Below are 56,142 nucleotides of genomic sequence, written 5' to 3' on the forward strand. Positions count from 1 at the left end.
TGTCGATGGTGCTCATGGCTCACCCCGTGAGTGCGATGGCGGTCAGCGCGGCGCCGGCCAGGAGCAGGACCGCACGGGCCAGCGTAGCCACGGGCGCCGCCCAGGTGGTGAGTCTGCGGAAGGTGTCGTGCAGCGCCTGCGGGGTCTGCACCCCGCGCACCAGCAGCAGCGGCAGCGCTCGGACCAGCCCGAAGGTGGCCCCGACCAGCGCCCCGGCCCACCAGGAGCCGGTGAGCAGCTCCAGCAGCAGCACGGCGTAGGTGGTGGTGCTCGTGATGATCGTGACCACGCCCAGCCCCAGCTGGAAGCCGAAGCCGGTGCCGGTGACCCACCCGCGGTAGGTGCCGATCCACCCTTCGTCGACCTGGCGGTGCCAGGAGGGCACGGCGTGCCCGCCGGCGCGGGTGTCCAGGACGGCGCCGAGCACGAGCAGAGCGGCCATCGTCAGCAGCACCACGGGGTGGGTGAGCAGCCCGTGGGGCAGCAGCGAGCCGAGGCCGCCGAGCAGCAGGCCGACGAGGGCGCCGGCGAGCAGCGAGGAGAGGATGTACGCGGTGGTCACGACCGACCACCGGGCGCCGCGGGCCCGCTCACCGAGCGGGCTGATGCTCGAGAGCATCGACTCGCCTCAAGGGGACCAGGTGGCGCGCACCGCGGCGACGACCGCCATCGGCACCCCGAGCAGGAGGCCGATGGTGGTGGGGTCGGTGAGGGTCACCGGGGGTGGTCGCCGCGCGCTCGGGAGGCGTCGGTCCGGGTGCCGTCGGGGGCGCCGTCGGAGCCCGGGCGACCCGGCTCCGGGGCCTGATCGACCGGCTCGGGGTAGAGGCTCTCGTGGTCCGGCCCGATACCCGCCGCCAGCAGCTCGGCGTCGACCGAGACCGGGTCGTCCCGGTCGCCGCGACCCTCGACGTCGCCCTGGGCGACGCGGTGCTCGTGGTCGGCGACGGCCTGGCCCATGAGGTCGCTGACCTGGGCCCACGAGGTGGCCGAGCCCTCGCCGACGATCTCGCCGCGGTCGACGTAGACGAAGTAGGGCGAGCCCGGGATGTCCTGGGCGTCCCAGGCCTCGGTGGAGCGCAGCAGCGGCGGGCCGCCGGCGGCGACCTTGGCCAGCTGGCTGGGGCTCTCCTCGTCGTCGCCCTTCGCCACGACGAGCATCCGGGCGCCGCCGGGCACCTCGACCGGGCCGCGCAGCTCCTCCCAGAAGGTGGCGCACACGTGGCAGCCGGTGGTGAGGAAGGCGAGCAGATGGCGCCCGTCGGTGAGGTCGACGCTCTGCTGCTCTCCCTGCATGCTCAGCCCGCGCACGGTCTCGACACGGGCGTCGTCGGGGCGCTGCGGGGCGATGACGCCCTGCTCCAGCTCGACCGGGACGGGGCCGGGGCCGCCGCCGCTGCTCGTGGTCCCGGCGGTCTCCTCGAGGTCGAGGCCGGCGCCGAGGTCGTGCAGCGAGCGCAGGATGAGCGCGTGGCTGCGCAGCAGCCCGAGGACGAGCACCGAGAGCAGGGCGACCGCGAGCAGCAGCACGATCACCAGGGTGGTCAGGACAGCGGTCGACATCTCAGGCCCTCCTGGCCGATCGGGCGGCGGCCGCGGTGGCCGTGGGCAGGACGGCGACCGCCTGCCAGAGCAGGAAGCCCAGCAGCGCCGCGGCGAGCACGGTGACGGTCGCCGGGCCGGCACCGGCGGCCCACCAGGCCTGCTCGGTAGGCGCGATCGCCACGATCAGCGCGGCGGCGGCGACCAGGCCGGTCGCGGCGGCGTGCCCGCGGGTCGGCGGGGTGTCTACCTGGCCGAGGCAGCCGCAGGACTCCACGACGCCGCCGCGGCGCAGGGCGAGCAGCACGAAGCCGGTGAAGCCGGCGTAGAGCAGGCCGGTGGCCAGCGCCGCCCAGCGGCCGGGGCCGAGGAGCGCGGCGAGGCCCACGAGGACCTCGACGACGGCGAGCGCGCGGACCAGGGCGGGCGAGGACGGCAGCCCGGCCGAGCGCATCCCGCGCACGGTGTCGCGGGGGTCGGCCACCTTCGGCAGGCCGGCGACGAGCAGCAGCACCGCCCCGGCGAGGACCAGCGGGAGCAGCCTCTCAGACATCGGCGTGGTCAGGCATCAGGGTGCTCAGACATGGGCGTGTCACACCTCGGAGCGGTGGAACTTCTCGAAGCTGCGGCTGGCCGTCGGGCCGCGCTGACCCTGGTAGTGCGAGCCGTAGGCGGAGCTGCCGTAGGGGTGTTCGGCGGGGCTGGTGAGCCGCATGAAGCAGAACTGACCGATCTTCATCCCGGGCCAGAGCATGATCGGCAGGGTCGCGACGTTGGAGAGCTCGAGGGTGACGTGCCCGGAGAAGCCGGGGTCGACGAAGCCGGCGGTGGCGTGGGTGAGCAGCCCGAGGCGACCCAGCGAGGACTTGCCCTCGACCCGCGCGGCGAGGTCGTCGGGGAGGGTGACCGTCTCCAGGGTGGAGCCGAGCACGAACTCCCCCGGGTGCAGGACGAAGCCCTCGGCCGGGTCGACCTCGAGCAGCCGGGTGAGGTCGGGCTGGTCGGCGGCCGGGTCGATGTGCGGGTACTTGTGGTTGTCGAAGAGCCGGAAGAAGCGGTCCAGGCGCACGTCGACGCTGCTCGGCTGGATCATCGCCGGGTCCCACGGGTCGAGGACGATCCGACCGGCGTCGGTCTCGGCGCGGATGTCGCGGTCGGAGAGGAGCACGCGGTCACCCTAGCCCTGGTCCGCGCCGGCCGTGCGGCTAGCGGGCCCGGGCCGGCTCAGTGCGCCGTCGGGTCGACGTGCTCGTGCGCGTCGGCCGGGATGACCCGGGAGGCCGCCGCCACCACGAGGAGCACGAGCGCGACCGCAGCGAGCACGACGAGGTAGGCGGGCCGCAGGTGCTCCAGCGGCGTCGCCCCGACCTGCGCCTCGGCGACCGTGAAGAAGAGGGTGCCCAGGGCCGCTGCCCCGACGGCGTTGGCGAGCTGCCCCGAGGTGTTGATCTGCCCCGAGGCGGCACCGGCCCGCTCGGTCGGCACCTGCCCGGTCGCCAGCGGCAGCACCGAGGAGACGAGCAGGCCGAAGCCGGCCCCGACGACGACCAGGCCGGGAACGAAGGCCCACCAGCCGGTCTGCGCCGTGGCCCCGGCGACGACGACGGCCAGCAGCCCGGCGCCGGCGGCCATGATGACCGCGCCGACGGCCAGCACCCGGCGGCCGATCCGCGGGAGCAGCACGACGGCGCCCACCGCGGCGGTGACCGTGCACGTCACGGCGAAGGGGAGGTTGACCAGGCCGGTCTGCAGCACGGACCAGCCGAGCCCGGCCTGGAGGTAGATCGTCGTGGCGAGGAAGTAGCCGGCGAGCCCCACGAAGAGCAGCGACTGCACGAGCGTGCCCCCGGTGAAGCCGCGGTCGCGGTAGAGCGAGACCGCCACCAGCGGCTCGCCGCCGGCCCGCTCCTGACGGCGCTGCCCGACGACGAAGGCGGCGAGCACGACGACACCGACGGCCGCGAGCGCGAAGGTCCAGACCGGCCAGCCGAGCTCGTGGCCGCTGGTCAGCGGGTAGAGCACGGCGAGCAGGCCGACGGTGAGGACCGCGATGCCGCGCAGGTCCAGGCGCGGGGCGCGCGCGGCGCGCGACTCGGGGACCAGTCGCAGCGCGGCGACCACCGCGACGACGCCCACCGGGACGTTGACCAGGAAGATCGCCCGCCACCCGGCGAGGTCGGTGAGCACCCCGCCGAGGATCGGGCCGAGGACGCTGGCCAGGCCGGCGAGCGCGGAGACCATCCCCATGGCGGCGGCCCGCTCGTGCGGGGCGTACATCACCTGGATGCTCGTGATGACCTGCGGGACCATCATCGCCGCGCCGAGCCCTTGAGCCGCGCGGAAGAGGACGAGCGTCTCCGGGGTCGGCGCGAGCCCGCACGCGGCCGAGGCGAGGGTGAAGGCGACGAGGCCGAGGACGAAGAGCCGCCTCCGGCCGAACCGGTCGCCGAGGCGGGCGCCGGTGATGAGGGCGATGCCGAAGGCCAGCGGGTAGGCGGCGACGACCCACTGCAGGGTGGCGTCGCTGGCGTCCAGGCTGCGCTCGATGGTCGGCAGCGCGACGTTGACGATGGTGACGTCGACGAGCTCCATGACCGTGGCGAGCAGCAGCACGACGAGGGCGAGGGTGCGCTCGCGTCCGGTGATCGGGGTGGTGGCTGCCGGTCCGGGTGTCGCCGGTGCGGGATCGACGGGTGGCGTGGTGGTGGTCATCGGGTCCTCCTGGTCGATCGGTGGTCGTCATCGACGCTAGGGAGGCTTCCGGCCACTTCCTGTCCGCTGTGACATCGAGGATGGATCCATGGCCAGCACGAGCGCCCGCACCCTTCGCCTCCTCTCCCTGCTGCAGACGCACCGCTTCTGGCCGGGCGCGGAGCTCGCGGGCCGGTTGGAGGTCTCCGAGCGCACGCTGCGCCGGGACGTCGACCGGCTGCGCGAGCTGGGCTACCCGGTCCGTTCCTCGCGGGGGCTCGAGGGCGGCTACCAGCTCGGCTCGGGCGGTGCGCTGCCGCCGCTCGTCGTCGACGAGGAGGAGGCGATCGCCATCGTGGTGGCGCTCGGGCAGACGGCCTCGCTGACCGCCGGCAGCCTCGGCGACGCCACCCTCTCGGCGCTGTCGAAGGTGGTGCAGGTGCTGCCGCCGCGGCTGCGGCGCCGGGCCGAGACGCTGCGGGCGGCCTCGGCGCAGGCCACCTTCCGCGAGGGACCGGAGGTGGCCGCCTCGACGCTGGGAGCGCTGGCCCAGGCGATCCGGGACACCGAACGGGTCCGCTTCGGCTACACCTCCCGCGGCGGCGAGGCGCCCGGCGAGCGCCGTGGCCGGCACGTCGAGCCGCACCATCTCGTCGCGGTGTGGCAGCGCTGGTACCTGCTGGCCTTCGACGTCGAGCGGGCCGACTGGCGCTCCTTCCGGCTGGACCGGATGGGCGAGGTCACCGGGACGAAGGGGCGCTTCCGGCCGCGCGAGGTGCCCGGCGGCGACCCGGTGGAGCATGTGCGCTCGCGGATGTCGCGGCGAGAGCGGGGCGAGCCGACGGTCGTGACCGTCGAGGGCGAGGTCGCGGCCGTGCAGAAGGAGATCGGGCGGTGGGCCAGCGTCGGCGACGCCGGCGTGGGTCGGTGCCGGGTGGAGATCACCCAGACCCCGATGTGGACCGTGCTCACCCTGGGCGCGATGGAACGGGACTTCGTCGTGCAGTCGGCTCCGGACGAGGTCCGGGAGGCGCTGGTGCGGTGGGGGCGGCGCTTCGCCGAGGTCTCGGAGCGGGGGCCGGGCGGCGCGGGCGGGGACGTGTCGTGACCGGCTCTCGCGCTGCGTTACGATGCTCGTCGCGCCCTGGCGACAGGGCCGCGCCGGTGTAGCTCAATGGTAGAGCGCCAGCTTCCCAAGCTGGACACGCGGGTTCGATTCCCGTCACCGGCTCCACGAGATCGCCCACGCTGGCGTTGATCGACCGACGATCAACCAGGTATCGCAGTCACCTGGCGGCATAGTCCGTGTGATCCCGGACCGACTCGAAGTCGCTCTGGCCCAGGTAGTGGCAGTAGGGAGTCTGCGTCCCATCGAATCGGAGTCGGTTGGACCCGGTCCATGCGGCAACTTCGACGTGGCAGTCCGTGTGGTCGCGGACCGCTTCGAGGGCGGGAAGCAGGTCGTTGTCGGACGAGAACAGGATGGCCACGTCGATCTCGTCTGCGATCGCCATCCGCAGCATGTCCACTGCGATCGCGACGTCGATACCCTTCTCAGCGGGTGGTATACCGGGCCAGCCGCGCGGATAGGCGAGGTTGCGACGAGTGAGCTGGATCAACGGCGACCGCCCCCACTCGCTCGCCTGCCGGTCGTTCGCCCTCGCGGCGCCCTCTTGCTTGGAGGGGTTGGGGCGGCCTCTGTAGACACATGCTCGCTCCAGAGCTCCCGCGAACTTCCTGCGTCGCACCAACAGCTGCGCCGCAGCCAGAGGGTGGATGTGACCATCGGCCGGATCCGCAGCGTTATCCAAGAAGCAACGACGCGCCCAACCATGAACGTTCTGGTAGTCGAAGAAGACTCCCACACGCTGCTGCAACGCGTCCCCCAACCCGGCGAAAAAATCCCCGCCAGTCCCGAGGGACGGCGGGGCGTAATACAGCAACGATAACGCGTCGCGCGAGACGCGCAAGCTGAGATGACTCGGGGAACTGCGGCGCTCTCTTTCCCAGCGACAGAAACCCGGTCCGGGCCGCCGGAGAACACCGAGGTGGGCGCCGACGAGCCACCCACACCACGACGACGGCCCGGTGCGCCCCTGCGCGCAGCGGGCCGTCGTGGGTTCTGTGACCCGCGTCAGCGGGGGTCGGGGCAGGACTCCTCGAAGCTCTCGCGCATCTCGTCGTCCATGAAGTCCATGTCGTCCTTCGTCGTGAAGTAGACCTCCAGCTCGCCGCTGTTGCGCTGGATGACCTCGCTCACCTTGTGCTCGGTGTCCGCCTCGGCCTCCGCCTGGGTGAGGTGCGTCCAGTACACGTCGCCCTCCTTCGGGATGACAGGCAGCGAGTAGGTCACGTCGATGTCGATGTCGGCGAGCTTGGCCGCCACCTCCGACAGCGGCTCGTCGTGCATCGACAGGCAGTGCAGCGGGCTGCTCTCCGGGTAGGGGTTCATGGCCGACGTCGCAGGAACGGCGTTGGTTGCGTCCGCGTCGTGGAACTGGAAGACGACGAGGTGCTCCGGCGTCTCCGGGAAGGTCACAGAGACGGCCTCATCCTGAGACGAGTCGGCGTACTCGACGTCCACGCTGCTACCGGGGAAGTCCGGATCGCCGTCGACGTATGCCTGCTCCCACCCCTGGTCCGGCCATCCCTCCGGGTAGCCGACATGGGTGAACCAGAGCATCTGCCAGTCTCCCGGCTGCATCAGCTGGCCGTCGGGCATGAGCTGGATCGGGATGTCCTTGTCCCGGAGCTCCGTATCGATCTTCTCGGCGCTCAGCGCGTCCGACCCGTCGGGGAGCGTGACCTGCACCCGGCCGTCGGCCAGCACCTGCACCGCCTCGGTCGCGCCGTCGCTCGTCACCGATGTGGTGGACGAGCTCGTCCCCGCTGCTGGCCCGATCGCCTCGCCAGACCGGTCCATCACGACGAAGCCCACCGCCGCAGCCGCCATGCCCAGCCCGGCGACGGCCGCGACGGTCGTGGTGGCCCGGCGCCCGCGGCGCCTCCGCCGGTCGTCCAGGCCGAGGGAGGCCCGGGCGGCGGAGGCCTGCTCGGGCGTCGCCCCTGGCACGTCCTCGCGGAAGCCGCGCACCTGCTCCAGCCAGGCCTCGTCGGGGTCGATGCGGGTCTGCTCGTCGCTCATGAGTCCTCCTGCGGGTCCAGCGCGTGGGTGACCGCCCGGCGCGCTCGGTGGAGCCGGGACCGCACGGTCCCGACCGGGATGTCCAGGGCCTGCGCCACCTCGACGTAGGTGAAGTCGGCGTGGGCCACGAGCAGCAGCACGTCCCGGTCTCCCGGGCTCAGCTCGGCCAGGGCCGCGGCCAGCGCCGCCCCCTGGGAGCTGGCGTCGGCCCGGCGCACCGCGGTCTCGGCCGCGTCATGGCCGTGCACCAGCGGATCCACCCCGGTGCGCGCGTAGGCCGTGTAGGCCCGGGCCTCGTCCCGGTGGTGCCGGGAGAGCAGGTTCGTGGCGATTCCGAAGAGCCAGGCGCGCCGGCTCCCCCGCTCCGGGTCGAAGGAGGAGAAGCCCTCCAGCGCCCGGGTGAAGGTCTCGCTGGCCAGGTCCTCGGCCACCGCCTGCGGCACGCGTCGCGCCAGGTAGCGGTAGATCGCCGGGTACTCCCGGTCGAAGACCTCGGCGAAGGCGACCCGGCCGTCCCCGGCCCGCGCCCCCTTCGCGCGGGTCCGGTCGGCCGATCCCCTGCCGATCATCACGGTGCTGCTGCTCACACCCCTACTTGCCCGCAGGCGGCAGGAGGGTTCACGAGCCTCAGGCGGGCGCCTGCTCCTCCTGGCCGCGGTGCCGGTCGAGCTGGCCGCTCTGGTGCCGGTGCCCGAAGGTCTCGTAGCCGAGCACGGTCACCCACGGCACCACCGCCGCGATGGCCACCCCGCCGAGCAGCGAGCCGCCCGAGGCGACGAGGTAGCTGAGCACCATGAGCGCCGCCGAGACCACCAGCAGCCCCAGGTGGTAGGGGTCGGCCACCGGCGCGAAGTAGGTGTAGATGCCGAAGAGCGCCACGAGGAAGAGCGCGATCGGCACGATCATCGATAGGATGACCACCCCGTCGCCGACCTCGGACTCGCCCTCCAGCGCGTAGGCCACGACGTGCAGCCCGGCACCCACCGCGGCCAGGGCGATGTAGATGACGAAGTGGCCGTAGCCCCAGCCGAAGGACTTGCGCGGCTCCAGGTGCAGCCACTGCGCGTGGTCCACCGAGAAGTACGCCCACCACAGGCCGAAGGTCATCACCATCCCGGCCGCGACGACGATCCAGCCCTCGGTGGTGATCTCGCCCTCCGGGCCGAGCGCGGCGCCCAGGGCGGCGACCGTGCCGACCACCCCTTCGCCGAGGGTGATGATGGCCAGCAGCCCGTAGCGCTCGGCGATGTGGTGCGCGTGCCACGGGGTGCTGCCGAACCGGGTCTCGGCGATGACCGGACCGGCGATCTCGACGGCCAGGATCACCGCGAACATCGCCAGCATCGGGCCGACCGCCGGCTGCAGCTGGGAGACGACGACCCAGCCGATCTGGGCCACGGTCAGCGTGGCGACGTAGACCATCGCGGTGCGCCGCCGCGCCGGGTCCTGGCGCGCCGCCCGCAGCCACTGGCAGATCAGCCCGACCCGCATGATGACGTAGCCGATGACCGAGAGCCGCATGTCGACGTGCTCGCCGTGCTCGACGGTCTCGAAGATCCGCGGCACCCCGAGCGCGAAGACGGTGATGCCGATCATCTGCACCATCGCCAGCAGCCGGTAGATCCAGTCGTCGGTGTCGTAGGCCGAGGCGAACCAGGTGAAGTTGATCCACGCCCAGACGATGGAGAAGGTCGCCATGCAGAAGGCGATGACGCCCGCCGAGACGTGGTCCGCGGCCACCGCGTGCGCCAGCTCCTCGCCGGCCACGGCGAAGGAGACGACGAAGACGAGGTCGTAGAGCAGCTCCAGCGCGGTGGCCGCGCGACCGGTCTCGTGCGGGTCGCGCCCGCCCATCGCGGAGATCCGGTGGGAGCGGTCGGAGCCGGGGGCGGGCTTGGGGGTGCAGCGAGGTCACGGCGGAAGTATGCCCCCGCGCCGGTGTGCCTCACATCACCACGGCTCGCCTTGCCAGGGCGACCTGGTCGGCGCACGATGGGACGGATTGGGTAAGCAAGCGCTCACCTACCGGGATCCGTTCCAGCACAAGCGAGGAGAGTCACCCGCATGGGTCACTACAAGAGCAACCTGCGCGACATCGAGTTCAACCTCTTCGAGATGCTCGGCCGCCAGGACGTCCTGGGCGTCGGGGCCTACACCGACGTCGACGCCGACACCGCCCGGGAGATGCTCAAGGAGGTCTCCCGCCTCGCCGAGAACGAGCTCGCCGAGAGCTTCGCCGACGCCGACCGCAACCCGCCGGTCTACGACCCGCAGACGTACTCGGTCACGATGCCCGACTCCTTCACCAAGTCCTACCGGATGTACCAGGAGTCCGGCTTCTGGAGCGTCGACACCCCGGCCGAGCTCGGCGGCACGTCTGCTCCCCCGTCGCTGAAGTGGGCGATGAACGAGATGGTGCTCGGCGCCAACCCGGCCATCGGGATGTACGCGGCCACCTACTCCTTCGCCAACCTGCTCTACCTGCTCGGCAACGAGGACCAGAAGAAGCTCGCCCACTGGATCATCGAGGGCGGCTGGCACTGCACGATGGTGCTCACCGAGCCGGACGCCGGCTCCGACGTCGGCGCCGGCCGCACCCGGGCCACCGACAACGGCGACGGCACGTGGAACGTCGAGGGCGTCAAGCGCTTCATCACCTCGGCCGAGTCGGACATGACCGACAACGTCGTCCACTTCGTCCTGGCCCGCCCCGAGGGCGCCGGACCGGGCACCAAGGGCCTGTCCCTCTTCATCGTCCCGAAGTACCACGTCGACCTCGAGACCGGTGAGCTCGGCGAGCGCAACGGCGCCTACGTCACCAACGTCGAGAAGAAGATGGGCCTGAAGGTCTCGACGACCTGCGAGGTCACCTTCGGCGAGCAGGGCCCGGCCACCGGCACCCTCTTCGGCGACGTGCACGACGGCATCGCGCAGATGTTCCGGGTCATCGAGCACGCCCGGATGCTCGTGGGCACCAAGGCGATCGCCACCCTCTCCACCGGCTACCTCAACGCGCTGGAGTACGCCAAGGAGCGTGTCCAGGGCGCCGACATGACCACCCCGGCCAAGGACGCCCCGCGGGTGACGATCACCCACCACCCGGACGTGCGCCGCAGCCTCATGCTGCAGAAGGCCTACGCCGAGGGCCTGCGCGCGCTGGTGCTCTACACCGCCAGCCAGCAGGACACCGTGGACGCCGAGCAGAAGGCCACCGGCGCCGAGGAGATCGCCGCCGACTCCCCCGCCGCGATGGCGAACAAGGTCAACGACCTGCTGCTGCCGATCGTCAAGGGCCTGGGCTCCGAGCGCGCCTGGGTGCTGCTGGGCACCGAGTCGCTGCAGACCTTCGGCGGCTCCGGCTTCCTCCAGGAGTACCCGATCGAGCAGTACGTCCGGGACGCCAAGATCGACACCCTCTACGAGGGCACCACGGCGATCCAGGGCCAGGACTTCTTCTTCCGCAAGATCGTCCGCGACCAGGGCGCCGCGCTGGGCCACCTGGCCGAGCAGATCGGCGCCTTCGCCGCCGACGGCGAGGCGCAGGGCGGGGCCCTGTCGGCCGAGCGGGCGCTGCTGGCCCGGGGCCTGGAGGACGTCCAGGGCATGCTCGGGTCGATGTTCGAGGCGCTCATGGCCTCCGACCCGACGAACGACGGCGACGTGCGCAACCTCTACAAGGTCGGACAGAACACCACCCGCTTCCTGCTCGCCGCCGGCGACCTCGTCGTCGGCTGGCTGCTGCTGCAGCAGGCTGCGGTCGCGCACGAGGCGCTGCAGGCCGGCGCCTCGGAGCGGGACACCGACTTCTACACCGGCAAGATCGCCGCCGCCCGCTTCTTCGCCAGCCAGGTGCTGCCGCGCCTGGCCGCCGAGCGGGCGATGGCCGCGGCCACCGACAACTCCCTCATGGACGTGCCCGAGTCGGCCTTCTGAGCCGGGTCCACCGCCCCCTCCCCCCGGGGGCACGGCGAAGGGGCGGGCCGCCAGCTGGCGGTCCGCCCCCTTCGTCGTGCTGATGGCCCTCGGCGCGCTCGGCGGCGAGGGCCCGACCCGACCTCAGTACCGGTCGCGGTCGACGTAGCCCTGGTTGTTGTAGCCGTTGTTGTAGCCGTTGCCGCTGCTGTAGGTGTTGCTGCTGCGACGACGGCGGTCCATGAAGAGGCTCAGACCGATCGCCACGAGGCCGAGCAGGATGGCGATCCAGCCGATGGCCGTGAGGTCGATGCCGGCGATGACCTGGTCACCGGTGTAGGCGAAGACCAGGACGAGGCCGACGAGCAGCAGGAAGATCCCGACGCCGATGTACATGTGGGTGGACTCCGATCTCCGGCGCGTGGGCCGGTCCGGGGGGCAAGCCTAGCGAGCCCGCGCGGTCACAGCCGGTCGGTGCTCTCCCGCGGGTCCACCCGATCGGCCTTCTCGTGCCGACCGCGCGGGTCGTCGACGTCGGTCCGGGCGGGCAGCCGCGGGTGCACCCCGCGCCCCTTGCGGGGACGGTCGAGCAGGAAGAAGCCGATCAGCATGAGGATGCTGAAGACGACGATGAAGATCCAGAAGAGGGCCTCACCACCCATGCCGGCTCCTTGTCTCGGGCGGGTGCGTACCCCTCCACCCTAGCCGCGCGACACGCGGCACCGGCTGCACCGGAGCAGTGAGTCACATGAGTAACACTGGCCTCACCCCTACCATCTGTCGACGACCCTGACACTGGAGCTCCCATGCGCCTGCCGTCCCGCCGCGTCCTGATCGCCCCCGCCCTGGCCGGTGGCGTCGCCCTCGCGGGCACCCCGGTCGCCCTGGCCGCGCCCGCCGACACGTCCGCTCGCACCACCGCTGCCGCCACGTCCGCCGCCACCTCTGCCACCCCCGCCACCGCCGCCGCCCCGGCGTCGACGACCCGCGCCGCCGCCCGCTACGAGTCGGTGGTCAACCTCACCGTGAAGCCGATGTGGAGCGGGGCCAACGAGCAGCTCTTCATCGACGGCGAGGTCTACGACGGCCGCAACTACCGGCCGCTGACCGGGCGCCGGATCGTGCTGCAGTCCCGGATCAAGGGCACCTCGACGTGGCGCAACCTGGCGATCAAGGAGTCCAACAACAACGGCGCCTTCCGGCACATCCGGCGCGCCGACCGCTCCCGCGACTACCGCGCCATCTACAGCGGCAACTCGTGGTTCCAGTCCGACCAGAGCGGCTGGCAGCGCCAGACCACGCACGACGGGATCAAGGTGCGCACCAGCGCCCGGCTCTACGAGATCGGCAGCGGCTCGGCCGTGCGGGGTCGGCTGACCCAGCTGTGGTCGAGCACGGTCAAGCCGCTGAAGGGGGCCAACGTCACCATCGAGGCGCGCCGCCCCTACGGCACCTACTGGTTCACCGCGGGCAGCACCAAGACCAACCACAACGGCTACTACACGTGGAACACCTCGATCGAGCCGCAGCAGTGCTACCGCTACCGGGCGATCTACAAGGGCAACTACAAGTACGCCGCCAAGAGCAAGATGGTCTACTGGAGCAGCTGCTCCTGACCCGGACCGACCGGCCCGGCCCCCGCCATGAGGGGCGGGGCCGTCGTCGTTCCTCGGGCGCCTGACCCGAGGCGTCTCGCGTCAGCGGCGCGGCATCTGCTGCAGGCGCTCGTTGTAGGCGGCCAGCTCGGCGTCCCCGTCCCGGTCCGCCCGCCGGTCCCGACGTCGGGTCTCCCGGTCGTCCTGGCGCATCCAGCGCAGCGCCACCGCGATCGCCAGCACCAGCGTCGGCACCTCGCCAAGCCCCCAGGCGATGGCACCGCCGTTCTGCTGGTCCTCCAGGGCGTCCGGTGCCCACGGCAGCCCGAGCCGCTCGAAGAAGCCGTCGGCCAGCAGGGTCTCGCTGTCGGTGAGGGTCACCCCGAAGAAGGCGTGGAAGCTGATCGTCACGAAGAGCACGACGAGCAGCGCCAGCGGCGACCAGCGCACCGGCCCCGGGTCGATCCCGATGAGCACCCAGGTGAAGACGTAGCCGCTGAGCAGGAAGTGCACGATCATCAGCACGTGCCCGGTGTGGGTGCTCAGCGCCAGCTCGAAGAGCGGGCTGTAGTAGAAGATCGCCAGGCTGAAGAAGAAGATCGACGCGGCCACGGCCGGGTTGGCCAGCACCTTGAGATAGCTGCTGTGGACCATGGCGAGCAGCAGCTCACGCGGGCCGAGGGTCTTGTCCCGCCGGGCCGGCAGCGCCCGCAGCGCGAGGGTGACCGGCGCTCCCGGGACGAGGAACAACGGCGCGATCATCGCGATGCCCATGTGTCCGACCATGTGCCAGGAGAAGAGCACCTTGCCGTAGATCCCGGGGGCGCCGGAGGTGAAGTAGACCAGCACCGCCCACCCGAGGACCCAGCTGATCGTGCGCAGCACCGGCCAGGCGTCGCCGCGCCGGCGCAGCCGCAGCACCCACCGCAGGTAGACCAGACAGGCGATGACCGCGACGGTCAGCCACAGCCAGTCGATCTGCCAGCTGGTCAGCCACGCCCCGGCCTCGGGGGCCCCGGGGTCGGGGTAGCCGGTGAGGTCGTAGACCAGGGACCGCTCCGGACCCTCGGCCGCGTTCTCCGGCGTCGGGGTGCGCGATACGGCCACCCCGGCCCCGGTGGCCAGGCCCATGACCGCGATCTCTCCGACCGCGAGCCGGACGAAGGCGGTGGCGCTGCGACCGCCCTCCTCCAGGGTGGCGATGATCCGGGAGCGGTGCCACCAGCCGGCGACGCCGAGCAGGACCGCGGCCACGGTCTTGATCCCGAGGATCGCTCCGTAGGCGGAGACGAAGGCCTCGACGGCACCCAGGTTCACCCAGGAGACGAGCAGCCCCGAGGCGACGAGCAGCGCGTAGCACCAGCCGGCGATGCTCGAGTAGCGCCGCACCGAGACGACCAGGTGGGCGCCCAGCTGCGGGCGCACGGCGACCAGCGCCACGAGGCCACCGATCCAGGTGGTCGCGGTGAGCAGGTGCACGGCGAGAGCGTTCACGCCGGTCATGTGATCCACGCTGGAGGCGGTGTGACCGGCCAGCGCCAGCGGCATGAGCGCCAGCCAGGCGAGCAGCGTCAGCCAGACCATGGCCCCCTTCGTCCGTGCGGAGAGGGCGCCGGCGGCCACGACGGCGACGACGAGCGTGGAGAGGATCTGCGCCCGGGTGCTCTCCAGGCTCCAGGCGAAGGCGAGGAGCTGGTCGACGAAGCCGGGTTCGCCCAGCGGCAGGCCGGCCAGGTCGGCGAAGCCGACCGGGACCAGGGCCAGGCCGGCGACCAGCCAGACCAGCGCGCTCGCCCCGGCCAGCCGGGCCAGCGAGCGGCGGCGGTCGGTGCGGGTGGTCTCCGGGACGACCACCCCGCCGATGACGAGCGCGCCGATGGTCACCGTGGCCGCGGCGTCGTGCACCACGCGCAGCAGCGGGATGCCCCAGCGCACCTCCGGCCCCGGGTCGCCCAGGGCGAGCGGGGTCACTGCGCCGCTGAGCGCGGCGATCAGCCCGGTGGTCAGCACCGCGACGATCACCAGCACCGCGGTGGGCAGCGGATCGAGCCGGTGGCTGCGCCGGGCCGGGGTCTCCCGGCGGGCGCGGGCAGGGGCTGCGCTCATGCCCACAAATGTAGGTGCCGGGCGGCGGCGGACCGTCACGGGGCGCCGCGCTGAGACCCGCACGAGGTCCCGCCGGAGGGGGCGACGGGCTGGAAGACTGCGCAGCACGCCACCGAAGGGACGAGCATGACCTCGCGACGGACCACCCTGCTCACCGCCGTGCTCGGGACCGGGCTGCTCGCCGTGGCGAGCGCCCCCGCCCTGGCCGCGCCCTCGCCGGGAGCGCCGGGGACCAGCGGCGCCGACAGCGAGCTGACGATGCTGTGCGACGGGGTCGGCGAGGACGTGCTCACCATCACCGGCGACCTGTCCGCCGGCGGGTCGATGAGCTTCGAGCAGCGCGGCCTGAGTGTGGTCGGCAGACCCGGCTTCACCGGCACCGACGCCGACGGGGACCGGGTCGTCGTCGAGCCCACCGGAGAGGGAGTGACCTGCTCCGCGCGCAGCACCAGCACCGCGGGATCGCTGGCGGAGCTGCTGCCCGCGCGGCAGGCCGACCAGGCCGACGCCGACGGACAGGTCGAGGGGCGGCTGACCGTCACCGCGGAGGTCGACGCCGACGCGGTCGCTGCCGCGGCGCCCCGCCAGGACACCCGCTCGGCAGCCGCCGCGGCTCTCCCCTTCGAGGCGGAGGTGCGTCGCTACCTGGCCAGCCGACCCGGCGCGGTCGGGGTGGCGGTGCGCCTGCCCGGCACCGGGGAGTCATGGACCTACACCAAGACCAGCGCCCGCAACGTCACGGCGAGCATCGTCAAGGTCGAGATCATGGCCGCGGTGATGATGCGCGCCCAGGACGCGGGGCGCTCGCTGACCAGCTGGGAGCGCTCGAAGATCGAGCCGATGATCCGCACCAGCGACAACGCGGCCACCACCGACCTCTTCAACAGCCTCGGCGGGCGGGCCGCGCTGGACCGGGCCTCGGACCGGCTGGGGATGGACGCCACCTACGCCGACACCGGCGGCCGCTGGGGGCTGACGACGACCACCGCGCTGGACCAGACCACCCTCATGGAGCACTTCGCCCGGCCCACCGGCACGCTCAGCTACAGCAACCGGACCTACGGGCTGCGGATGATGCGCTCGGTCAGCAGCGCCCAGGACTGGGGCGTGACCGCCGGCCCGCCGAGCGGCCAGGTCGCGGTCAAGAACGGCTGGCTGCCGCGCACCGACGGCTGGCACGTCAACAGCATCGGCTGGCAGAGCTACGGCGAGGCCGACTACACCATCGGGGTGCTCACCCACGACGACCCGGGCGCGATGAGCACCCAGATCTCGACGATCGAAGGGGTCTCCCGGATCGTCTGGCGCAACCGGCTCGCCCTGCTCGAGGCCACCGAGCCGGAGCCGCGCGGGCGCTCCGGCGACCTCGACGGCGACGGCCGGGTGGACCTGGGCAGCGTCTCCGCCGGCGGCTACCTCTACGTGCACCGCGGCGACGGCAGCGGCGGCTTCGCCACCCGCCGGGCGATCAAGCCCGGGCTCGGCAGCTACACCTGGTTCGGCAACGCCGGCGACGTCAACCGGGACGGACGCAGCGACGTGCTGGCCCGCGACGGGGACGGCGTGATGCGGCTGATGTACTCCACGAGCTCCGGCGGGCTGACCTACGCCAAGGCGCTGCGTCCCTGGTTCGCCTCCTACACCGACCTGGCCGGCGGCTACGACGTGGACGGCGACGGGAACCTCGACCTGCTCGGCCGGCTGCCCGGCGGCGAGGTCGTCCGCTTCGAGCTCACCGACGAGGGCGAGCTGACGAAGGCGGGGTCGATGGGCAGCCCGGTCCGCTGGTACCCGGAGATCGACCTCGTCGGTGACGTGAACGGTGACGGCCGCGCGGACCTGCGTGGCCGGGCCACCGGCGGGCGGATGCGCACCTGGACCGCCGGGGCGTCGTCGTTCGCGACGACCAGCGCCACCTCGACCGGCTGGGACCGCTACGGCCTCGTCGGCTCCCCCGGCGACCTCAACGGCACCGCCAGCCGGCAGGACGACGTCATCGCCGCCTCTCCCTACGGCAGCGCCGTCGACCTCTACTACGGGACCGGCAGCGGCGGCACCTCCGGCCCGGTCCCCACCGGTGCCTCGCTCACCGGGATGGAGCACCTGCTGTGACCGGCTCGTCGACGGCGCGGCCGGGTGCCCGCGGCCGAACTGGGCTGGTGGCGATCCTCCGGTACCTGCTGACTGCCCCCGTCTGAACCCTGACCTTGCGCAACTTCCCGGGCAGCTGTGAAGGGGGTCCAGAGCGTGCCCGGGCGAACGCGAAGGGGGCCGCCGTTGGCCCTGGTGGACGCCGAGCGTGATCGGTACGCCACGGAGTGGTTACTAGTTCCTCGGAACCCTTCCCTTCCCTGAACCGCTCGGCCAAGGTGGCTTCGGGCGCCGACGCCACCGCGCCGCAGGATCGACCCGGGAGGAACCGATGAAGAAGGTCTTGTCCGCCATCTCTGCGCTGGCGGTCGCCGGCAGCGGGGGTGCGGTGCTCTCCACGAGCGCCGACGCCGCCCCGTCAGCGGCCCAGGCGCCCTCGGCCGCGACCGGCCCCGTCGCGCCCGACGCGCGCGTGCACAGCTACACCCCGCCCGCGATCGACTGGGGTCAGTGCGACGACCTGCGGCTGCAGGACGCCGGCGCCCAGTGCGGCATGGTCACCGTGCCCCTGGACTACAACCGCCCCTCCGGCCAGAAGATCCAGCTGGCGATCTCCAAGATCGACGCCGACCCCAACGAGACCTACCAGGGCGCCGTGCTGGTCAACCCCGGTGGCCCGGGCGGCTCCGGCCTGTCCCTCTCCCGGCTCGGCGGCTGGGTGCCGGACAACGCCGGCGCCGGCTACGACTGGATCGGCTTCGACCCGCGCGGCGTGGGCAGCTCGGTCCCGGCGCTGAGCTGCGACCCCGACTTCTTCGCCCCCAACCGCCCCTACTACTCCCCCAACAACACCGAGCGGCTGCGCGCCTGGACCGCCAAGACCCGGCAGTACGCCAGCGACTGCGGCGCGGCCAACGCCGAGATGCTGCCGCACATGCGCAGCTCGAACACGGTCTACGACATGGAGTCGATCCGTAAGGCGCTCGGCCGGTGGAAGCTCAACTTCTACGGCTTCTCCTACGGCACCCACATCGCCCAGATCTACGCCAGCAAGTACCCGCACCGGGTGCGTCGCTTCGTCCTCGACGGCGTGGTCAACACCGGCAAGTCCTGGTACGACGCCAACCTCGACCAGAACCTCGCCTTCGAGGAGTCGATGCGCGCCTGGTGGGAGTGGATCGCCGAGAACGACGACACCTACGGCCTGGGCACCACCGGCGCCGAGGTGCGGCGCGAGTGGTACCGGCAGCGGGCCCGGCTGGCCAACTGGCCGCGCGAGGGCATGGGTCCCTCGGAGTGGACCGACGTCTTCCTCTCCGCCGGCTACTACGTCTACGACTGGGACTACCTCGCCTCGGTCTTCGTCGCCGCCTCGCAGGACAGCGACTTCGGCCCGGCGATCGACGAGTACGCCTCGGCGAACCCCTCCGAGCCCGGCTCGGACAACGGCTACGCGACCTACCTGGCGACCGAGTGCACCGACTCGCCGTGGCCGGCCAGCTGGGCGCAGTGGAGCAAGGACGGCTGGCGCACGCACCGGGCCGCCCCCTTCGAGTCCTGGGGCAACATGTGGTTCAACAACCCGTGCCGGGTCTGGCCCACCGACTCCGGACCGCGGGTCTACGTCAACGGCTCCAAGGCCCCGGCCATGCTGCTGATCGCCGAGACCAAGGACGCGGCGACCCCCTTCAGCGGGGCTCTGGCGACCCGTCAGCGGTTCCCGAAGTCCGTGCTCATCGAGGGCAAGGACGGCTCGACGCACAGCGGCTCGCTCTCCGGCGTGGACTGCGTCGACGACCGGGTCGCCGCGTACCTCAAGAGCGGGACGCTGCCCTCGCGACAGGCCGGCAACACCTCCGACGTCGAGTGCGAGCCGGTGCCGCCGCCGACCCCGACGTCGCCGGACGCCCGTGCCGGTGCGCAGAGCAAGGGCCTGGAGAACCGCGAGCTGCGGGAGATCATCAACGAGGCCCGCGCCTTCTGACGCGGACGAGATGACGAAGGGGGTGCGGCCGGCCGCACCCCTTCGTCATGTCCTCGTGCCCGGGTCGAGGCGCCGCGTGCCTCCATCGGGAGCAGGCCTCTCGCGGGTGGAGGTATCCCCACGCGCCGGGGCGCGTGCCCTCACCTCCACCGGCGAAGTGAGGGCGCAACTGCCCGGGCAAATCACCTCCCCCGCGCAACTGCCCGGGCAAATCACCTCCCCCCGCGCAACTGCCCGGGCAAATCACCTCCCCCTGCGCAACTGCCCGGGCAAATCACCGCTCGCCGCGCAACTGCCCGGGCAATTTCGGCCTCCCCTGCGCAACTGCCCGGGTAGTTGCGCAGGGGGCCTGGGGCCTGCGGGTGCTCCTCGACCTCAGGCCCAGAGGAAGGCCTGGCCCGGGTCGCGCAGCAGCGCGGCCAGGTCGGCGAGGACCTTCGAGCCGAGCTCGCCGTCGACCAGCCGGTGGTCGAAGGACATCGCCAGCTGGGTGACCCAGCGCGGCTCTATCGTCTCCACCCCGTCCCGCTCGACCACCCAGGGGGTGCGCCGGACCGCGCCGAAGGCGATGATCGCCGCCTCCCCCGGGTTGAGGATCGGGGTGCCGGTGTCGACGCCGAAGACACCGACGTTGGTGATGGTGATCGTGCCGCCGGCCAGGTCGGCCGGCGGGGTGCGCCCGGCCCTCGCGGTCGCGGTGAGCTCGCCGAGGGAGACCGCGAGCTCGTGCAGGCCCATCCGGTCGGCCGCCTTGATGTTGGGCACGATCAGCCCGCGGTCGGTCGCCGCCGCGATGCCGAGGTTGACGTCGCGCAGGTAGGCGATCTCCTGGGCGTCCTCCTCCCAGCGGGCGTTGACCTCCGGGTGCCGCCGGATCACCAGGCACAGCGCCCGGGCGAGCACCAGCAGCGGGCTGACCTTGACGTCGGCGAAGGCGCGGTCGGCCTTGAGCCGCTCGACGAGGTCCATCGTGGCGGTGCAGTCCAGGGTGACGAACTCGGTGACGTGCGGCGCGGTGAAGGCGGAGGAGACCATCGCCTGCGCCGTCATCTTGCGCACGCCCTTGATCGGCACCCGGGTCTCGGCCGGCGCCTCGCCGGCGCCACCCGAGGTGGCCGGCTGGGCGACGGACCCGTTCCCCGCGCCGCTAGCGGCACCGGCCCCGGCGGCCGCCGACTCGACGTCCTCCCGGGTGACCACCCCGCCGTCCCCGCTCGGCGCGACCTGGGACAGGTCGACGCCGAGGTCCTTGGCCAGCTTGCGCACCGGCGGCTTGGCCAGCGCCCGGGCCTGCTCGCCGGACAGGCTCGCCCCGCCGGCAGCACCGGCAGGCTGCGGCCCGGCGGCGGGAGCGGCCGAGGCTGGTGCGGGGGACGATGAGGCAGGAGCGGTCTCGGCGGCGGGCGCGGCGGAGCCGCCCGACCCAGCGGAGCGACGCCGTCGCCGCGGGGAGCCGGACTCCTTCGCGCCGTAGCCGACGAGGTTGGGCACGGCCCCTTCGCTCTCGGCGGCGCCGTCGTCCGCGCCGCCCTCACCCGACCCGCCGGACGAGGCAGCGTCGGAGCCGCCGGAGGGTGCCCCGCCGCCCTCGGCGGTCTCCACGGCGATGATCGGCGAGCCGACCTCGACGGTGTCGCCCTCGGCGGCGAGCAGCTCGGCCACGGTCCCGGCGAAGGGGATGGGCAGCTCGACGAGCGACTTGGCGGTCTCCACCTCGACGACGACGTCGTTGACCGCGACGGTGTCCCCGGCGGCCACCCGCCAGGTGACGATCTCGGCCTCGGTCAGACCCTCGCCGGGGTCGGGCAGGTTGAAGTGCTGGATGCTCACGCGGACTCCTCGGTGCGGTCGGTCTGGGTGCTGTCTCGCCTGCGGTCGGTACGCATGCGGTCAGTACCCGAGGGAGCGGTCGACGGCGTCGAGCACCCGGTCGACCGAGGGGAGGAACTCCTCCTCGAAGCGGCTCGGCGGGTAGGGGATGTCGTACCCGCCGACCCGCAGCACCGGCGCCTCGAGGTGGTAGAAGCAGTCCTGCTGCACCCGCGCCGCGAGCTCGGCGCCGAGCCCGAGGAAGGTCTGCGCCTCGTGCACCACGACCGCGCGTCCGGTGCGCCGCACCGAGTCGGTGATCGTCGGCACGTCCAGCGGGCTGAGCGTGCGCAGGTCGACGACCTCCAGGCTGGTGCCCTCCTCGGCGGCCGCGTCGGCCGCCTGCAGGCAGGTCTTGACCATCGGGCCGTAGCACAGCAGCGTCAGGTCGCTGCCGGAGCGGGCGACCCGGGCCTGGTGCAGCCCGAGCTCGGGGCCGGCGTCGACGTCGATCTCCTCCGGCGAGCGCTCGTGGTAGCGGCGCTTGGGCTCGAAGAAGACCACCGGGTCGTCGCTGGCGATCGCCTGCTGGATCATCCAGTAGGCGTCCGGCGCGGTGGCGCAGCTGACCACCCGCAGCCCGGCGGTGTGCGCGAAGTAGGCCTCGTTGGACTCGCTGTGGTGCTCCACGGCGCCGATGCCGCCGCCGCACGGGATGCGGATGACGATCGGCAGCCTCAGGTGACCCAGCGAGCGGTAGTGCATCTTGGCGACCTGGCTGACGATCTGGTCGAAGGCGGGGTAGACGAAGCCGTCGAACTGGATCTCCACCACGGGCCGGTAGCCGCGCAGCGCCAGCCCGACGGCGGTGCCGACGATGCCGGACTCGGCCAGCGGGGTGTCCATCACCCGGTGCTCGCCGAAGTCCTTCGCCAGCCCCTCGGTGATCCGGAAGACGCCGCCCAGGGTGCCGACGTCCTCCCCCATGACGAGCACCTTGTCGTCCTGCTCCATCGCTGCCCGCAGGCCCGCGTTGAGCCCCTTGGCGAGGCTCGGTCGGTTCGTGGCCATCAGACCGCCTCCTCCTCGAAGCCCGCCTGGTAGGCGAGGAACTGCTCCCGGTTCGCCGCCACCGCGGGGTGCTCGTCGACGTAGACGTCGTCGAACATCGTCACCGGGTCGGGGTCCGGCATCTCCTGGCAGGCCTTGCGCACCCGGGCCGCGATCTCGTCGGCCTCGGCGTCCACGGCGGCGAAGAACTCGGCGTCGCCGTGCCCCTTCTCCTCCATGAAGCCGCGCATCCGGGCGATCGGGTCCTTGTGCTTCCAGATCTCGACCTCGGCCTCGTTGCGATACTTGGTCGGGTCGTCGGAGGTGGTGTGCGCGCCCATCCGGTAGGTGTAGGCCTCGATGAGCGTCGGGCCCTGCCCGGCCCGGGCGGCGTCGAGCGCGGACTTGGCGACCGCGTAGGTGGCCAGCGGGTCGTTGCCGTCGACGAGCACCCCGGGGAAGCCGAAGCCGCGCGCCCGCTGGTACGGCGGGATGATGAACTGGCGCTCGTTGCCCTCGGAGATCGCCCACTGGTTGTTCTGGACGAAGAAGACTACCGGCGCCTGGGTGACCGCGGCGAAGACGAGCGCCTCGTTGAAGTCGCCCTGGGCGGTCCCGCCGTCACCGGTGAAGGCCATCACCGCGGCGTCCCGGTCGGGGTCGCCGGTGCCCATGTCACCGTCCGCCTTGATCCCCATCGCGTAGCCGACGCCGTGCAGCATCTGGTTGCCGATGACGATCGTGTAGAGGTGGAAGTTGTTCTCGTTGGAGTCCCAGCCGCCGTGGTTGACCCCGCGGAAGAGGCCGAGCAGGTTCTCCGGCGGCACCCCGCGGCACCAGGCGACGCCGTGCTCGCGGTAGCCGGGGAAGGCGTAGTCCTGGGGGCGCAGCGCGCGACCGGCCCCGACCTGGGCGGCCTCCTGGCCCAGCAGCGAGGGCCACAGGCCGAGCTCACCCTGACGCTGCAGCGCGTGCCCCTCGGCGTCGATCCGGCGCACCAGCACCAGGTCGCGGTAGATCGTCCGGGCGTCCGCGGAATCGAGGTCCTCAACGATCTGCGCGTACGGGGCGTTGGTCTCGTTGGTGGCCAGCCGGGTGCCCTCGGCGTCGACGAACTGGACCATCTCGGGGTTGTCGTCGGCGAAGTGCCCGGTGATCCGGGACGGGGGGGTCGGCCCGGCGCCGGGTGACGGCTCGAAGGCGCCGGCCATATCGGCCTTGGCCTCCGCGTGTCCGGCGACGTCGTTGTCGCTCACGTTCTCTCCCTTCGTCCGGGCCGCGAGGGATCGCCCATGACCCGGGTGCGGTGGCGCGCGCTCCGGGCGGTGTGGTCCGGAGCACACGAGGTGACCTCACCGTACCGGACCCGTCTCGCGGGTTGAGACGGGTCCGGCGTGATCGTGACCGGAGCGTCCAGCCGGGAGGGCCCGTCGGTGCGGGAAGGGGAGGGCCCGTCAGTGCGGGAAGGCGGTCGCCACCTCGACGAGCCGGTCGTTGGCCTCGGGCTCGCCGATGGTCACCCGCACCCCTTCGGTGCCGTAGGGGCGCACCACGAGCCCGGCGGCGTCGCAGGCGGCGACGAGGTCGGGGGTCGCCTCGCCGACCGGGAACCACACGAAGTTCGCCTGGCTCGGCGGCAGGTCCCAGCCCGCGGCGCGCAGCGCCTCGAGCACCCGGGTGCGCTCGCCAACCAGCTCGCGCACCCGGGCGGCGAGCTCGTCGCCGGCCTCCAGCGAGGCCACCGCGGCCACCTGTGCCAGCGAGCTGACGCCGAAGGGGACGGCGGTCTTGCGCAGCGCCCCGGCGACCTCCGGCGGGGCGGCCGCGTAGCCGACCCGCAGCCCGGCCAGCCCGTACGCCTTGGAGAAGGTGCGCAGCAGGGCCACGTTGTCGTGCGCCCGCAGCAGGGCCAGCCCGTCCACCGGGTCGTCGCCCTCGACGAACTCCAGGTAGGCCTCGTCGACGACGACGAGCACGTCGTCGGGCACCCGGGCCAGGAAGTCCTCCAGCTCGGTCTGGGTGACCGCCGTGCCGGTGGGGTTGTTCGGGGTGCACACGAGCACCATCCGGGTGCGCTCGGTGATCGCCTCGGCCATCGCGTCCAGGTCGTGCCGGTGCTGCGCGGTCAGCGGCACCGGGACCGGGACCGCGCCGGCGACGGTGACGACGATCGGGTAGGCCTCGAAGGAGCGCCAGGCGAAGACCACCTCGTCGCCGGCGTCGCAGGTGGCCTGCACGAGCTGGCCGAGCACCCCGACGCTGCCGGTCCCGGTGGCCACCGTCGTGGGGTCGACACCGAGGTGCGCGGCGATCGCCTCGGTGAGCGCGGACACCGACATGTCCGGGTAGCGGTTCATCAGCCCGGCGTGCTCGCGCACCGTCTCCAGCACGCTGGGCAGCGGCGGGTAGGGGTTCTCGTTGGAGCTGACCTTGTAGACGGTCAGGTCCGCGCGGGCGGCCGCCGGCTTGCCGGCGACGTAGGCGGGCAGTGCGTCGAGGGCGGCGCGCAGGCGGACGGGGCTCATGCCGGCCACCCTAGCCAGCGACGAGCACCCGGCGCCCCGGGCAGGTCAGGCGCGGCGGTCGTCCGCGTCCGGCTCCGGCAGCACGAGGTTGAGGATCATCGAGACGATGGTGATGATCAGCGCCGCGAGGACCGCGTCCCAGAAGAACTCGTCGATGGTGAAGTCCAGCCCCAGCGGGTCGGAGATCCACTCGGTGATCTGCAGCATGAAGGCGTTGACGACGAAGGTGAACAGCCCCAGCGTGAGGATGATCAGCGGGAAGGAGAAGAAGGTGGCGATCGGCTTCACGATCGCGTTGATCACCCCGAAGATCAGGGCCACCAGGACGATCGTGGCGAACTGCGAGGCGAAGGTGGTCTGACCGTCCGCCAGGCGCACCCCGCTGACCATCCAGGCGGCCACCCACAGAGCGACACCGTTGACCGCGGTCCTGATGAGGAAGTTCGTCATGGGGCCAGTGTGGCAGCACCCAGGCACGGCGTGAGGCTGACCACACCGGTGGCCGTGCCGCCGTCGGGTGTGGTCACCTAGGTCGGTCGAGGACGACCGAGCATGCCGGGAGGGGATCACCGATGGCTCTGGGCAGGACCCGTGGCACGCACGCCCGCCGACCCGAGCGGGGACGCCTGCTCCCGCTGCTGATCGCCGCCGTGGTGGTCCTCGCGCTCGTGGTCGTCGCCGGCCTGGCGCTGCGCGGGGGCGACGACGAGAGCGCCTCCGGCTGCGACGGGGGCCCGCTGACCGTGGCCGCCAGCCCGGAGATCGCCCCGACCGTCGAGCAGGTGCTGGACGGCCTCGCCGAGGACGAGGACGCCGGCGGGTGCACCGACTTCACGGTGCGCGCGGTGAGCTCGGCCCAGGCGGCCACCGAGATCAGCGACGGCCGTGCCCCGGACGTGTGGATCCCGGACAGCTCCACCTGGGTGGACAAGGTCGAGGTCGGCGACGGCAGCGGCGGGTGGACCGAGGGCCCCTCGATCGCCCGCTCCCCGATCGTGCTCGCGGTGGGCGGCGACGCCGCCGACGACGCCTCGCTCACCTCGTGGAGCAGCCGGCTGACCAACGACGACGACCTGCGGATGGCCAACCCCGACTCCGACACCGCCAGCCGGCTCGCCTACCACGCCAGCCGGATCGGCGAGCCCGAGCGGCTCGGTCTGCAGACCGGCGGGCGACTGATCTTCCTCTCCCGCTTCGCCGCCCCGTCGGTCAACGCGCTGCTCGACTCCTACGCCCAGGAGCCCGCCGAGGCCGACCCCTTCCCGGCCTCGGAGCAGCGGATCTTCGCCTTCGCCGAGGAGCACGGCGACACCGAGCCGCTGCACGCGGTGATGCCCGAGACCGGCACCCTCGCCCTGGACTACCCGTGGATCAGCAGCCCGGACCTGACCGGCGAGCGCCGCGACGCCGCCGAGCAGGCCCGGACCGCCTTCGGCTCGACGCAGACCCGCGACCTGCTCACCGAGGCCGGCTTCCGCAGCTCCGACGGTCGTGGCGGGCCGGAGATCGCCGAGCAGGAGCCCGCCGCCCTCGACGAGCTGGAGCCGCTGACCCGGCAGGAGCGGCTGGCCGCGGTCGAGCAGTGGGACATCCTGCGCACCGACATCCGGATGCTGGCGCTCATCGACGTCTCCGGCTCCATGGAGTGGGACAGCCCGACCCCGGGGATGGCCCGCTGGGAGGTCACCCAGGGCGCGCTGCTGCAGGGCATCGGCATCCTGCCGGCCGGCAGCCAGGTCGGCGGCTGGGCCTTCTCCAGCGACATCGGGGGCGAGGGCCAGGACTGGCAGGAGCTGGCGCCGGTGCGGCGGCTCGACGAGAGCGTCGGCTCGGGCACCCAGCGGGACCGGCTGGAGCGCCTGGTCTCCGACGGGGGCGAGCTCATCGAGGGCGACACCGGGCTCTACGACAGCGTCTGGGCGGCCTACCAGGAGATGCAGGACAGCTACGACGAGGACTACGTGAACTCGATCGTCGTCTTCACCGACGGCGAGAACGACGACCCCAACGGCGGCCTGTCGCTGAACCAGCTGCTGGACCGGATCGACGAGGGCTACGACCCCGAGCGGCCGGTGCGGATCATCACCATCGGCATGGGCGAGGCGGACGCCTCGGCGCTGCAGCAGATCTCCGACGAGTCCGGCGGTACCTCCTACATCGCCGAGACCCCGGACGACATCGAGCGGGTCTTCGTCGAGGCCCTGCTGGCCCGCACCGGCTGATCCGGCGCGTCACGAACGGGTGACGAGACCGGGACCGCTCTGCTCACCGGGGCGTCGGTGGTGGCACCATGTCCCGATCGTGGGCGCGACCGCGCCCCTCGGAACTCCTGGAGGATCCCATGCGTCGCGCCCCCGTGGCTCTCGTCGCCTCGCTCGCCCTCGGTGCTGCCACCATCACCGGGTGCGGCTCCGACTCCCTCGACGAGGGCGGCGGCTCCGGCGAGGGCTCCAGCTCGTCCGGCAGCGGCGAGGTCGAGGTCTCGGTCAACCAGGAGCTGGCCGACCAGGTCCCCCAGGAGATCCGCGACAAGGGCACGCTGACCATCGGCACCGACGCCTCCTACGCGCCCAACGAGTTCCTCGCCGAGGACGGCAAGACCGTCCAGGGCTTCGACGTCGACCTCTTCGACGCGGTGGCCGCCAGCCTCGACCTGGAGACCCAGTGGCAGCCGGCCAAGTTCGACTCCATCATCACCGGTGTCGACGGCGGCAAGTACGACATGGGCATCTCGTCGTTCACGATCAACGACGAGCGCAAGCAGCAGGTCAACATGGTCAGCTACTTCAACGCCGGCACCCAGTGGGCGGCCGCCCCGGGCAACCCCGAGAACGTCGACCCGGAGGCTCCGTGCGGGCTGACCGTGGCCGTGCAGAAGGGCACCGTGCAGCAGGAGGAGGACCTGCCGGCGAAGGAGGACGAGTGCGAGTCCGAGGGCGAGCCGATCGAGGTGCTCGTCTACGAGGGCCAGGACCAGGCCACCGCGGCCGTGGGCAGCGGCAAGGCCGACGCCATGCTCGCCGACTCCCCGATCGTCGCCTACGCGGTCAAGCAGTCCGACGGCAAGATCGAGGCGGTCGGTGACATCTACGACGCCGCCCCCTACGGCTACGTCGTGCCCCAGGACGACGAGGAGATGGCCGAGCTCTTCGCCGAGGCGCTGACCGCCCTGAAGGAGGACGGCGCCTACGACTCCGTGCTCGAGGAGTGGGGCGTGCAGGACGGCGGCATCGACGAGTTCGCCGTCAACCCCTGATGCCGGCGCCGGACGACGCCGAGCGCGAGGAGCGCTACGGGCCGATCGACGCGGTGCCGGTGCGTCACCCCGGCCGGTGGGTGGCCATCGCGGTCATCGCCGTGCTGGTGGCGATGTTCGTCAACATGCTGCTGACGAACCCGGAGTTCGACTGGGGCTTCATCCGGCAGGCGATGATCCAGACCCCGGTGCTGCGCGGCCTGCTGATGGGCACCCTCCTGGTCACCGTGCTGGCGATGATCATCGGTGTCACGCTCGGCGTCGTCCTGGCGGTGATGCGGCTGTCCGACAACCCGGTGCTCTCCGGGGTCGCCTGGGTCTTCACGTGGTTCTTCCGGGCGATCCCCCGGCTGGTGCTGCTGACGATCATGGGCGCCCTCGGGGTGCTCTTCCAGGACGGGCTGGGCATCGGGGTCCCCTTCGACACCCAGATCCTCTCCCTCTTCGGCATCGACGGGACCATGCGGATCGCCACCCTGGACGCCAACACGGTCTTCTCCGGGGTGGTCGGCGGCGCCATCGGCCTCGGGGTCTCCGAGGCGGCCTACATGGCCGAGATCGCCCGGGCCGGCATCCTCTCGGTCGACGACGGGCAGCGTGAGGCCGCTCGCTCGCTGGGCATGAGCAACGCCCAGGCGATGCGCCGGATCGTGCTGCCGCAGGCGATGCGGGTGATCGTGCCGCCGACCGGCAACGAGACCATCGCGATGACCAAGGACACCTCGCTGCTCATCGGCATCCCGGTGACGGCCGAGCTGTTCTTCCAGCTGCAGACCATCGGCTCACGGCTCTTCGAGACCTTCAACGTCCTCGTCGCCGCGACCCTGTGGTACCTGGTCATCTGCTCGGTGCTCATGGTCGGGCAGTACTTCCTCGAGCGGCACTTCGGCCGCGGCTACGGGGACACCTCCGAGGGCGGGGCCCGGCGACGGGTGCTGCAGATGGGGAGCACGAAGTGAGCACGGCAGCAGGCGACGACAACGCTGACACCGCGGGCGAGGCGGCGATGCCGCTGGTGCACGCGGTGAACGTGCACAAGTCCTTCGGCTCGGTGGAGGTGCTCAAGGGCATCGACGTCGACGTGCACGCCGGGGAGGTGGTCTGCCTGCTCGGCCCCTCCGGCTCGGGCAAGACCACCTTCCTGCGGTGCATCAACCAGCTCGAGGACATCCAGGCCGGGCGGATCTGGGTGGACGGGGACCTCGCCGGCTACCGGGAGAAGGGCGGCCGGCTGCACCGGCTCACCGACACCGAGATCGCCGCGCAGCGCCGTGGCATCGGGATGGTCTTCCAGCGGTTCAACCTCTTCCCGCACATGACGGTGCTGCAGAACGTCGTCGAGGGCCCGACGCTGGTGCAGGGCCGGGCGAAGAAGGAGGTCACCGCCGAAGCCGAGGAGCTGCTGCGCCGGGTCGGGCTGGCCGACATGTCCGGGCGCTACCCCAGCCAGCTCTCCGGCGGGCAGCAGCAGCGGGTGGCGATCGCCCGGGCGCTGGCCATGCAGCCCAAGCTCATGCTCTTCGACGAGCCGACCTCGGCGCTGGACCCCGAGCTCGTCGGCGAGGTGCTCGGCGTCATGCGCGACCTGGCCGACCAGGGGATGACGATGATCGTCGTCACCCACGAGATGGCCTTCGCCCGCGACGTCGCCGACCGGGTGATCTTCATGGACGGCGGGGTCGTCGTCGAGGAGGGGCCGCCGTCGTCGGTGATCAACGAGCCGCAGCACGAGCGCACCCAGGCCTTCCTCTCCCGGCTGCGCAGCGAGCACGAGGAGGCGGCCAAGGCCGCGGCCGATCTCGTCTGACCCGCTCCCCTTCCTCTCCCTCCGCAACTGCCCGGGCAGTTCACCACCCCCACCGCAACTGCCCGGGCAAATCACGGCGCAGCAGGCGCGGGCGAAGGGGGACGGACCCACCTACCACGCAGTAAGTGTCGTGATCACAGCACTTACTGCGTGGTAGGTGGGCAGGTGGGGGGCGGGTGGGTGAGGGTCGAGGGTCACGTTCTGGTGACCCCAGGGATGTACTACGTGGCGTCGTAGTACGGTGGTGGGCATCCCTGGCGCACGACCCTGGCGGGAGCACCGATGGAATCCCTGGACCTGGCGCGATGGCAGTTCGCCATCACTACCGTCTACCACTTCTTCTTCGTGCCGATCACCATCGGCATGTCCGCCCTGGTGGCCTGGTTCCATACCCGGTACCTGTGGCGGCGCGAGCCCGGCGACCTGCGGCTGGCGAAGTTCTTCGGCAAGCTCTTCACCATCAACTTCGCCCTGGGCCTGGTCACCGGCATCGTCCAGGAGTTCCAGTTCGGGATGAACTGGTCGGCCTACAGCCGCTTCGTCGGAGACATCTTCGGGGCCCCGCTCGCCCTGGAGGCGCTGCTGGCCTTCTTCCTCGAGTCCACCTTCCTCGGGCTGTGGATCTTCGGCTGGGGCAAGATCCCGGAGAAGCTGCACGTGGCCTGCATCTGGCTGGTGCACATCGGCACCCTGCTCAGCGCCTACTTCATCCTCGCGGCCAACTCCTTCATGCAGAACCCGGTCGGCTACCGCTACAACCCCGAGACCGGGCGGGCCGAGATGGCCGACTTCGTCGCGGTGCTCACCAACGAGGTGCAGCTGGTCACCTTCCCGCACGTCATCGCCGCGAGCTACATGGTCGGCGGCGCCGTCGTCATGGGCGTCGCGCTGCACAAGATGCGCCGCTCCCACCGGCTCGCCCAGACCGCCCTCGCCACCACGGACGACCCGGCCCCGGACCACCGCGGCGACGTCGTCATGTACCGCCGCGCGGTCCGCCTCGGCGGGGTGGTCACCCTCGTCGCCGGCCTCGCCGTGGCGATCACCGGAGACATCCAGGGCAAGGTGATGACCGAGGTCCAGCCGATGAAGATGGCCGCCGCCGAGGCCCTCTACGACACCCCGCCCGAGGGCGAGTGCGCCCCCTTCTCCGTGCTGACCGTGGCCGGTCTCGGCGGCGACGACCCCACCCACGTCATCGAGATCCCCTGCCTGCTCTCCTACCTCGGCACCGGCTCCTTCGACGGCGAGGTCCAGGGCATGGCCGAGCTGGAGGCGGAGTACCGGCAGCGCTTCGGGGACACCGAGGCCACCGCCTCGGACACCTACATCCCGCCGATCGCGATGACCTACTGGAACTTCCGGCTGATGATCGGCGCCGGGCTCTTCGCCGCCGCGGTCGCCGCGCTGGCGCTGCTGATGACCCGCAAGGACCGGGTGCCGATGCAGCGCTGGTGGCAGCCGCTGCTCGTGCTGGCCCCGATCGCCACGGTGCTCGGCCACTCCTTCGGCTGGATCTTCACCGAGGTCGGTCGGCAGCCGTGGGTGGTCTTCGGCGAGCTGACCACGGCGAACGGGGTGTCCGACCCGAGCGTGGTGACCAGCACCGACGTCATCGTCTCGATGGTCGTCTTCACCCTGCTCTACGGGGTGCTCGCGGTGATCGAGGTCAAGCTCTTCCTCGACTACGTCCGCAAGGGCGCCGAACCCTTCGAGGAGACACCCGTCGTCGAGGAGGACGACGAGCTGGCCTTCTCCTACTGACCCCGACGCACCACCCGACCCGACCCGCCACCTGACCCGCCCCGCCCCCCGCACGACCTGCCGAGCAAGGAGCAACGCATGGAGCTCGCCACCTTCTGGTTCATCCTCATCGGGGTGCTGTGGACCGGCTACCTCGTCCTCGAGGGCTTCGACTTCGGGGTCGGCATGCTGCTGCCGGTCCTGGGACGCAACCGGGACGCGAAGGGGGGCGAGGACCCCGCCGGCGAGCGTCGCCGGCGCGCGGTGCTGACCACCATCGGCCCGCACTGGGACGGCAACGAGGTCTGGCTGCTGACCGCGGGCGGGGCGACCTTCGCCGCCTTCCCGCACTGGTACGCGACGATGTTCAGCGCCTTCTACCTGCCGCTGCTGCTCCTGCTCGTGGCGCTCATCCTGCGCAACATGGGCCTGGAGTACCGCTACAAGCGGGACTCGGTGGCCTGGCGCCGCGGCTGGGACGCGATGATCATCGGCGGCTCGGTGGCCGCGCCGCTGCTCGTCGGGGTGGCGCTGACCAACCTCGTGCACGGCCTGGTGATGCGCGAGGTCGAGGTAGGCACGAGCGCCAGCTACACCGAGTTCACCGGGAGCCTGCTCTCGGTGCTCAACCCGGTCAGCCTGCTCGGCGGCCTCACCGTGCTCGCGCTGTGCCTGACCCACGGCGCCCACTTCCTCGCCCTGAAGACCCGGGGCGACCTGCGCGACGACGCCCGGGCCCTGGCGACCCGCTGCGGCCCGGTCAGCGCCGTGCTGGCCCTCGGGCTGCTGGTGTGGCTCGGACTGGAGCGGGGCAGCGGCGCCTCCTGGGCGCTCAGCGCCCTCGCCGCCGCGGCGCTCGTCGGCGGAATCGCCGCCAACCTCGCCGGGCGCGAGGGCTGGGCCTTCGCCGGGACCGCGACAAGCATCGCCGCAGCGGTGGCCACCTACTTCGTCATGCTCTCGCCGAACGTCATCAACGGCCTCGGCGACGACCCGGACCTGAGCATCAGCGCGGCCGCCAGCTCGCCGCTGACCCTGGAGATCATGAGCTGGGCCGCGATCCTCTTCACCCCGGTGGTGCTCGCCTACACGGCGTGGACGTACTGGATCTTCCGTCGACGGATCTCGGTCGAGCAGATCCCGCCGGCCAGCGACCCGTTGGCCGAGAAGGGCGCCCGCGCCGCGACCCGGTCATGAGTCCCCTCGACCCGCGGCTGCTGCGCCTGGTCCCCCAGGCCCGAGGTCCGGTGCTGCTGCTGGCCGGGACCGGCGCGCTCCAGGGGGTGGCCACCCTCGGCGCCGCGGTCGCGCTGACCGCGCTGGTCGTGGCGGCGGTCCGGGACGAGCCGCTGACCGGCCCGGCGGTCTGGACCGCCGCGCTCTTCGGAGCCCGTGGCCTCCTCGCCTGGGTCGCCGAGGGGCTGGCCGCACGGTCCGGCGCCGCGGTCTCCACCGCGCTGCGCGAGCGGCTGCTGGCCACCTGGCTCGAGCGGGACACCGACCACCTGCCCGACCGGGCCCGCGCGCTGACCCTGGCCACCCAGGGCACCACCGCGGTCGAGCCGTACGTCTCCCGCTACCTGCCGGCGCTGGTCACCGCGGCGGTGGTCCCGCCGCTGGCCGTCCTCGCGCTGCTGGTCGTGGACTGGCCCAGCGGGCTCGTCGTGATCCTCACCCTGCCGCTGCTCCCCCTCTTCGCGGCCCTCATCGGGATGGCCACCCAGGAGGACACCAGGCGACGCTGGCGGGCGCTGTCCGACCTGTCCGGTCACTTCCTCGACGTCGTGCGCGGGCTGCCCACCCTCGTCGCCTACGGCCGCGGCGAGCGCCAGGTCCGGACCATCACCGCGGTCAGCGAGAAGCACCGCACGGCCACCATGCGCACCCTGCGGCTGGCCTTCCTCTCCTCGGCCGCGCTGGAGCTGCTGGCGAGCCTCTCGGTGGCGATCGTCGCGGTGATCGTCGGCATCCGGCTCACCCACGGCAGCATGGACCTGGCACCCGGGCTGCTGGCGATCCTGCTCGCGCCCGAGGCGTACTGGCCGATCCGGCGGGTCGGCGCCGAGTACCACTCCGCGGCGGACGGGGCCGAGGCGCTGGCCGAGATCGTCGACGAGCTGGACGCACCGACGCCCCGCCACGAGCGGAGGAACGCACCCGCCGGCCTGGTCCGGGCGCGGGACCTGCACTACACCTACCCCGGCAGCGGCCGCGAGCTGCTCGGCGGGGTGGACCTGGAGACCAGCAGCGGGCTGACCACGATCACCGGCCCCAGCGGCGTCGGGAAGACCACGCTGCTCGAGGTGCTCGCCGGGCTGCGCCGGCCCGACCTCGGCGAGGTCACCACGGCCCCGGTGCACCTGGTCAGCCAGCGCCCCTTCCTCGGGGCCGGCACGATCTGCGGCAACCTCGCCCTGGGCGCCCCCAACGGCACGAGCGGCAGCGGGGACGCGCTCTGGGAGGCGCTGCGCCAGGTCGGCCTGGACGGCGTCGTCGCCGGCCTGCCCGAGGGCCTGGACAGCGACATCGGCGACGACGGGTTCGGCCTGTCCGCCGGGCAGCGGGCCCGGCTGGTGCTGGCCCGGGCGCTGCTCTCGTCGAGCACGGTCATCCTGCTCGACGAGCCGACCGCCCACCTGGACCCGGCCTCGGCCGAGGGCGTGCACGAGGTCATCGACGTGCTGGCCACCCGGCGCACGGTGATCGCGGTGACCCACCGTCCCGAGCTGGTCGCCCGGGCGCACCGCCACGTGCACCTCACCGGCGGCACCCGGCTGCAGGAGGTGCGCTCGTGACGGCGGCGGACGGTGCCCGCGGCACCCCGGTGACGGAAGCTGCGCACGGCGCCCGCGGCACCCGGGTGCTCCGGCTCCCCCGCCCGGTGCTCGTCGCCGGGCTGCTCGCCGGGGTGGCCACCGCCTCGGGCATCGCCCTGACGACGACCTCCGGGTGGCTGGTCGTGCGGGCCAGCCAGGGACCGCAGATCATGTCGTTGCTCACGGTCATCGTCGCGGTGCGCACCTTCGGCGTCGCCCGGCCCACCTTCCGCTACCTGGAGCGGCTGCGCAGCCACGACCACGCGCTCGGCGAGCTGGCCGGGCGGCGCGCCGAGACCTATGCCCGGCTGGTGCCGCTCACCCCGGCGCGGCTGGGACGCCGGGGACGGTCGGACCTGCTCAGCGGGGTGGTCGACGACCTCACCGACGTCACCGAGGCGTCGGTGCGGGTGAGCGTCCCGGTGATCGGCGCCCTCGTCGCCGCGGTGCTGGCCACCGCCCTCACCACGCTGGTCTCGCCGGTCGCCGGCGCGGTGCTGGCCGCCATGCTCGGCGTCACCGCGCTGCTGGTGCTGCTGTGCTGGCGGCTGGAGTCGACCTCTCAGGACGAGCTCGTCATGACCCGCGCCGAGGTGGCCCGGGTCAGCCAGCTGAGCACCGAGCACGCCGCCGAGCTGCGGTCGATCGGGGCCACCGGCCAGGTGCTCAGCGACCTGCGCCAGGCGCACGCCGGGCTGCGCACGGCGATCGCCCGCCAGTCCCGCGGCCGCGCGCTGGTGGCCGGCGGTCTGCTGCTGCTCACCGGTGCCGCCACGGTGGTCACCGCGCTGGCGGTCCACGACGACGGCCACAGCCTGCCGGTCCAGGGCCTGCTCGTGCTCGTCCCGGTCGCGGTCGGCGAGGCGGCCGGGGTGCTCACCGACGCGGTGCGGGCGCTGGCCCGGGCGCAGGCCGCGGCGGGCCGCCTGGACGGGCTGCTCGACCAGACGCCGGCGGTCCGGGAGGTGGGCACCGGTGGGCCGGACGAGATCGCCCCGCCCACCGGTGGCGCCCGGGCTCCCGAGCTGCGCCTGGAGCAGGTGAGCGCGAGCTGGCAGCCGGGAGCCCGGCACCTCGACCCGCTCGATCTCACCCTGCGGCCGGGCGAGAAGCTCGCCCTCACCGGGCGCAACGGCAGCGGGAAGTCGACCGCGCTGGCCGTGCTCGCCCGGCACCTCGACCCCGACGGCGGCCGCTACCTCGTGGACGGGGCGGACGCGACGCGCCTCCCGCTGGCCACGGTGCGCGACCTCGTGGCGGTGGTCGACGACGAGCCGCACGTCTTCGCCACCACCCTGCGGGAGAACCTGCGCCTGGCCGCGCCGCCGGAGGCCGGCGACAACGACCTCGTCGCGGCGCTGGTCGGCGCCGGGCTGGGCTCCTGGTTCGCCGACCTCGACGACGGGCTGGACACCCGGCTGGGCACCGGCGGCGCGGGTGTCTCCGGCGGCGAGCGCAGCCGCCTGGCGATCGCCCGGGCGCTGGCCAGCGGCCGCCCGGTCATCCTGCTCGACGAGCCGGTCGCCCACCTCGACGCGCCCACCGCCGAGGGGGTGATCGACGACCTGGTGACGCACAGCCCCGACAGATCGGTGATGATGGTGACCCACCACCGGACCGGGCTGGCGCGGATGGACCGCGTGCTCGACCTCGAGGAGGAGAGAGCTGGATGACGTCGCTGGGCAGCCTGGAGCGCGCCGTGATGCGCGTGCTCTGGGAGCACCCGCACCACGACCGCGGCCTGACCGTGCGCGAGGTCCTGGACGGGATGACCGACCGCGCCCCGGCGTACACCACCGTGATGACCGTGCTCACCCGCCTGGAGGCGAAGGGGGTGACCACCCGGGTCCGTGACGGCCGCGCCTGGCGGTACCTGCCGGCGCAGAGCCGGGAGGAGCTCACCGCGGTCGCCATGCGCACCCCCCTGGACAGCCTCTCCCGCGAGGAGCGGCAGTCGGCGATCCTGCACTTCATCAACGACGCCACCCCCGCCGAGATGGACGCGCTGCGCTCGGCGCTGGCCGAGGTCGAGGACGCGGTCGGTCCCGACGGCGGCGGACCGGGCGAGGGCGACCAGGCCGACGGCCGCTCGGGCCGCCGCGGACGTGACGGCACCGGACGGCACGGGCGGCGCGGGCGAGGTTCCGGCGCGTCGTGATCCCGGTCGCCCTGGTGGTCACCGGCCTGGCGCTCGTGGTCGCCCCCCGGTTCCTGGCCGGGTGGACGGGCATCCGGCGCACCCCACGCGCCGCCCTCTTCCTCTGGCAGGGGTTCGCGCTGTCGGCGGTGCTGTGCTTCTTGCTGGCCGGCCCGGTGGCGCTGGCCGAGCTGGTCGGCGGCGACGACCCGGCGATGATCGCGGTCACCCTGCTCACCGGCGCGGTGTCGGTGCTCGTACTGGCGCACCTGCTGGCCAACGGTCGGCGGATCGGGCGGCGGCTGCGCGCCCAGCGCCGCGACCACCGGGAGGTGATCGATCTCGTCGCGCGGCACCAGGACGGGCGCACCCGGGTGCTCGCCCACGACGCGATGGGCGCCTACTGCGTGCCGGGCGACGGCGCGCGCGTGGTGCTGACCGAGGCGACGCTGCAGCGGCTGGACGACGCGCAGCTGGACGCGGTGCTGGCCCACGAGGACGCCCACCTGCGGGAGCGGCACGACCTCGTGCTCGAGTTCTTCAGCGTGCTGCACACCGCCGCACCGCCGCGCGCCCGGGCCGAGGCCGCGCTGGCCGAGGTGCGGCTGCTCGTCGAGGTGCTCGCCGACCGGGCCGCGGCGGCCCGCACCTCCCCGGTGGTGCTGGCGCGGGCGCTGGTCGCGCTCACCAGCGCCCGGCACCCGGACGGCTCGCTGGGCGCGGGAACCTCGACCACCGAGGCCCGGATCCGCCTGCTCGTGGCGGACGAGCCGGCCTGGCGCACCGCGCTCATCTACGCCGCTGCGGCGCTCGTGGTGCTGCTGCCGCTGCTGCTCGTCGGCGCGGCGATCATCACCTGAGCACGCACGTCCTCACGTCTCCACCCACCCGATCACCTCCACCCCCTTCGACCGAAGGAGGTGAACCCACGCGCCCCAGCGCGCCCAGACACCTCCACCCCGCTGGATCACCTCCACCCCTGCTGGACGCGAAGGGATGAGACGCCCCGCGGGCGGTGCGGGGAGCGCTGCGCAGGGCGCGCCGCCGCTCAGACGCCCCAGGTCGAGGGCGGGGAGGTGTCCTCGTCCGGGCCCTGCTGCCGCCGCGGGGTGGGCGGAGGCGGCGGCGGGGAGCCGGGGCGCGACTGGGTGAGGAAGTCCCCGTGCCGACCGGCGCGCTCCGGCGGGGGTGTCGGGATGCCGTCGGAGCCACCGGGCTTCTCGGGCTGGACCGGCCGGCCCGGTCCGCCGGCCGGGCGCCCGTCGGTGTGCAGCACCATCTCCCGGATCGCCCCGCGCTCCTCCATCGCGGTCAGCGCCGCGAGCAGCTGCTGGCGCGCCGACTCGTCGTGGCTGCGCCCGGTCTCGGCCAGGTAGGCCAGCAGCCCCAGGTCGCGCAGGTGCCGGTCGATGTCTCCCGGCTCCTGGGACCCCGACCGGTCCCAGACCTGGTCGGCCTTGCCGGCCAGCTGCTCGTAGCCGGCCCTGGCTCGTTCGACGAAGCTCATCCTCGACCTCCATACCCGCTCGTCCCGGTGCCGCCGCAGGGTCTCCCCCGAGGCACCGCCGCACCCTAGAGTGACATCACCGCGGGTTCACAGGGGGACCTGCACCAACGATGCGAGGTACCTCATGGCCATCCACGGCTCGCTCTTCTCCGACTTCGCCGAGACGGAGTCCAACGACCAGTTCGCGCTGCAGAACAAGAAGCTGCTCAAGATCAACATGGGCTACGGCCCGGTCCTGGCCAAGACCGGCTCGATGGTCGCCTACCAGGGCGACGTCCGCTTCGAGAACAAGGGCTCCGGCGGCCTCGGCAAGATGTTCAAGCAGGCCGCGACCGGCGAGGGCGTGCGGATGATGACCTGCACCGGGCAGGGCGAGCTCTTCGTCGCGGACATGGCCGCCGAGATCCAGGTGATGTACCTCGAGAACGACATGATCTCGGTCAGCGGCGCCAACATCCTGGCCTTCTCCTCCTCGATCGAGTGGGACATCCACCGGGTGCAGGCGCGCGGCGCGGCGATGACCGGCGGCCTGTACAACGTCTCCCTGCGCGGCACCGGCTTCGTCGCGCTGACGACGAAGGGGGACCCGGTCGCCCTGCAGGTGGCCCAGGCGCCCACCTTCTGCGACGCCCAGGCGGTGGTGATGTGGACCGCCGGGGTGAGCATGGACATCAAGCTCGACACCGGTGGCGCGATGTCGATGCTGCGCGGCGGCACCGGCGAGACCTTCCAGATGGCCTTCGGCGGGCAGGGGCTGGTCGTCGTCCAGCCGGCCGAGTCGGTCACCCAGACCGGCGCCCAGGGCTGACCCGGCCGACCACCGGCACCGCCCGCACCGCCTGCACCGCCTGAGCCGAGACCGCGTCCGCGACCGACCCGTCACGGCGCCCACGGGGGACTGCTCCCCATGGGCGCCGTGGCGGGTCCGGCCGTAGTCTCGGCGCGCCACCACCACCCTCGAGAGCGAGACAGCACAGATGTCAGGTCAGCCCATGCCGGGGCCGCAGCGCCCGGGCAACCCCACGCCGATCAACGGCGCCACGATCCACGGGATCCTCGGCCAGCGCGGCATGCGCCACCGCTGGGAGCTGCCGCTGCTCGGGTTCGCCGTGGCCCTCGCGCTGCTGGCCTACCTGCTGTGGTGGTTCATGCTCTTCCACCTCTTCTTCCTCGAGGACAACGTCGACGACGGCACCGTCCTGGACGCGGCGGGCGGCTACGCGGGGCAGATCTTCGTGCTGCTCATGTTCGTCCCGCTGATCTTCTGGTTCGCGCGCGCCATGGAGTACGCCCGGCTGCGGGCCAACGCGGTGCGGATGAGCCCCAACCAGTTCCCCGAGGGCTACCGGATGCTCGTCGAGGCGGCCGAGCAGTTCGGGCTGCGCCGGGTGCCGGACGCCTACGTCGTGCCGGGCAGCGGAACGATCAACGCCTTCGCGGTCGGGCACGGCTTCCGCCGGTTCGTCGCGGTCTACTCCGACCTCTTCGAGGTCGGCGGCGAGGCCCGTGACCCCGAGGCGCTGCGCTACGTCATCTCCCACGAGGTCGGCCACCACGCCGCCGGGCACGTCTCCTACTTCCGCCTCGTCTTCATGGTCGTCATCAACCAGATCCCCTTCCTCGGACCGGCGCTGTCCCGCTCGCAGGAGTACACCGCGGACAACTACGGCTACCAGGCAAGCCCGCAGGGCGCCCTGGGCGGCATGGCGGTGCTCGCCGCCGGGAAGTACCTCAACGCGGACGTCAACGTCAACGAGCTGGCCGACCGGGCCGCCACCGAGAAGGGCTTCTGGCTGCACCTGGTGAACTGGCGCTCCGGGCACCCGATCATCACGTGGCGCACCCACGCGCTGCGCGACCGCAGCCGGCACGGTGCGCTGTGGCTGCGCCCGCGCCTGGTCGCCTACCCCAGCACGCTGCCGCCGGCCGGCAGCCTCAGCGGCGGGTACCCGACGCCCGGCGACGCCCTCGGGCTGCTCGCGGCCACGGACCGGCTGCGGCCGGCCGGGACGAAGGCGCAGTTCGGGCGCTTCCCCGGGGTCGACTACTCGGGGCAGCCGAGCATCCGTCAGGTCCAGCTCTCCGCGCCGCTGCTGCCCGGGGCCCCGGCCCCGGCGAACCCGCCCTACGGCTTCGGACCCCAGGGCCCGCAGAACCCGGGCGGCCCGCCACCCGTGCCGCCGAACCCGCCCTACGGCGGCTGACCCTCCCGCGTCTGCCCGGGCACGCTCTGGTCCCCTCCGGAGCGTGCCCGGGCTCACTCTGTCCCCCTTCGCGCAATTTGCCCGGGCAGTTGCGGCCCCTCCTGCGCAACTGCCCGGGCAAATTCCCTCCCCTCCGTAACTGCCCGGGCAGTTGCGAAGGGGGCCCGGCGCGCGGGTTGTGACAGGGCTGTGGGCACCTGTTTGCACTCTGTGCGGGATCGTGCAATATTGCACTCTGTGAGTGAGAGTGCAACGGCGTCCCGGCGCGGCAACCGCCGCCGCCAGATCGTGCAGGCCGCCCAGGAGCTGGCGATCGAGCACGGCCTGTCCGGCTTCACCCTCGACGACCTGGCCGAACGGGTCGGGGTCTCCCGCCGCACCCTCTTCAACCACGTCGAGTCCAAGGAGGCTGCCGTCATCGGCAGCATCCCGGTGCTCGACGCCGACCACGCCGCCGCGCTGCGACGACCCGGCGACGCCCCGCTGCTCGACGACGTCGTCACGGTCCTCTGCGACGTCGTCGGCTCCGAGGACGAGAGCGTCGCCGGCTGGCAGCGGATGCACGACGTCGTCGAGCGCAACCTCGAGCTGCTCCCCCGGATCAAGCAGCACATGCAGGCCCTCGCCGAGGAGGCGGCCACCCAGCTGACCGCCCGCCGCGGGATCGACCTGCCGGCCGCGCACGCCGCCGTGGCGGTCGGGGCCGCGGTCATCGAGCTGGCCCTGCGCGACTGCCTCTCCGACCCCGGCATCGGCACCCTCGCCGAGCGCTGCCGCACGCACCTGGACGCGGTGCGCCGGGTCGTCTGCGACCCCGGCATCGGCACCCTCGCCGAGCGCTGCCGCACGCACCTGGACGCGGTGCGCCGGGTCGTCTGCGACCCCGGCACGAGCGCACCAGCCACCGCCGCACCCGGACCACCGCCGCCCTGACCCCGACGGCGCGAGCGCCGCGCCACGCCCTGCACCACCGACCACCCCTGGCCCCGACGTCGTGGCCGTCCGCACCACCCGCACAGACAAGGACATCTCCATGGCCCACGCCCTCTACCGGCTCGGCAGGACGGCCTACCGCCGCTGGCCGGTCGTCATCGTCGCCTGGCTGGCGCTGATCGTCGCGCTCGGCGCGGTGGCGGCCACCCAGAGCAAGCCGATGTCGGACCAGTTCACCATCCCGGGCATCCCCTCCGAGGAGGCCCAGACCCTGCAGAACGAGCTCTTCCCCGGCTCCGGTGACGCCCTCGACGAGGCCTCGGCCACCGTCGTCGTCGCCGCCCCCGAGGGTGAGACCCTCGACGACCCGGCGAACGCCGAGGCCGTCCAGAGCCTGGTCAGCGACCTGCGCGACCTGCCCCAGATGGACGAGCAGACCGCGCAGACCGCGATCGTCTCGCCGAGCCGCGCCGCCGCCGGGCTGGAGCAGCAGATGGCCGAGGCGGGCGAGCAGAACGGCATGCCCGAGCAGGTCGTCGCCGCCAACGTCGCCGCGATCTCGCCGCTCAGCGAGAACGGCCAGATCGGCACGATCAGCTGGACCTTCGACGTGGAGTCCTCGACGGACGTCGAGGAGACCACCCGCGAAGAGGTCGAGGCCGCCCTGGCCGACGCCCGCGCCGACGGCCTGCAGGCCGAGGTCAACGGCACCGCCATGCAGGCCGTGCCCGAGACCGGCGGCACCAGCGAGCTCATCGGCGTCGCCTTCGCCCTGGTCGTCCTCGTGCTCACCTTCGGCTCGCTGGTCGCGGCCGGCATGCCGATCATCTCCGCCTTCGTCGGCGTCGGGATCGGCGTCATCGGCGTCTCGATCGCGACGATCTTCACCGACATCGGCACCACCACGCCGATCCTGGCGACGATGCTCGGTCTGGCGGTCGGCATCGACTACGCGCTCTTCATCCTCTCCCGCTACCGGGCCGAGCTGCGGCACGCCGACCGCGAGGAGGCGATCGGACTCGCCCTCGGCCGCGCCGGGTCGGCCGTCGTCTTCGCCGGCCTGACCGTGATCATCGCGCTGGCCGCCTTCGCTGTCGTCGGCATCCCCTTCCTCACCTCGATGGGTCTGGCGGCCGCCGGCACGGTCTTCGTCGCCGTGCTCGTCTCGCTGACCCTGGTGCCGGCGCTCATGGGCATGCTCAAGGGCAAGGCCTTCGCCGGGCGGGTGCGCAAGGACCACCTGGTCACCGAGGGCGAGCTGGTCAACAACGGCACCCGCTGGGCCCGCCTGCTGCGGCGCCGCCCGCTGATCGCGGTGATCGCCGTGGTGGCCGCGCTGGTCGCCCTGGCGGTGCCGATGAAGGACATCCACCTGGGCCTGCCGACGGACTCCACCGCGGCCACCGACACCACCCAGCGCAAGGCGGCCGACCTCGTCAGCGAGGGCTTCGGCGAAGGGCGCCAGGCCCCCTTCCTCGTCGTCGTGGACGCCCGCGAGGCGGCCGGCGACGACCCGCAGGCCGCCCAGCAGGCGTTCGGCGCGGTGACCGAGTGGGCCGCCGGCCAGGACAACGTGGTCAACGCCCAGGTCACCCAGGTCAGCGAGGCGGGCACCGGGGCGCAGATCCTGGTCACCCCCGGCACCGGGGGCGACGACGTCGCCACCGAGGACCTGCTCCACGACCTGCGCGACAGCCAGGCCCAGATCGAGTCCGAGACCGGCGCCACGGTCGGCGTCACCGGCCTCACCGCGATCCAGGTGGACGTCTCCGAGCGGCTGCTCGAGGCGCTGGTCCCCTACCTCGCGGTGGTCGTCGGGCTGGCCTTCCTGCTGCTGATGATGGTCTTCCGCTCGATCCTGGTGCCGCTGACCGCGACCCTGGGCTTCCTCGGCTCGGTGCTGGCGACGCTCGGCGCGACCGTGCTGGTCTTCCAGCAGGGGCTCTTCGGGATCTTCGACCCGGCGCCGCTGATGAGCTTCCTGCCGATGCTCATCATCGGGATCGTCTTCGGGCTGGCGATGGACTACCAGGTCTTCCTCGTCACCCGGATGCGCGAGGCCTACGTGCACGGCGACACCGCGGACGGCGCGGTCGTGGACGGCTTCCGGTTCGGCTCGCGCGTCGTCACCGCGGCCGCGGCGATCATGATCTCGGTCTTCGCCGCCTTCATGCTGCAGGACGACACCCTGGTGAAGTCGATCGGCTTCGCGCTGGCCTTCGCCGTCCTGCTGGACGCCTTCCTGGTCCGTCAGGTGCTCATCCCGGCGCTGATGTACCTCATGGGCGACAAGGCCTGGTGGCTGCCGCGCTGGCTCGACAAGATCGTGCCGAACGTCGACGTCGAGGGCGAGTCCCTGGCCCGTGAGGGCAGCGGCAGCAGCAGCGGCGGCGACCACGGCCACGGCGGCGGGTCTGACGGCGGCCCCGGCGACGGTGGTCCCGGCGACGGTGGCGACGGCGGCCCCGGCGACGACGACGGCCCCGAGGACGACGCCCCCACGGGTGGCCGGAAGGGTCGGCACCGGCCGCGCCACGCCGCCGGTGCACCGGTCCCGGAGCCGGCCGGTCGCTAGGCTGAGGTGATCCGGCGGGGGCCGGGCACGAAGGGGTTGAGATGGAGCGACGACGGATCGGCGTCATGGGCGCCGGCAGCATCGGCTGCTTCGTCGGCGCCCACCTCGCCGCGGCCGCGGACGTGACGCTCGTCGGCCGCCCCGGCATCCTCGATGCCGTGGCGGCCGACGGGCTGACCGCCGTCGACCTGCGCGGGCGCCGCCGGACGGTCCCTGCCAGCGAGCTGCGGCTGTCCACCGAGGCGAGCGCGGTGATGGACTGCGACATCGTCCTGCTGTGCACCAAGTCGACGGTGACCGCGGACGCCGCCGCGATGATCGCCCCCTTCCTCGAGCCGGACACGATCGTCGTCTCCCTGCAGAACGGCCTGCGCAACGCCACCGCGGTGGACGAGGCGCTGGCGCAGACCTTCCCCTCGCGGGCCGGCCGGCCGCTCGTGCTCAGCGGGATGGTCCCCTTCAACGTCGTGCGCAGCGCCCCGGCCGCCTGGGACCAGACGGTCAGCGGGCGCATCGTCGTCAAGGACCACCCCCGGGTCGAGCCGCTGGTGCGGGCCGCGGGCGCGGGCGGCCTGCGGATCGACGTCGACCCGGACATGCGCTCGATCCTCTTCGCCAAGCTGCTGCTCAACCTCAACAACGCGGTCAACGCGCTCTCCGGCGAGCCGCTGGCCCGACAGCTGCGGGACCGGGACCACCGGCGGGTGCTGGCCGCCTGCCAGGACGAGGCGCTGGCGGTGGCCCGGGCCGCGTCGGTGTCGCCGGCCCGGCTCACCCCGCTGCCGCCGGCCGCGATGCCGGCGCTGCTGCGCAGCCCGACCCCGCTCTTCGCCACCCTGGCCCGCACCCAGCTGACGATCGGGCCGGATGCGCGCTCCTCGATGGCCGACGACCTGGCCGCCGGACGACCGACGGAGATCGGCGAGCTGCAGGGAGCGATCAGCGACCTCGGCGACCGCTTCGGGGTGGCCACCCCGGTGAGCCGGGCGCTGACCGCGCTGGTCCGCGAGGCCGAGCAGGCCGGTGACGTGCGGCGACGCTGGTCCGGCCGCGAGCTGCGCCGGGCCGTCGCGGCCTGAGACCGCGGCCACCCGGGCGCCGTGACGAGTGCACCGGTGCGAGAGGGTGGAGGCATGGATCGCCCCTACCGGATCACCGTGGTGTGCACGGGCAACATCTGCCGTTCCCCGATGGCCGAGCTCGTGCTGCGTGAGCGCCTGGACGCCGCCGGGCTCGGGGACCAGGCGGTCGTCGACTCCGCCGGAACCACCGCGTGGGAGGAGGGCAACCCGCCCGACCCGCGCACCGTGGACGTGCTGCGGCGCCACGGCCACGACGTCGACGGGTGGCAGCACCGGGCCCGGGTGATGGAGCGCTCCTGGTTCCCGGAGACCGACCTGGTGCTCGCGGCCGACCACGGGCACTTCTCCACGCTGCGGCGGATGGCCCCGACCCCGGCCGACAAGGACAAGGTGCACATGCTCCGCGCCTTCGACCCGGCCGTGCCGAGCGAGGCGGAGCAGGGCATGGACGATCCCTGGTACGGCGACGAGGCCGGCTTCGAGCGGACCTACGCGGAGGTCGACGGCGCCGCTGACGGGGTGGTCGACCGGGTGCGCGCGGACCTCGCGTCCCGCGGCTGAGCCACCGCGACGGAGACAGAACAGACGACGGGCGCCCGGATCACCAGGCGCCCGTCGTCGTGTCGAAGGGGTCTCAGACGGGTCGGCCGGCAGCGCCGTCCGCGCCGCCATCACCGGCAGCACCGTCCGCGCCACCATCGCCACCGAGGCCGGCGTGACCGTCCGCGCCACCATCACCGGCAGCACCATCGGCGCCACCATCGCCACCAGGACCGGCGTGACCGTCCGCGCCACCATCACCCGCAGCACCATCGGCGCCACCGTCACCACCAGCGCCGGCGTGACCGTCCGCGCCACCATCACCCGCAGCACCATCGGCACCACCATCACCACCAGCGCCGGCGTGACCGTCCGCGCCACCATCACCAGCAGCACCATCGGCGCCACCATCACCGCCGAGGCCGGCGTGACCGTCCGCGCCACCATCACCCGCAGCACCATCGGCGCCACCATCACCGCCGAGGCCGGCGTGACCGTCCGCGCCACCATCACCAGCAGCACCATCGGCGCCACCGTCACCACCAGGACCGGCGTGACCGTCCGCGGCGGCCGGACCTGCACCGCTCTCCAGCCGGTAGTGGGCGTAGACCTGATCCTCCTGGGCGGCGTCGATGTGGCCGTCCTCGTCCAGGCTGGGGGCGTCCTTGATCTGGTCCTCGGTGTAGGGCACGCGGATGTCACCGCCGTCGATCTGCGCGTCGCGCAGCGGGACGAAGCTCGCGCTGCCGCCGAGCAGCCCGGTCTTGACGGTGACGAAGTTCGGGTTGCCGGTCGCGTCGTCGAGGAAGAGCTGGCCGACGCTGCCGACCTTGTCCCCGTTGCTGTCGTAGACGGTGCCGCTCTGGAGGGCGTCCAGGTCGAAGGTGCTCATCGATGCTCCTGTCTCGGCGGGGTACGCCGTCGTCGGTCCCCTCACCGTACTGCTCGGCGGGCCCCGGCGGGGGTCCGGGTGCCCGGACTCCGTCCGGGCACGACCGTGCCCCCGGCCCGCAGGCCGGGGGCACGCCTCCCCCAGGGAGATGGCCGTCAGGCGCGACCGGTGCCGTCACCGTCCTCGACGATGTCGACCTCCTCGCGGCTGACGTCGGTCTGCACGCGCTCGGTGTCCTGGACCGTCGTCTTGCCGAGGCCGACGCGCTCCTTGTCGACGACCTCCTTCTCGACGACCGGGCGGTCCTCGCTGAGGGTCACCTCGGCCTCGCCCTCGGCCAGGTCGCCGCCGCGACCACCGTCAGCGATCGGCTCGCGGACGACCTCGACCTCCTCGCGCTCAACCGGGACCTCGACGGTCTTGGTGTCGGTGACCACGTGCTTGCGCAGGCGGACCCGCCCGGTCTGCACCCGCTCGGTGCCGACCCGGACCTCATCCTCGCGGCGGACCACCGAGTCGCCGGCCGCGCCGTCTCCGGCCGCGCCATCGGCGCCACCGTCACCGCCGACCCCGGCGTGACCATCGGCGCCACCGTCTCCGGCCGCACCGTCGGCGCCACCGTCACCGCCGACACCGGCATGACCGTCCGCGCCACCGTCACCACGGGTCGCGGCGGCGGTACCGGCCGCAGCCGTGCCCGCGGCCGCGGTGCCCGCCGCACCGTCAGCGCCCCCGTCACCGCCGACACCGGCGTGACCATCGGCCCCACCGTCACCGGCCGCACCGTCGTCGAGCCCGTAGTAGCGGTAGATCTCCTCCTCCTGGGCGGGGTCGATGTGACCGTCCTCGTCGATGTTCGGGGCGTCCTTGATGACGTCCTTGGTGTAGGGCACGTGGATCTCGTCGCCGTCGATCCGCGCCCCGTCCAGCGGCACGAAGCTCTCGTTCCCGCCGAGCAGCCCGGTCTTGACCGTGACGAAGTTGGGGTCACCGGTCGCGTCGTCCAGGTAGAGCTGGCCGACCTTGCCGACCTTGTCGCCGCTGCTGTCGTGGACGGTCCCGCTCTGGATCTCCTCGATGCTGAACTGCGCCATCCCTGCTCCTGTCCGGCGTGCGTGCACGCCTGCTGGTATCTGTCGGATGCACCGACGGGCGGGACAACGAATCGCCACCAGCCCCCCGGCTGGACCGGGTTCTCCGGTCGTGACTCGACAGTAACCCGTGGAACCCGTTCATGCGCGCTGAACAGGCACAACGTCTCCTGGCAACCTCCTGGGAGCGGCCCCGAAGCGAGCCAGTCGTCGGTGAGCGCAGATCGTCGTCACCGCCACCGGCGAGGCGACGATCTGTGCTCACTTCGGCTCATGCCCCTGCCCCGACCCAACCCCACGCGCGCCCCGCGGCACACCTGTGCCCGGGCGTCGCAGCTGGTGCCGGCGGACGTCACAGGCGGACCCGGCTCGGGCCCGCCGGAGGGGCTGGGACACTGTCTGCATGCAGAGCCTCGCCGACGCGACCCCGCCGATCGCCCTGGGACCGTTGGACGGCCGCTACCGGCCGGCCGTCGCCCCGCTCGTCGACCACCTCTCCGAGCCCGCGCTGAACCGGATGCGCACCCACGTCGAGGTGGAGTGGCTGATCCACCTCACCGACGGCGGGGTGGTCCCCGGGGTCCGGCGGCTCAGCGACGACGAGAAGGACCGGCTGCGCGAGGTGGTCACCACCTTCGGCCCGGCCGAGATCGAGGAGCTGGCGGCCACCGAGAAGGTCACCCAGCACGACGTCAAGGCCGTCGAGTACTTCCTCAAGCAGCGGCTGGGTCAGATCGCGCCGGACCAGGCCGACGCCGGGCTCGGCGAGCTCATCCACTTCTGCTGCACCAGCGAGGACGTCAACAACCTCGCCTACGCGCTCATGGTCAAGGGCGCCGTCGAGCGGGTGTGGCTGCCGAAGGCGCACGCCCTGCTCGAGGCGCTGACCGGCATGGCCGACGAGCTGCGCGCCGTGCCGCTGCTGGCCCGCACCCACGGCCAGCCGGCCACCCCGACGACGATGGGCAAGGAGCTGGCCGTGCTGGCCCACCGGCTGCGTCGGCAGCTGGGCCGGATCGAGCGGGCCGAGCACCTGGGCAAGCTCAACGGCGCCACCGGCACCTACGGCGCCCACCTCGCCGCCGTCCCGGACGCCGACTGGCAGCAGGTCAGCCGCTCCTTCGTCGAGGGCCTGGGGCTGACCTGGAACCCGCTGACCACCCAGATCGAGAGCCACGACTGGCAGGCCGAGCTCTACGCCGACCTGGCCCGCTTCAACCGGGTGCTGCACAACCTCTGCACCGACGTCTGGACCTACATCTCCCTCGGCTACTTCGCCCAGGTGCGCGGCCAGGGCACCGTCGGCAGCAGCACGATGCCGCACAAGGTCAACCCCATCCGCTTCGAGAACGCCGAGGCCAACCTCGAGGTGAGCACCGCGCTGCTCGACGTGCTGGCCAGCACCCTCGTGCAGTCCCGGATGCAGCGCGACCTCACCGACAGCTCGATGCAGCGCAACATCGGCACCGCGGTCGGGCACTCGGTGCTGGCCCTGGACAACGTCGTGCGTGGCCTGGCCGGCCTGGACGCCGTGCCCGAGGCGATGGCCGCCGACCTCGACGAGAACTGGGAGGTCCTCGGCGAGCCGGTGCAGTCGGCGATGCGTGCCCTGGGCGCCCAGGGGGTCCCCGGGATGGACGAGCCCTACGAGCGGCTCAAGGAGCTGACGCGCGGCCGCCGGATCGGCCAGCCCGAGCTGATCGAGTTCGTCCGCGGCCTCGGGCTGCCCGCCGAGGTCGAGCAGCGCCTGACCGCCCTGACCCCGGCCACCTACCTCGGGCTGGCCCCCGATCTCGTCGACCACGCCACGACGCCCGGCGACCAGAGCGCCGGCACCACCCAGGAGAGCACCCCGGCATGAGCGCCTCGCCCACCACCCACGCCGACTCCACCGCGCGGGAGATCGCCTACGTCGCGGTCTTCGCCGCGCTGATCGTCGCGCTGACCCTCTTCCCGGCGATCGAGATCGGCATCTCGCCGGTGCCGATCACCCTGCAGACCTTCGCGGTGACGCTCACCGCGATGCTGCTCGGACCGCGCCGCGGGGCGCTCGCCGTGCTCGCCTACCTGGCGCTCATCGCTATCGGGCTGCCGGTGGCCGCGGGCTACCGCGGCGGGCTGGGCGTCTTCGCCGGGGCCACCGGCGGCTACCTGGTCAGCTACCTGCCGGCCGCGCTGCTCGTCGGCTGGCTCGCCGGCATGGCGCTGCGCCGCACCCGCCCCACCCCCTGGCTGATCCTCGCCGGGGTGGCCGGGATGCCGGTGATCTACGCGATCGGCACCGGCTGGTTCATGGCGGTGACCGGCATGGAGCTGGGGCCGGCGGTGGCCGCGGCGATCACCCCCTTCGTCGTCGTCGACGCGATCAAGGTGGCCCTGGCCGCGATCGTCACCGCCGGGGCCGTGCGGGCGCTGCCGACGCTGCGTCGCTGACCCCCGCACCGCCGACCTCGTGCCGTTGACCTCCCACGCCGCCGACCGATGACGATCCGCTTCGAGGACGTCCACCTCGAGCACGCCGGCCGTCCGGTGCTGCGCGGCATCTCCGCCGACCTCACCGAGCACCGCATCGGGATCATCGGCGAGAACGGCTCCGGCAAGTCCAGCCTCGCCCGCACCATCAACCACCTGCACGCCCCCAGCCGGGGGCGGGTGGTCGTCGACGGGGTGGTCGCCGCGCAGGACCCGAAGGGGGTACGGCGCAAGGTCGGCTTCCTCTTCCCCGACGCGGCCGCGCAGATCGTCATGCCCACCGTCCGCGAGGACCTCGACTTCTCCCTCCGCGGCCTCGGGCTGTCCCGCGACGAGCGGGCCGCCCGGGTGGAGGCGAGCATGGCCGAGCAGGGGCTGAGCGCGCACGCCGACCACCCCTGCCACCTGCTCTCCTCGGGCCAGCAGCAGCAGCTGGCGCTGGCCGCGGTGCTGCTGCGCGAGCCCGACGTGGTCGTCGCCGACGAGCCGACCACGCTGCTGGACCTGCGCAACCTGCGAGCCGCCCGGCGCCGCTTCGCCGAGCTGCGCCAGCAGCTGGTGCTGGTCACCCACCACCTCGAGCTGCTCGAGGACGTCGACCGGGTGCTGCTCGTCGCCGACGGGCGGATCGCTGCAGACGGCGAGCCCGCCGAGGTGGTCGCCCGCTACCGCCGGATGATGGCGTGAACCTCGTCGGGGTCTACCGGGCCGGCAGCTCCTGGCTGCACCGGACCCCGGCCGGGGTCAAGGTCGGTGCCCTGGTGCTCATCTCGATCGGCGCGCTGCTCGTCGACTCCCCGTGGATCGCTGCCGGCCTGCTGCTCGCCTCGCTGGCGGTGCTGCTCAGCGCCCGGGTCGACCTGCGGCTGCTGCGCCGGCCCCTGGTCGTGCTGCTGCTGCTCGGGCTCTCGCTGGCGCTCTTCATGTGGTGGCAGCAGGGCGCGGGCGCCGCGGTGGTGGCGGTCAGCCGGCTGCTCACCCTCGCGCTGCTGGCCTGGACGGTGTCGATGACCACCCGGGTCAGCGACATGCTGAGCGTGCTGCTGCGGGTGCTGGCGCCGCTGCGCAGGGTCGGGGTGGACCCGGCCCGGGTCGGGATGACGATCGCCCTGGCGGTGCGCAGCGTGCCGCTGCTGCTGGCCACCGTCAGCACCGCGCAGCAGGCGCGGCAGGCGCGGGGTCAGGGCCGCTCGCTGACCGCGCTCGGGGTGCCCGTCGTGGTGCGCTCGGCGCGGATCGCCGACGAGCTGGGCGACGCCCTGGTGGCCCGCGGCTACGACCCCGACGAGGACTGAGGCGCACCCGCCGAGGGCGGATCAGGCCAGCCGGACGAGGCTCTCGTGGTCGTCCTCGGGCATCTCGCCCTCGACGAGCGAGGCGTGCACCCGCTGCCGGTCGAAGGTGGTCAGCCCGCCGGTGGTCGTGAGGAAGGCGGTGTCCGCGGTGTCCCGACCGGTGGCGATCCGCACCAGCGTCTCCCGCGGCGCCATCCGGGTCGCGTCGACGATGTGCCAGGACCCGTCCACCCAGGCCTCGGCGACCGCGTGGAAGTCCATCGGCGAGAGCCCGGGCGCGTAGACCGAGACGAGACGGGCCGGCACCCCGAGGGCGCGCAGCAGGGAGACGACGACGTGCGCGTAGTCCCGGCACACCCCCTGCCCAGCCAGCAGCGTCTCCACCGCACCGTCGGTGCCGCGGCTGCTGCCGGAGACGTAGGAGAAGTTCTCGAAGACCCACCGGCCGACCGCCTCGACCAGCGGCACCCCGGTCAGCCCCGGGAAGGTGCGCGCCGCCATCGGCGCCAGCCGGTCGGACTCGGCGTAGCGGCTGGGCCGGGTGAAGACCCACCGGTCGAAGTCGATCTCCCGCCCGGTCGGGTCGCCGATCGGGACGGTGATGTCGACGATCGCCTCGTAGGTCACCTCGAGCCACCCGGTGCCCACCTCGTCGAGGACGTGCAGCCGCGTGCCGTGGTCGCCGGCCAGCTCGCGCGGGGTGACCTCACGGCCGGCGGCGTGCACCAGCAGGTGCTCCTCGACGATCTCGTGGCTGCCGGCGACGGCGAAGGAGAGCAGCGCGGAGCGGACGTCGGTGGTGGCGTAGGCGAAGGTGGCGCCCACCCGGGCACGACGGCTGGTGGGACGTCCCTCGACGATGGCGGCGTCGGTCATGCCCGTCACTGTCCCCCACCAGCGAGGACAGGGTCAAAGCGGGCTAGATTGGCGCGACCACCGACCCCTGGCCAGCGAGCCGGTGGCCACCGACCAGCCCGTGACCCCGACCACCTGGAGATGCGATGACCGGCGCCCGGCTCCGCGCAGCGGCCGGCGTCGGCGTGCTCGGGATCGCCCTGGCCGGGGTCGCGGCGTGCGGTCAGGAGAGCAGCTCCGAGGCGACCTCGGTGGCCACCCCGCTGCCCCGGACGACCACCACGATGACCGCCCCGGAGGACCCTGCCTCCACCACGACGCCCTCCAGCACCACCACCACCGGCGAGGCGGTGGACGCCGCCGCCCTGACCCGCCGGATCGGCGCCGCCGTCGACACCGCGGGCAGCGCCGAGGTGGACGTGCGGGTGGGCGAGGGGTCGATCGCGGCGCGCGCTCAGGGTCCGGAGGACCTGCGCACCGGCGACCGCGAGATGGAGCTGACGGCCAACGGCCGGACGAGCACCTACCGCTGCGTCGACGACGCCTGCTTCGCCCAGGGCGCCGACCGCTGGACGAGGATCGACCTGGACGCCTCCGGCACCGAGCAGCGCGCCGTGGCCCTGCAGGTGCGGCTGACCAGCGCCGAGCGGCACCTGACCGCGATGCTGACCGCGACCCGGGGCGCCGGGCGGCAGGGCCGTGAGGACGTCGACGGCGTGAGCACCACGCGCTACAGCCTGACCGCCGACGTCGACGAGGCGCTGCGCGTGCTGGGGCTGCCCGAGGGGATGGACCTCGGCGAGGGTCTCGTCTACGACGTGTGGCTGGACGACGAGGACCGGCCGCGCCGGATCAGCTTCCGAGTGGGCCAGGCCCCCGGCAGCCTGGACCTGCGCGACTGGGGACGCGCCGTCGACCTGAGCCGCCCCTCGACCTGAGCCGGTGGCACATCTGGGCCTACCGTCCGGCTGAACCGCCCGGCCGTCCGGCTGAACCGCCCGGCCGGGGCGCCGTCGACCCGGGCGGCGATCAGCCGATCGCCAGGTCCAGCACCTCGGCACCCGGCTGCGCAGCCAGCTCGGCGGCGGCGACGAGCAGCTTGCTGGCCCGCAGCCCGGAGCCGATGACGACGTCCCCGGCGGCCAGCACCCCCTCGTCGATCAGTACCGGCCACCCCTCGGGCAGCCCGACCGGGGTGATCCCGCCGTACTCCATCCCGGTCAGCTCGACCGCCTCGTCCATCGGGGCGAAGGAGATCTTGCGGACGTCCAGGTGGCGGCGGACGACGTTGTTGATGTCGGCCCGGTCGGTCGCCAGCACGAGCACCGCGGCCCGGCGCACCTCGCCGCCGCGCCGACCGGCGACCACCACGCAGTTGGCCGAGTGCTCCGGCGCCGAGCCGTACGCCTCGCAGAAGGCCGCCGTGTCGGCCAGCCCGGGGTCGATCTCGGCGACCCGGGCCGACGGCACCGCATCGATCGCGGCCGCGACCGGCGCGGCCAGCAGTTCCGGGTGCTGGTGCGCGGACGTCCAGGTCAGGGTGCCTTCGGCGCTCATGCCGCGACCCTAGTCCGAACGGAACCTGGTGCTGCCGGTCCCGGCTGGCTAGCGTGGTCAGAGACTCGACGACGAGGAGGGGAGATGGAGCGCTCCCGCGACGGTCTGCCCGGCAGACGCCGCGCGGTCGAGCGTGCCAAGGAGACCTGGAGCGACGAGACCTCCAGCGACGCGGCCTCGAGCGACCATCCGGAGCCCGCGCCCGTGGTCCGCCCGGAGATCCGGGACTCGTGGTCGCGCTCGCGGGCTCACCTGCACGACGAGCCCACCCAGGCCCCGTTGGCCGACGAGTCGGAGACGGCCGCCTACTTCGCGGACTCGCCGCTGCACGACGCCGTCGGCCGGATCGAGTCCGAGCTGCGCTCCGCCGCCGACGACGGCGACCTCGTGGTGGCGGTCACCGACCCGCAGACCCGCATCCTGTGGACCTACGGCGGGCGGGTGATGCGCCGCCGCGCGGAGAGCGTCAACTTCGCCCCGGGCGGCCGCTGGGACGAAGGGAGCGTCGGCACCAACGCCCTCGACCTCGCGCTGCGCATGGACCGGGCGACCACGGTCTTCTCCGCCGAGCACTACGCCCCGATCGTGCACTCCTGGGTGTGCTGGGCCGCACCGGTGCACGACCCTGCCACCGGCGAGCAGCTCGGCGTGCTCGACCTCTCCACCACCTGGGACCGGGCCCACCCGGTGGGCGCGGCCGCCGCCCAGGCGCTGGCCCGGCTGCTGGAGCGCGAGCTGCCGCACCGCGGCGGTATCGGCGCCGCGCTGCCCTCTGCACCCGGCGCGCCGGGGCTGCACCTGCGGCTGCTCGGTGCGGTCGAGGGCTGGCTGGACGGCACCCGGCTGCTGCTGACCCGCCGCCAGGGCGAGATCCTCGCGCTGCTCGCGCTGGCCCCCGACGGGATGAACCTCGAGCGCCTGCACGCCAGCCTCTACGGCGAGGAGCGGGTCTCCCCCGGCACCCTCAAGGCCGAGGTCTCGCACCTGCGGCAGGCCCTCGGCGGTCGGCTGCTCTCCCGCCCCTACCGCCTCGACCTGCCGGTCAGCAGCGACGTCGAGCGGGTGCGCGCCGCGCTCGCCCGTGGCGACGTCGCCGCGGCAGTGGCCGCCTACGGCGGCGACCTCGTGCCCGGGACCAACTCGCCGAGGCTCGCCGAGACCGCCGAGTACCTGGCGGTGGCGGTGCGCGAGGCGCTGCTCGGCGACCCACGCCCCGAGGCGGTCGTACGCTACGCCGAGATCGCCCCCTACGACACCGAGGTGGTCGAGCGTGCGCTGAGCGCGCTCGGCGAGCGCCCGCACCCGGCCCGGGCCGAGCTGGCCGCCCGGCTGGCCGCCGGCGACTGACGGCGGATGACGGACCGGCCGACGGTGGCGCGACGGAGCTGATGGGCGACGCGCGCAACCGCGCGACGGGCCCCGCTCAGGTCTAGGGTCGGGACATGAGCAGCGATCGGGCCGGGCAGCCGGCGCAGCCGCAGGATCTCGTCGACCTGGCCCACCTGGTCACCGCCTACTACACGCTCAGCCCCGACCCCGAGGACGTCGACCAGCAGGTCGCCTTCGGCACCTCCGGCCACCGGGGCAGCTCGCTGAAGACCTCCTTCAACGAGGCGCACATCCTGGCCACCACCCAGGCCATCGTCGACCACCGCCGAGCGAAGGGGGTGGACGGTCCCCTCTTCCTCGGCCGGGACACCCACGCCCTCTCCGAGCCGGCCTGGGCCAGCGCGCTGGAGGTGCTCGCCGCCAACGAGGTGACCGTCCTCGTCGACTCCCGGGACGGCTACACCCCGACCCCGGCGGTCAGCCACGCCATCCTGCGGGCCAACCGCGGGCGCACCACCGGTCCCGGGCTGGCCGACGGCATCGTCGTCACCCCCTCGCACAACCCGCCCGCGGACGGCGGCTTCAAGTACAACCCGCCGCACGGCGGACCCGCCGACAGCGACGCCACCGCGCAGATCGCGGCGGCGGCCAACGCCTACCTCGCCGCCGACCTCGACGGGGTCTCCCGGATCCCCTTCGCCCGGGCCCGTCGGCACGCAGCCGGTCACGACTACCTCGGCGACTACATCGACGACCTGCCGTCGGTGGTCGACCTGGCCGCGGTCCGCGAGGCGGGGGTGCGGATCGGCGCCGACCCGCTCGGCGGGGCGAGCGTGCACTACTGGGGCGAGATCGCCGAGCGGCACGGACTCGACCTCACCGTGGTCAACCCCCTGGTGGACGGCACCTGGCGCTTCATGACGCTGGACTGGGACGGCAAGATCCGGATGGACTGCAGCTCCCCCTTCGCCATGGCCTCGCTCATCGCCCAGCGGGAGCGCTACGACATCGCCACCGGCAACGACGCCGACGCCGACCGGCACGGGATCGTCACCCCGGACGCCGGGCTGATGAACCCCAACCACTTCCTCGCCGTCGCCATCCAGCACCTCTACGGCGGCGCCCGGCCGGGCTGGTCCAGCGGACGGATCGGCAAGACCCTGGTCTCCAGCTCGATGATCGACCGGGTGGCCGCCGACCTCGGCAAGGAGCTGTGGGAGGTGCCGGTCGGCTTCAAGTGGTTCGTGCCCGGGCTGCTCGACGGCTCGGTCGGCTTCGGCGGCGAGGAGTCGGCCGGCGCCTCGCTGCTGCGCACCGACGGCAGCGTGTGGACCACGGACAAGGACGGGATCGTGCTGGCGCTGCTGGCCTCGGAGATCCTCGCCAGCACCGGCCGGACCCCCTCGCAGCACTACGCCGACCTCGTGCAGCGGCACGGCGAGCCGGCCTACCAGCGGGTGGACGCCCCGGCGGACCGGGAGCAGAAGGCCCGGCTGGCCGCGCTGGACCCCTCATCGGTCACCGCCACCGAGGTCGGCGGCGAGCCGATCACCGCGACGCTGACCGAGGCGCCCGGCAACGGGGCGGCCATCGGCGGGCTG

The 56,142-nt window shown here is 73.0% G+C and carries 51 protein-coding genes and 1 tRNA gene (2 of these 52 only partly in view); 29 read left to right on the top strand and 23 right to left on the bottom strand.

From position 1 onward, the window contains the following. From BJY28_RS03000 to BJY28_RS03025, 6 genes are all read right to left on the bottom strand, one after another. A protein-coding gene (locus BJY28_RS03000; RefSeq protein ID WP_179461688.1) for a hypothetical protein crosses the window boundary here: on the bottom strand, positions 1-16 show its start. 476 nt of this gene lie to the left of the window's left edge; the window shows 16 of its 492 coding nt (coding positions 1-16); it begins with the start codon at positions 14-16; the stop codon falls past the left edge of the window. Positions 17-19: 3 nt separating this feature from the next. After that, positions 20-619: an urease accessory protein UreH domain-containing protein gene (locus BJY28_RS03005; protein ID WP_179461689.1), complete on the bottom strand. Its 600-nt coding sequence runs from the start codon at positions 617-619 to the stop codon at positions 20-22. A 95-nt stretch (positions 620-714) separates the two neighbouring features. After that, complete coding sequence (locus BJY28_RS03010) at positions 715-1,563, bottom strand: hypothetical protein (protein ID WP_179461690.1); 849 nt, start codon at positions 1,561-1,563, stop codon at positions 715-717. A gap of 1 nt (position 1,564) precedes the next feature. Beyond that, the gene (locus BJY28_RS03015) at positions 1,565-2,095 is read right to left on the bottom strand and encodes a MauE/DoxX family redox-associated membrane protein (RefSeq protein WP_179461691.1); all 531 of its coding nucleotides are present in this window, start codon (positions 2,093-2,095) and stop codon (positions 1,565-1,567) included. A gap of 39 nt (positions 2,096-2,134) precedes the next feature. After that, positions 2,135-2,710, bottom strand: coding sequence for a dCTP deaminase (gene dcd, locus BJY28_RS03020; protein ID WP_179461692.1), 576 nt, complete (start codon positions 2,708-2,710; stop codon positions 2,135-2,137). Positions 2,711-2,766: 56 nt separating this feature from the next. Beyond that, entirely contained in the window at positions 2,767-4,254 is a 1,488-nt protein-coding gene (locus tag BJY28_RS03025; RefSeq protein ID WP_179461693.1) for an MFS transporter, read from the bottom strand. Positions 4,255-4,342: 88 nt separating this feature from the next. Here BJY28_RS03025 and BJY28_RS03030 point away from each other — a divergent pair, with 88 nt between their 5' ends. Next, positions 4,343-5,341, top strand: a complete 999-nt coding sequence (locus BJY28_RS03030) for a helix-turn-helix transcriptional regulator (protein ID WP_179461694.1) — start codon at positions 4,343-4,345, stop codon at positions 5,339-5,341. Between the two features lie 52 nt (positions 5,342-5,393). Continuing rightward, positions 5,394-5,467, top strand: a tRNA-Gly gene (locus tag BJY28_RS03035). A gap of 52 nt (positions 5,468-5,519) precedes the next feature. On the opposite strand, the gene BJY28_RS03040 is transcribed toward BJY28_RS03035, so the two are convergent. The 4 genes from BJY28_RS03040 to BJY28_RS03055 all read right to left on the bottom strand — a co-directional run bounded on the left by BJY28_RS03040 (position 5,520) and on the right by BJY28_RS03055 (position 9,232). After that, positions 5,520-6,098, bottom strand: coding sequence for an NYN domain-containing protein (locus BJY28_RS03040; protein ID WP_218875139.1), 579 nt, complete (start codon positions 6,096-6,098; stop codon positions 5,520-5,522). 269 nt (positions 6,099-6,367) lie between these two features. Then, positions 6,368-7,378: a hypothetical protein gene (locus BJY28_RS03045; RefSeq protein ID WP_179461695.1), complete on the bottom strand. Its 1,011-nt coding sequence runs from the start codon at positions 7,376-7,378 to the stop codon at positions 6,368-6,370. Continuing rightward, the gene (locus BJY28_RS03050; RefSeq protein ID WP_218875140.1) at positions 7,375-7,965 is read right to left on the bottom strand and encodes a sigma-70 family RNA polymerase sigma factor; all 591 of its coding nucleotides are present in this window, start codon (positions 7,963-7,965) and stop codon (positions 7,375-7,377) included. Before BJY28_RS03050 ends, BJY28_RS03045 begins: the two co-directional genes overlap by 4 nt. 40 nt (positions 7,966-8,005) lie before the next feature. Further along, the gene (locus BJY28_RS03055; RefSeq protein WP_179461696.1) at positions 8,006-9,232 is read right to left on the bottom strand and encodes a low temperature requirement protein A; all 1,227 of its coding nucleotides are present in this window, start codon (positions 9,230-9,232) and stop codon (positions 8,006-8,008) included. A gap of 210 nt (positions 9,233-9,442) precedes the next feature. On the opposite strand from BJY28_RS03055, the gene BJY28_RS03060 reads away from it, so the two are divergent. Then, entirely contained in the window at positions 9,443-11,311 is a 1,869-nt protein-coding gene (locus BJY28_RS03060; RefSeq protein ID WP_179461697.1) for an acyl-CoA dehydrogenase, read from the top strand. A 123-nt stretch (positions 11,312-11,434) separates the two neighbouring features. On the opposite strand, the gene BJY28_RS03065 is transcribed toward BJY28_RS03060, so the two are convergent. After that, the gene (locus BJY28_RS03065) at positions 11,435-11,686 is read right to left on the bottom strand and encodes a DUF6458 family protein (protein ID WP_179461698.1); all 252 of its coding nucleotides are present in this window, start codon (positions 11,684-11,686) and stop codon (positions 11,435-11,437) included. A gap of 65 nt (positions 11,687-11,751) precedes the next feature. Next, positions 11,752-11,952: a hypothetical protein gene (locus BJY28_RS03070; RefSeq protein WP_179461699.1), complete on the bottom strand. Its 201-nt coding sequence runs from the start codon at positions 11,950-11,952 to the stop codon at positions 11,752-11,754. 144 nt (positions 11,953-12,096) lie between these two features. On the opposite strand from BJY28_RS03070, the gene BJY28_RS03075 reads away from it, so the two are divergent. Beyond that, positions 12,097-12,906, top strand: coding sequence for a hypothetical protein (locus BJY28_RS03075; RefSeq protein WP_179461700.1), 810 nt, complete (start codon positions 12,097-12,099; stop codon positions 12,904-12,906). Positions 12,907-12,987: 81 nt separating this feature from the next. Here BJY28_RS03075 and BJY28_RS03080 read toward each other — a convergent pair whose 3' ends face one another. Beyond that, on the bottom strand, positions 12,988-14,991 hold the full coding sequence (locus tag BJY28_RS03080; RefSeq protein ID WP_179461701.1) for a bifunctional copper resistance protein CopD/cytochrome c oxidase assembly protein: 2,004 nt from the start codon (positions 14,989-14,991) through the stop codon (positions 12,988-12,990). Positions 14,992-15,117: 126 nt separating this feature from the next. Here BJY28_RS03080 and BJY28_RS03085 point away from each other — a divergent pair, with 126 nt between their 5' ends. Next, the gene (locus BJY28_RS03085) at positions 15,118-17,103 is read left to right on the top strand and encodes an FG-GAP-like repeat-containing protein (RefSeq protein WP_179461702.1); all 1,986 of its coding nucleotides are present in this window, start codon (positions 15,118-15,120) and stop codon (positions 17,101-17,103) included. A 310-nt stretch (positions 17,104-17,413) separates the two neighbouring features. Further along, the gene (locus BJY28_RS03090) at positions 17,414-19,066 is read left to right on the top strand and encodes an alpha/beta hydrolase (protein WP_179461703.1); all 1,653 of its coding nucleotides are present in this window, start codon (positions 17,414-17,416) and stop codon (positions 19,064-19,066) included. 375 nt (positions 19,067-19,441) lie between these two features. Here BJY28_RS03090 and BJY28_RS03095 read toward each other — a convergent pair whose 3' ends face one another. The 5 genes from BJY28_RS03095 to BJY28_RS03115 form a co-directional block, all read right to left on the bottom strand. Next, a complete protein-coding gene (locus tag BJY28_RS03095; protein ID WP_179461704.1) occupies positions 19,442-20,896 on the bottom strand; it encodes a 2-oxo acid dehydrogenase subunit E2 in 1,455 nt (484 codons plus the stop codon). Positions 20,897-20,956: 60 nt separating this feature from the next. Next, complete coding sequence (locus BJY28_RS03100) at positions 20,957-21,946, bottom strand: alpha-ketoacid dehydrogenase subunit beta (RefSeq protein ID WP_179461705.1); 990 nt, start codon at positions 21,944-21,946, stop codon at positions 20,957-20,959. Beyond that, positions 21,946-23,181 (bottom strand): pyruvate dehydrogenase (acetyl-transferring) E1 component subunit alpha, encoded by a 1,236-nt coding sequence (pdhA, locus tag BJY28_RS03105; RefSeq protein WP_343036934.1) that lies wholly within the window; start codon positions 23,179-23,181, stop codon positions 21,946-21,948. Before pdhA ends, BJY28_RS03100 begins: the two co-directional genes overlap by 1 nt. Before the next feature lie 198 nt (positions 23,182-23,379). Next, the gene (hisC, locus tag BJY28_RS03110; protein ID WP_179461706.1) at positions 23,380-24,450 is read right to left on the bottom strand and encodes a histidinol-phosphate transaminase; all 1,071 of its coding nucleotides are present in this window, start codon (positions 24,448-24,450) and stop codon (positions 23,380-23,382) included. A 45-nt stretch (positions 24,451-24,495) separates the two neighbouring features. Beyond that, a complete protein-coding gene (locus BJY28_RS03115) occupies positions 24,496-24,900 on the bottom strand; it encodes a phage holin family protein (protein ID WP_179461707.1) in 405 nt (134 codons plus the stop codon). 122 nt (positions 24,901-25,022) lie between these two features. On the opposite strand from BJY28_RS03115, the gene BJY28_RS03120 reads away from it, so the two are divergent. The 10 genes from BJY28_RS03120 (at position 25,023) to BJY28_RS03165 (ending at position 37,069) form a co-directional block, all read left to right on the top strand. Beyond that, on the top strand, positions 25,023-26,672 hold the full coding sequence (locus BJY28_RS03120; RefSeq protein WP_179461708.1) for a substrate-binding and VWA domain-containing protein: 1,650 nt from the start codon (positions 25,023-25,025) through the stop codon (positions 26,670-26,672). A 119-nt stretch (positions 26,673-26,791) separates the two neighbouring features. Beyond that, positions 26,792-27,706, top strand: coding sequence for an ABC transporter substrate-binding protein (locus tag BJY28_RS03125; RefSeq protein ID WP_179461709.1), 915 nt, complete (start codon positions 26,792-26,794; stop codon positions 27,704-27,706). Continuing rightward, positions 27,706-28,665, top strand: a complete 960-nt coding sequence (locus tag BJY28_RS03130; RefSeq protein ID WP_179461710.1) for an amino acid ABC transporter permease — start codon at positions 27,706-27,708, stop codon at positions 28,663-28,665. Before BJY28_RS03125 ends, BJY28_RS03130 begins: the two co-directional genes overlap by 1 nt. Before the next feature lie 47 nt (positions 28,666-28,712). Continuing rightward, entirely contained in the window at positions 28,713-29,513 is an 801-nt protein-coding gene (locus BJY28_RS03135; protein ID WP_179463908.1) for an amino acid ABC transporter ATP-binding protein, read from the top strand. 282 nt (positions 29,514-29,795) lie between these two features. Beyond that, entirely contained in the window at positions 29,796-31,277 is a 1,482-nt protein-coding gene (locus BJY28_RS03140) for a cytochrome ubiquinol oxidase subunit I (RefSeq protein ID WP_179461711.1), read from the top strand. A 78-nt stretch (positions 31,278-31,355) separates the two neighbouring features. Beyond that, positions 31,356-32,453 (top strand): cytochrome d ubiquinol oxidase subunit II, encoded by a 1,098-nt coding sequence (gene cydB, locus BJY28_RS03145; RefSeq protein WP_179461712.1) that lies wholly within the window; start codon positions 31,356-31,358, stop codon positions 32,451-32,453. Next, positions 32,450-34,051 (top strand): thiol reductant ABC exporter subunit CydD, encoded by a 1,602-nt coding sequence (cydD, locus tag BJY28_RS03150; protein ID WP_179461713.1) that lies wholly within the window; start codon positions 32,450-32,452, stop codon positions 34,049-34,051. The genes cydB and cydD overlap by 4 nt, the downstream gene beginning before the upstream one ends. Further along, positions 34,048-35,745, top strand: a complete 1,698-nt coding sequence (cydC, locus tag BJY28_RS03155; RefSeq protein ID WP_343036935.1) for a thiol reductant ABC exporter subunit CydC — start codon at positions 34,048-34,050, stop codon at positions 35,743-35,745. Before cydD ends, cydC begins: the two co-directional genes overlap by 4 nt. Then, entirely contained in the window at positions 35,742-36,230 is a 489-nt protein-coding gene (locus tag BJY28_RS03160) for a BlaI/MecI/CopY family transcriptional regulator (RefSeq protein ID WP_179461714.1), read from the top strand. The genes cydC and BJY28_RS03160 overlap by 4 nt, the downstream gene beginning before the upstream one ends. Next, a complete protein-coding gene (locus tag BJY28_RS03165; protein WP_179461715.1) occupies positions 36,227-37,069 on the top strand; it encodes a M48 family metalloprotease in 843 nt (280 codons plus the stop codon). Before BJY28_RS03160 ends, BJY28_RS03165 begins: the two co-directional genes overlap by 4 nt. 188 nt (positions 37,070-37,257) lie before the next feature. Here the strand turns inward: BJY28_RS03165 and BJY28_RS03170 are convergent, their stop codons facing one another. Further along, positions 37,258-37,716, bottom strand: coding sequence for a hypothetical protein (locus BJY28_RS03170; protein ID WP_179461716.1), 459 nt, complete (start codon positions 37,714-37,716; stop codon positions 37,258-37,260). A 124-nt stretch (positions 37,717-37,840) separates the two neighbouring features. On the opposite strand from BJY28_RS03170, the gene BJY28_RS03175 reads away from it, so the two are divergent. The 6 genes from BJY28_RS03175 to BJY28_RS03200 all read left to right on the top strand — a co-directional run bounded on the left by BJY28_RS03175 (position 37,841) and on the right by BJY28_RS03200 (position 45,071). Further along, positions 37,841-38,524: an AIM24 family protein gene (locus BJY28_RS03175; protein ID WP_179461717.1), complete on the top strand. Its 684-nt coding sequence runs from the start codon at positions 37,841-37,843 to the stop codon at positions 38,522-38,524. Positions 38,525-38,693: 169 nt separating this feature from the next. Then, the gene (locus BJY28_RS03180) at positions 38,694-39,920 is read left to right on the top strand and encodes a M48 family metallopeptidase (protein WP_179461718.1); all 1,227 of its coding nucleotides are present in this window, start codon (positions 38,694-38,696) and stop codon (positions 39,918-39,920) included. Positions 39,921-40,157: 237 nt separating this feature from the next. Beyond that, positions 40,158-40,853: a TetR family transcriptional regulator gene (locus BJY28_RS03185; protein WP_179461719.1), complete on the top strand. Its 696-nt coding sequence runs from the start codon at positions 40,158-40,160 to the stop codon at positions 40,851-40,853. Between the two features lie 100 nt (positions 40,854-40,953). Next, on the top strand, positions 40,954-43,428 hold the full coding sequence (locus tag BJY28_RS03190) for an MMPL family transporter (RefSeq protein WP_179461720.1): 2,475 nt from the start codon (positions 40,954-40,956) through the stop codon (positions 43,426-43,428). A gap of 41 nt (positions 43,429-43,469) precedes the next feature. Continuing rightward, positions 43,470-44,507 (top strand): 2-dehydropantoate 2-reductase, encoded by a 1,038-nt coding sequence (locus BJY28_RS03195; RefSeq protein WP_179461721.1) that lies wholly within the window; start codon positions 43,470-43,472, stop codon positions 44,505-44,507. Between the two features lie 54 nt (positions 44,508-44,561). Next, entirely contained in the window at positions 44,562-45,071 is a 510-nt protein-coding gene (locus tag BJY28_RS03200; protein ID WP_179461722.1) for a low molecular weight protein-tyrosine-phosphatase, read from the top strand. A 73-nt stretch (positions 45,072-45,144) separates the two neighbouring features. On the opposite strand, the gene BJY28_RS03205 is transcribed toward BJY28_RS03200, so the two are convergent. Together BJY28_RS03205 and BJY28_RS03210 are read right to left on the bottom strand one after the other, a co-directional pair. Beyond that, complete coding sequence (locus tag BJY28_RS03205; RefSeq protein WP_179461723.1) at positions 45,145-45,942, bottom strand: PRC-barrel domain-containing protein; 798 nt, start codon at positions 45,940-45,942, stop codon at positions 45,145-45,147. Positions 45,943-46,097: 155 nt separating this feature from the next. Continuing rightward, the gene (locus BJY28_RS03210; protein ID WP_179461724.1) at positions 46,098-47,036 is read right to left on the bottom strand and encodes a DUF2382 domain-containing protein; all 939 of its coding nucleotides are present in this window, start codon (positions 47,034-47,036) and stop codon (positions 46,098-46,100) included. A gap of 400 nt (positions 47,037-47,436) precedes the next feature. Between BJY28_RS03210 and purB the strand changes: the two genes are divergently transcribed. Genes purB through BJY28_RS03230 form a run of 4 tightly spaced genes read left to right on the top strand, consistent with a single transcriptional unit; the run spans position 47,437 to position 50,800 of the window. Beyond that, positions 47,437-48,894, top strand: a complete 1,458-nt coding sequence (gene purB / locus BJY28_RS03215) for an adenylosuccinate lyase (RefSeq protein ID WP_179461725.1) — start codon at positions 47,437-47,439, stop codon at positions 48,892-48,894. Then, a complete protein-coding gene (locus BJY28_RS03220) occupies positions 48,891-49,466 on the top strand; it encodes a biotin transporter BioY (protein ID WP_179461726.1) in 576 nt (191 codons plus the stop codon). The genes purB and BJY28_RS03220 overlap by 4 nt, the downstream gene beginning before the upstream one ends. A gap of 48 nt (positions 49,467-49,514) precedes the next feature. Beyond that, a complete protein-coding gene (locus BJY28_RS03225; protein ID WP_179461727.1) occupies positions 49,515-50,192 on the top strand; it encodes an energy-coupling factor ABC transporter ATP-binding protein in 678 nt (225 codons plus the stop codon). Continuing rightward, the gene (locus BJY28_RS03230; RefSeq protein WP_179461728.1) at positions 50,189-50,800 is read left to right on the top strand and encodes a CbiQ family ECF transporter T component; all 612 of its coding nucleotides are present in this window, start codon (positions 50,189-50,191) and stop codon (positions 50,798-50,800) included. Before BJY28_RS03225 ends, BJY28_RS03230 begins: the two co-directional genes overlap by 4 nt. A 21-nt stretch (positions 50,801-50,821) precedes the next feature. Here the strand turns inward: BJY28_RS03230 and BJY28_RS03235 are convergent, their stop codons facing one another. Then, positions 50,822-51,676 (bottom strand): transglutaminase-like domain-containing protein, encoded by an 855-nt coding sequence (locus tag BJY28_RS03235; RefSeq protein ID WP_179461729.1) that lies wholly within the window; start codon positions 51,674-51,676, stop codon positions 50,822-50,824. Positions 51,677-51,801: 125 nt separating this feature from the next. On the opposite strand from BJY28_RS03235, the gene BJY28_RS03240 reads away from it, so the two are divergent. Continuing rightward, entirely contained in the window at positions 51,802-52,593 is a 792-nt protein-coding gene (locus tag BJY28_RS03240; RefSeq protein WP_179461730.1) for a LolA-like protein, read from the top strand. Positions 52,594-52,684: 91 nt separating this feature from the next. On the opposite strand, the gene BJY28_RS03245 is transcribed toward BJY28_RS03240, so the two are convergent. Beyond that, the gene (locus BJY28_RS03245; RefSeq protein ID WP_179461731.1) at positions 52,685-53,212 is read right to left on the bottom strand and encodes a YbaK/EbsC family protein; all 528 of its coding nucleotides are present in this window, start codon (positions 53,210-53,212) and stop codon (positions 52,685-52,687) included. Positions 53,213-53,296: 84 nt separating this feature from the next. On the opposite strand from BJY28_RS03245, the gene BJY28_RS03250 reads away from it, so the two are divergent. Both BJY28_RS03250 and pgm read left to right on the top strand, forming a co-directional pair. After that, positions 53,297-54,559 carry a helix-turn-helix domain-containing protein gene (locus BJY28_RS03250; RefSeq protein ID WP_179461732.1) on the top strand — a complete coding sequence of 421 codons (1,263 nt, stop codon included), beginning with the start codon at positions 53,297-53,299 and terminating at the stop codon, positions 54,557-54,559. A gap of 95 nt (positions 54,560-54,654) precedes the next feature. Continuing rightward, positions 54,655-56,142: the 5' portion of a phosphoglucomutase (alpha-D-glucose-1,6-bisphosphate-dependent) gene (gene pgm / locus BJY28_RS03255; RefSeq protein WP_179461733.1), read on the top strand. The gene runs 153 nt beyond the window's last position; 1,488 of the gene's 1,641 nt are visible here — the first part of the coding sequence; it begins with the start codon at positions 54,655-54,657; its stop codon lies off the right edge, out of view.

Origin of the sequence: Janibacter alkaliphilus, from assembly GCF_013408565.1 — a bacterium.
Lineage (GTDB): Bacteria > Actinomycetota > Actinomycetes > Actinomycetales > Dermatophilaceae > Janibacter > Janibacter alkaliphilus.

What these genes read in the sequence shown, in the direction of transcription:
- BJY28_RS03045 (WP_179461695.1), bottom strand. Translation starts at nt 7,378, where the DNA reads ATGAGCGACGAGCAGACCCGCATCGACCCCGACGAGGCCTGGCTGGAG.
- hisC (WP_179461706.1), bottom strand. Translation starts at nt 24,450, where the DNA reads ATGAGCCCCGTCCGCCTGCGCGCCGCCCTCGACGCACTGCCCGCCTAC.
- BJY28_RS03245 (WP_179461731.1), bottom strand. Translation starts at nt 53,212, where the DNA reads ATGAGCGCCGAAGGCACCCTGACCTGGACGTCCGCGCACCAGCACCCG.
- BJY28_RS03170 (WP_179461716.1), bottom strand. Translation starts at nt 37,716, where the DNA reads ATGAGCTTCGTCGAACGAGCCAGGGCCGGCTACGAGCAGCTGGCCGGC.
- BJY28_RS03085 (WP_179461702.1), top strand. Translation starts at nt 15,118, where the DNA reads ATGACCTCGCGACGGACCACCCTGCTCACCGCCGTGCTCGGGACCGGG.
- BJY28_RS03130 (WP_179461710.1), top strand. Translation starts at nt 27,706, where the DNA reads ATGCCGGCGCCGGACGACGCCGAGCGCGAGGAGCGCTACGGGCCGATC.
- BJY28_RS03015 (WP_179461691.1), bottom strand. Translation starts at nt 2,095, where the DNA reads ATGTCTGAGAGGCTGCTCCCGCTGGTCCTCGCCGGGGCGGTGCTGCTG.
- BJY28_RS03075 (WP_179461700.1), top strand. Translation starts at nt 12,097, where the DNA reads ATGCGCCTGCCGTCCCGCCGCGTCCTGATCGCCCCCGCCCTGGCCGGT.
- BJY28_RS03210 (WP_179461724.1), bottom strand. Translation starts at nt 47,036, where the DNA reads ATGGCGCAGTTCAGCATCGAGGAGATCCAGAGCGGGACCGTCCACGAC.
- BJY28_RS03120 (WP_179461708.1), top strand. Translation starts at nt 25,023, where the DNA reads ATGGCTCTGGGCAGGACCCGTGGCACGCACGCCCGCCGACCCGAGCGG.
- BJY28_RS03065 (WP_179461698.1), bottom strand. Translation starts at nt 11,686, where the DNA reads ATGTACATCGGCGTCGGGATCTTCCTGCTGCTCGTCGGCCTCGTCCTG.
- BJY28_RS03125 (WP_179461709.1), top strand. Translation starts at nt 26,792, where the DNA reads ATGCGTCGCGCCCCCGTGGCTCTCGTCGCCTCGCTCGCCCTCGGTGCT.
- BJY28_RS03005 (WP_179461689.1), bottom strand. Translation starts at nt 619, where the DNA reads ATGCTCTCGAGCATCAGCCCGCTCGGTGAGCGGGCCCGCGGCGCCCGG.
- BJY28_RS03190 (WP_179461720.1), top strand. Translation starts at nt 40,954, where the DNA reads ATGGCCCACGCCCTCTACCGGCTCGGCAGGACGGCCTACCGCCGCTGG.
- BJY28_RS03160 (WP_179461714.1), top strand. Translation starts at nt 35,742, where the DNA reads ATGACGTCGCTGGGCAGCCTGGAGCGCGCCGTGATGCGCGTGCTCTGG.
- BJY28_RS03070 (WP_179461699.1), bottom strand. Translation starts at nt 11,952, where the DNA reads ATGGGTGGTGAGGCCCTCTTCTGGATCTTCATCGTCGTCTTCAGCATC.
- BJY28_RS03175 (WP_179461717.1), top strand. Translation starts at nt 37,841, where the DNA reads ATGGCCATCCACGGCTCGCTCTTCTCCGACTTCGCCGAGACGGAGTCC.
- BJY28_RS03200 (WP_179461722.1), top strand. Translation starts at nt 44,562, where the DNA reads ATGGATCGCCCCTACCGGATCACCGTGGTGTGCACGGGCAACATCTGC.
- BJY28_RS03180 (WP_179461718.1), top strand. Translation starts at nt 38,694, where the DNA reads ATGTCAGGTCAGCCCATGCCGGGGCCGCAGCGCCCGGGCAACCCCACG.
- BJY28_RS03025 (WP_179461693.1), bottom strand. Translation starts at nt 4,254, where the DNA reads ATGACCACCACCACGCCACCCGTCGATCCCGCACCGGCGACACCCGGA.
- BJY28_RS03220 (WP_179461726.1), top strand. Translation starts at nt 48,891, where the DNA reads ATGAGCGCCTCGCCCACCACCCACGCCGACTCCACCGCGCGGGAGATC.
- BJY28_RS03030 (WP_179461694.1), top strand. Translation starts at nt 4,343, where the DNA reads ATGGCCAGCACGAGCGCCCGCACCCTTCGCCTCCTCTCCCTGCTGCAG.
- BJY28_RS03205 (WP_179461723.1), bottom strand. Translation starts at nt 45,942, where the DNA reads ATGAGCACCTTCGACCTGGACGCCCTCCAGAGCGGCACCGTCTACGAC.
- BJY28_RS03225 (WP_179461727.1), top strand. Translation starts at nt 49,515, where the DNA reads ATGACGATCCGCTTCGAGGACGTCCACCTCGAGCACGCCGGCCGTCCG.
- BJY28_RS03100 (WP_179461705.1), bottom strand. Translation starts at nt 21,946, where the DNA reads ATGGCCACGAACCGACCGAGCCTCGCCAAGGGGCTCAACGCGGGCCTG.
- BJY28_RS03140 (WP_179461711.1), top strand. Translation starts at nt 29,796, where the DNA reads ATGGAATCCCTGGACCTGGCGCGATGGCAGTTCGCCATCACTACCGTC.
- BJY28_RS03195 (WP_179461721.1), top strand. Translation starts at nt 43,470, where the DNA reads ATGGAGCGACGACGGATCGGCGTCATGGGCGCCGGCAGCATCGGCTGC.
- BJY28_RS03055 (WP_179461696.1), bottom strand. Translation starts at nt 9,232, where the DNA reads ATGGGCGGGCGCGACCCGCACGAGACCGGTCGCGCGGCCACCGCGCTG.
- BJY28_RS03060 (WP_179461697.1), top strand. Translation starts at nt 9,443, where the DNA reads ATGGGTCACTACAAGAGCAACCTGCGCGACATCGAGTTCAACCTCTTC.
- BJY28_RS03115 (WP_179461707.1), bottom strand. Translation starts at nt 24,900, where the DNA reads ATGACGAACTTCCTCATCAGGACCGCGGTCAACGGTGTCGCTCTGTGG.
- BJY28_RS03235 (WP_179461729.1), bottom strand. Translation starts at nt 51,676, where the DNA reads ATGACCGACGCCGCCATCGTCGAGGGACGTCCCACCAGCCGTCGTGCC.
- BJY28_RS03090 (WP_179461703.1), top strand. Translation starts at nt 17,414, where the DNA reads ATGAAGAAGGTCTTGTCCGCCATCTCTGCGCTGGCGGTCGCCGGCAGC.
- BJY28_RS03250 (WP_179461732.1), top strand. Translation starts at nt 53,297, where the DNA reads ATGGAGCGCTCCCGCGACGGTCTGCCCGGCAGACGCCGCGCGGTCGAG.
- BJY28_RS03240 (WP_179461730.1), top strand. Translation starts at nt 51,802, where the DNA reads ATGACCGGCGCCCGGCTCCGCGCAGCGGCCGGCGTCGGCGTGCTCGGG.
- BJY28_RS03135 (WP_179463908.1), top strand. Translation starts at nt 28,713, where the DNA reads ATGCCGCTGGTGCACGCGGTGAACGTGCACAAGTCCTTCGGCTCGGTG.
- cydB (WP_179461712.1), top strand. Translation starts at nt 31,356, where the DNA reads ATGGAGCTCGCCACCTTCTGGTTCATCCTCATCGGGGTGCTGTGGACC.
- purB (WP_179461725.1), top strand. Translation starts at nt 47,437, where the DNA reads ATGCAGAGCCTCGCCGACGCGACCCCGCCGATCGCCCTGGGACCGTTG.
- BJY28_RS03010 (WP_179461690.1), bottom strand. Translation starts at nt 1,563, where the DNA reads ATGTCGACCGCTGTCCTGACCACCCTGGTGATCGTGCTGCTGCTCGCG.
- BJY28_RS03080 (WP_179461701.1), bottom strand. Translation starts at nt 14,991, where the DNA reads ATGAGCGCAGCCCCTGCCCGCGCCCGCCGGGAGACCCCGGCCCGGCGC.
- cydD (WP_179461713.1), top strand. Translation starts at nt 32,450, where the DNA reads ATGAGTCCCCTCGACCCGCGGCTGCTGCGCCTGGTCCCCCAGGCCCGA.